This is a genomic window from Mesorhizobium ciceri biovar biserrulae WSM1271 (genome assembly GCF_000185905.1).
In the GTDB taxonomy this organism is placed as follows: Bacteria; Pseudomonadota; Alphaproteobacteria; order Rhizobiales; family Rhizobiaceae; genus Mesorhizobium; species Mesorhizobium ciceri.
The window spans coordinates 1,631,896-1,685,000 of sequence record NC_014923.1 but is presented as its reverse complement, the minus strand read 5'-3'; the positions used below and the strand labels follow the sequence as shown (position 1 = coordinate 1,685,000).

Genomic DNA, 53,105 nt, shown 5'->3' with positions numbered 1-53,105 from the left:
ACCGGAATGGCCGAAGCCATAGCCAAGTTGCTCAATGCGACGGCGCTCAAGGCTGGAACCGTGCTACGCGTCGGCCTCGAGGTTCACGGCGATGCCGCCAAGGTCGTGCGCACCAGCGTCTACGACCGGACCCAGCACATCGTCACCATCGCGCTCAACGATCGCGGCCAGTATGTGCCGGCGCAGGAACCGGATCCGAACCCCGAATTGCTGACGGCCTTCGATGATTCGTCGGCGCCGGTGGTGGTGCGCGGCAACCTGCCCAACGTCTATGACGGCATCTACCGCGCCGCCTACTCCTACGGCATGTCCAAGGCGATGACGCAGCGGTTGATCAAGCTGCTGGCGTCCGACGTCGACTTCCAGTCTCGCCTCAGCCCCGCCGACCGCATCGAAGTCCTGTTCTCGCAGCCCGACGGCGACGATCAGACCTCGGACAGCTCCGAGCTTCTCTACGTCTCGGCGACGTTCGGCGGCCAGACCCGCAACTTCTACCGCTTCCAGATGCAGGACGGCGGCACCGACTATTTCGATGAGGACGGTTCGAGTGCCGAGCAGTTCCTGTTGCGCAATCCCCTGCCCGCCGGGAAATTCCGCTCCGGGTTCGGCGCCCGCAGGCATCCGATCCTCGGCTATGTCCGCATGCACACCGGCGTCGACTGGGCAGCCCCCATCGGCACGCCGATCATCGCCGCCGGCAACGGCACGGTCGAGAAGGTCGGCTGGGCCGGCGGTTACGGCAAGCAGATCATCATCCGCCACGCCAATGGCTACGAAACCTCATACAATCACCAGAGCGCCTTTGCCAAAGGCATCGAACCGGGCGTGCACGTCCGCCAGGGCCAGACCATCGGCTTCCTCGGCCAGACCGGCCTCGCCACCGGCCCGCATCTTCACTACGAGCTGATCGTCAACGGCACCAAGGTCGATCCGATGCGTGTCCGCCTGCCGGTCGGCAAGGTGCTGAAGGGCGATGACCTCGTCGCCTTCAAGCGCGAACGCGAACGCATCGACGAACTGTTGAAGCAGGAAGACAGCGATTCGCTGAAGGTTGCGAGCGCCAAGATCGACGGTTGATCGGCTTCAGCCTGGCGTATCTTCGGCCCGTCGCGGCCATGGCAATCGATCACCGGGAATGGTCGTCCAGGCGATGACAGCCGCAAGCAGGCAAAGCAGCGCGGTCACCGAAGAAACCGCGGCAAACGCGGCGTCGCTGGCGGCGAGCCTTGTCGCATCGATGGCCGGGGCAAGCCCGGCTGGCGCCGGTTCACCAAATCCCGGGATGCCGGACGTTGCGCTCGCGTCCAGTGCATTCGCGTAGACCCACGCGGCAAGCGAGCCCATCGCCGCCACCGCGATCAGACCGCCGATGCGTGAGACGGCATTGTTGATGCCGGAGGCCGCCCCCGTGTCCTTGTCCTCCACCGCCGTCATGATCGCGGTCGACAAGGGCGACACGACCAGAGCCATGCCGAGCCCCATCAGCCCCATCAGCGGCAATGTTCCCGTCCAGAAATTGTGGATGCCGGCGTAGGTGAGCAAGGCCAGCCCGGCAAACGCAAAAGCCACGACCAGGCTGCCGCAGGCGATCGGAAAACGCGGTCCGATCCGGTCCGACAGCTTGCCGACAGGTCCCGACAAAAGCGCGATCGATGCCGACAAGGGCAGGAAGATGAAGCCGACCTCGGCCGTGCTCAGCCCCCAGCCGGCGATCAGCAGCATTGGCAGATAGAAAAGGTTGGCCGACAGCGCAAAATAGAGGAAGAACGTCGCCACATTGGCGCCGGCGAAAGCACCGACGCGAAACAGGCCGAGGTCGATCATCGGCTCGCGCTGACGAAGCTCGAAGACGATGAAGACAGCCAGCAATACGACGCCGGCGGCAATGCTCGGCCCTGCCATGAGGCCCTCGCCGCTGGCGCTCATCGAGGTCAGCCCATAGGCAAGCGCACCGAAAGCCAATGTCGCGAGCGCTGCACCGCCGAGATCCAGGCTGCGTTTCTCCGTCGGCGCATCGGCCGGAACCTTGGCCAGCAGAAGCCAGATCGAAATCAAGCCCAGCGGCAGGTTGATGGCGAAGATCGCCCGCCAGATGCCGTCACCGAAGGCCGACAGCACGAAGCCGCCGAACACCGGGCCAAGTGCCGTGGTCAGCGCCGAAGCCGCCGCCCAGATGCCGATCGCACGGCCGCGTTCTTTCTTCGGGTAGGCCTTGGCGATGATGGCGAGGCTGCCAGGCACCATGATTGCCGCACCGATGCCCTGCAACGCGCGAAATGCGATCAGCACAATTGCATTCGGCGCCAGCGCACAGGCAAGCGAAGCGAGGATGAACAGCGCGATGCCGGCCACGAAGGCGCGGCGCAGACCGAATCGGTCGCCGGCAGCGCCCCCGGCCAGGATCAGCGCCGAGAGCGTCAACGCATAGGCATTGGAAATCCACTGCGCCTCGGCAAGGCTTGCGCCGAGATTGACGCGGATCGCTGGTGTAGCGATGGCCAGGATGGAGCCGTCTATGAAGCCAAGCGCCGAGGCCAGAATTGCCGCAACCAGCACAAATCGTCGCCGCGACTGCGGACAAAACGTTCCATTCGTGACCGGATTGGTCAGCGGGACGGCGGCAGCTTCACTTGGTGAATGCATGAAACCTTGCTTAAACCCCCAGCGCACCGGCAACAACCAGCCAGTGGCTTGCTGTCGCTGAAACCAGCCGTTTGGCCAGGGTCGCACCCTGTCAGGTGCAAATGGCGGCAACCATGCTAGGTTTCCGGAAGGTGCCGATGGGGAAACATCGATGAAGCGGCCACTTGAAGCATCGGCTGAGGGACGCGGCCGTATCGTCGGGATCACCGACGGCGTATTCGCCATAGCGCTCACCCTGATCGTTCTCGAAATCAGGGTGCCGGCGCACGAGGCGATCCATTCCGAACGCGAGCTGCTCGCCGCGATCGCCGACCTGGCGCCGCGTTTCCTGACCTACGCCTTGAGCTTCCTGACGCTGACCATCTTCTGGTTTGGCCAGCAGGCGCAGCATGGTCTGATCGCCAAATCCGATCGACGGCTTGCCACGCTGAACCTTTGCTTTCTCGCCTTCATCGCCTTGCTGCCCTTCTCGACCGACCTTCTGGCCGACTTCCTCGAGTTCAGAACCGCGGTGCTGGTCTACTGGCTCAATCTGCTGGCGCTCGGCGTCACGCTGTTCGCGAGCTGGCGTTATGCGGAGAAAAGCGGCTTCGTAGCAGAGGATATCGATGCGGAAACCAAACGCACGGTCTATCTGCGCATCATCAAGGCACAGGTCCTGTGGGCGGTCGGCGCCGCACTCTCGCTTGTCAGTCCCTTGCTCGGCGTCGGCTTCATCCTGATCGTGCAGTTGGTCTATGCCGCCGCGCTTCGCGGTTCACTGCTGCGCAAGGTTATCGGCTGAGGGCCCGCCGACAAACTCCACCGTCACGCCCGGCGAAACCAATTTGGCCAGCTCCCGCGCATCCCAGTTGGTCAGGCGTACGCAGCCATGGCTCTCGGTCTTGCCGATCTTCGACGGATCGGGCGTGCCGTGGATGCCGTAGGTCGGCTTATCCAGGGCGATCCAGACCGAACCGACGGGACCGTTCGGGCCCGGCGGAATGGTCAGGACCTTGTCGTTTTGACCCTGCTTGAAATTGATGCTGGGATTGTAGGTGTAGTTCGGATCGAGCGCCACGCGCGACACCGTGTGTATGCCGGACGGTGACGGCGTATCCGACGAGCCGATGGTTGCGGGATAGGCGGCGACCAGTTTGCCGCCGGCGTCATAGGCGAAAACCTCTTTCTTGTCCTTGTCGGCGACGATACGCGCCACCGGCGTCGAAACCAGCCTGCCGAAATTGGCGACCTTGATGATCGTGCCGGGACGATTGAAATCGACCTCCGGGTTGAGCGCCTTGAGATAATTCTCGTCCATGTGAAAGCGCTCCGCGAGCGCCTCGGTCACCGACGTATAACCCATGCGGTCGAGTTGCGCCTTCTGGCTGTAGTCTTCCGGGATCGACGCGACATAGGGACCGGCCGCGTCCTCCGCTGTGATCGTGTAGTTGGCGAAGGCATCGCCGCCGGATTGCGCAAGTGCCGCCTGGATGGCGACCGCGTCGGTCGATCGCAGATTGGCGCCGGTGATCTGGTTGTAGGCGGCGAGCGCCTTGTCGACATTCGAACCGAAACGCCCGTCGATGACGCCAGGCGAAGCGCCACCCCGGTCTAGCAGCACCTGAAGGGCGGCGACATCCTGGCGCGCTCCCAGCGAAAGTGCCGGGGCAACGGTGGTCTTGTCGCCGGCCTTTGGCGGCAGAGCCGCCTGATCGGCGGGTGTCGTCGGCTGGGCAGGGTCTATCGCGGCCTCGTTCAGCGGCTGGCGCTTGATTGTACCCGGCTTAGCCGGCTGCGGCGCGTCGGGATAATTGTCGTCGTAATTGCCATCGTCCTGCGGCGCCGGCGGGTAGGCTTCGGCGGAATTGTCCCCATAGGGATCGTACTCATCCGCCGGCGGCGGGATAACGCGGCCTTCCTCTTCCAACTGCTTGCGCCGGAACCGCGCCATGTCTTCCGGATCGTCGAGATAGTAGCGGTCGTCGCCTTCGGGGGCGCGGCCCAGTTCGCGCAGTCGTGTCTCGCGGCGCAAGGCGCGGCGGTCGAGCCGGGTCTGCGGCGGCTGGATGGCGATGACCTTGCCAGTATCGGCATCGACGATCACGCGGTTGCCCCTGGCGTCGTAGTAGATGTCGAGATTGCCGTCCTGGGCGACAAGGATGCCCCCGGTATCGGCAGCGCGGACAACCCTTGGCGCATTGTCCGTCGTCGGCGCGGCGAACGCCCCGGAAGACACAAGCCCGGCGGCTAGCGCCGAGAGGGCAAAGATCGTGCGGAACATGGTGGCCAAATTCTCCGGTCCGTAAATTTGCCGCCGCCGGCATTGTCTTCTGGCGAACCCCTTCGCCAGCAAACCAGTTACACCATCCTATGGTTCCAACATGAACCGGGCATGAAGATGGCGGTTTTCCGGCGCCTCAAGGAATATAGGCTAGCTTTCGGCAAGTCCCAATTCCTTGCGCGCCTGCCTGGTAAGCTTCAGGGCGACAAGGCGATGGCTCTCGCGCAGATAGTCCTTCAGCGCGGCATCATCCATGCTCTGGCTTGTCCGACGCTGGATCCATGTCATGCCGCGCGAGGCAAGATAGGGGGCGGGCCGTAGCCCCGGCTGTTCCTTGAGCACATCATAGGCGATATCGGAACATTTGAAGGTGACGAAGAGCTGCTGGCCATCGTCCCAGCCGCCGATCGCGAAGACCTTGGCCCCCACCTTCCAAACATGGGCGCCACCCCACTGGACGACATGGGTCGTCGAAGGCAGCGAGTCGCAGAAGCTGTTGTAGTCGTCCAGTGTCATCCCCGCCCCACGTTTTATATGAAAACGCCGCGCGTCCAGGAAGGACGCGCGGCGCAGGATCAGGCTGCCGCTTCCGCCGCGACGATCGTCGGTTTGGAGCGGAAATTCAGCCGGTCGGAACCGGCTGTCACCTTGACGGTCGAGCCGTCGAGGATGTCGCCGAGCAGGATCTTCTCCGCCAGTGGGTCCTGCAATTCCTTCTGCATCACCCGCTTCAGCGGCCGCGCGCCATAGGCCGGGTCGTAGCCCTTGGCCGCCAGCCAATCCACCGCCTCCTGGTCCAGCGATAGCGTGATCTTGCGGTCGACAAGCAGGCTCTCGAGCCGCTTGAGCTGGATCTCGACGATGCGGCCCATATCCTGCCGGCGCAGCCGGTGGAACAGGATCACCTCGTCGACGCGGTTGAGGAACTCCGGCCGGAACGATGCCCTGACGACGTTCATCACCTCGTCGCGCACCAGATCGACATCCTGGTCCTCGGTGAGGTTGACGAGATATTCGGCGCCGAGGTTCGACGTCATGATGATCAGCGTGTTGCGGAAGTCGACCGTGCGGCCCTGGCCGTCGGTCAGGCGGCCGTCGTCGAGCACCTGCAACAGCACGTTGAACACATCCGGATGCGCCTTCTCGATCTCGTCGAACAGCACGACCTGATAGGGCCGGCGCCGCACCGCTTCGGTCAGCGCGCCGCCTTCCTCATAGCCGACATAGCCGGGAGGCGCGCCGATCAGCCGGGCGACCGAGTGCTTTTCCATGAACTCCGACATATCGATGCGCACCATGGCGCTCTCGTCGTCGAACAGAAAGCTCGCCAGCGCCTTGGTCAGCTCGGTCTTGCCGACCCCCGTCGGTCCGAGGAACATGAACGAGCCGATCGGCCGGTTCGGATCCTGCAGGCCCGCGCGGGCGCGCCGCACCGCTTTCGACACAGCTTGCACCGCCTCGCCCTGGCCAACGACGCGCTTGCCGATCTCGTCTTCCATGCGCAGCAGCTTGTCGCGCTCGCCCTGCAGCATCTTGTCGACCGGAATGCCGGTCCAGCGCGAGACGATATGGGCGACGTGGTCGGGGGTAACCACCTCTTCGACCATGCCGGCTTTGCCGTCCTGGGCCTCGGCCTCCTTCAGCTTCTTTTCCAGTTCCGGAATCTTGCCATAGGCAAGCTCGCCGGCGCGCTGGAATTCACCCTTGCGCTGAGCAATGGCAAGGTCGTTGCGCGCCTCGTCGAGCTGCTTCTTCAGGTCGGCGGCGAGCCCGAGCTTCTGCTTCTCGGCCTGCCACTTGGCGGTGATCTCGGTCGATTCCTCCTCAAGGCCGACGAGTTCCTTTTCCAGGCGGGCGAGCCGGTCCTTCGAAGCATCGTCCGTCTCGACCTTCAGCGCCTCGCGCTCGATCTTGAGCTGCATGATGCGGCGATCGATCTCGTCCAGCGCCTCAGGCTTGGAATCGACCTGCATGCGCAGCCGCGATGCGGCTTCGTCGACCAGGTCGATCGCCTTGTCCGGCAGGAAGCGATCGGCGATGTAGCGGTTGGACAGCGTCGCCGCCGCCACCAGCGCTGAATCCGAAATGCGCACCTTGTGGTGCTGCTCGTATTTCTCCTTCAGGCCGCGCAGGATCGAAACGGTGTCTTCCACCGTCGGCTCGTCGACGAAAACCGGCTGGAAGCGCCGGGCAAGGGCTGCATCCTTCTCGACATGCTTGCGATACTCGTCGAGCGTGGTGGCGCCGACGCAGTGCAGTTCGCCGCGCGCCAACGCCGGCTTCAACAGGTTCGACGCATCCATGGCGCCGTCCGCCTTGCCGGCGCCGACCAGCGTGTGCATCTCGTCGATGAACAGGATGATGTTGCCGCTGGCCGAGGTGACTTCGGAGAGCACGGCCTTCAGCCGCTCCTCGAACTCGCCGCGATATTTGGCGCCGGCAATCAGCGCGCCCATGTCGAGCGCCATCAGCTGCTTGTCCTTCAGCGATTCCGGTACGTCGCCATTGACGATGCGCAGTGCCAGGCCTTCGGCGATCGCCGTCTTGCCGACGCCCGGTTCGCCGATCAGCACCGGATTGTTCTTGGTGCGGCGCGACAGCACCTGGATGGTGCGGCGGATCTCGTCGTCACGGCCGATCACGGGGTCCAGCTTGCCGGCACGGGCATCCGCGGTCAGGTCGCGCGCGTATTTCTTCAGCGCGTCGTAGCCCTGTTCGGCACTCGCCGAATCGGCGGTGCGGCCCTTGCGGACATCGTTGATGACCTGGTTGAGCGCCTGCGCGGTGACGCCGGCCTTGGCCAATATGTCGGCGGTCTTGGCCGACTTTTCCATGGCGAGCGCCTGCAAGAGCCGCTCTACCGTGACAAAACTGTCGCCGGCTTTCTTGGCCAGTTCCTCGGCGGTCGAAAACACTTTCGCCAGCGGCTGGGCCAGATAGAGCTGGCCATTGCCGCCCTCGACCTTGGGCATCGCTTCGAGCGCCGTCTCGACGCCAAGCTTGACGTCGCGGACGTTGCCGCCGGCGCGTTCGATCAGCGACGCGGCCAAGCCCTCGTCGTCGTCGACGAGCACTTTCAGGATATGTTCAGGGGTGAATTGCTGGTGGTTGCGGGAAAGCGCCATGGTCTGCGCGGACTGGATAAAGCCGCGCACGCGCTCTGAGTATTTCTCAAGGTTCATATCTGTCTCCTTCCATCACCGGCCCGCTTTGCGGCACCGGATCCGATTGCGGTGACGGACCCGCTCATTCGAGCCGGGTCCAGTTGAGGCTGATATGGTGCACAGGCCCTGAACCCTCAAGACGTCCCGATATCGGCAACCACATAATATTGCACGGCCGCCCAAACGAAAACGGCGGAGATTTCTCTCCGCCGCTCAATGCCTTGAAATGCCGTTGGGTCAGTTGTCGATATCGACATTGACCGGTTGGGCGTTGCCGCTGTCGGCCGGGGCCGCAGCCACCTCGCCGGCGTCGGTCCCGGAATTGGCATTGTCACTACCGCCATCAACCTGATCGGCGTTGACGCGCGGGCGGCGCGGACGACGCGGACGACGGGCAGCACCGCTTTCGGCGGCCGCCTCGTTGAGTTCGGCCTGGGCGGCAAGACCTGCCGGGGAAAGGTTCTCGAACGACGGAGCCGGTTCGGCCGGCGCCACAGATTCGGCCGGCGAAACGGCTTCGCCCTGGACCGGGGTCTCGTTGCCCTGGGGCTGACCACCTTGCTCGGCGGACGATGAAAAGTCGCGCTGGCCGTTCTGGCCATAGCCGCCATTGGGGCGGCGATCACGATGGCGCCCGCCATTGTTGTCGCGGCCGCCATTGTTGCGCCCGCCATTGTTATCGCGGGCCTCGCGGCCACCTTCCCGGTTCAGCGCGACCTCGGCCGGCGTACCTTCGATAACCGGCTGCGGGCCGGCGCCATGGTTGACCACCGGGATCTGGACGTCGGAAGCAGCGTTGCTGTTGTTGCCGCTATTGTCGAAATCGTCGCGGTCCTCATCGCCGTCATCGTCGAAATCATCGCGATTCTGCTGCGTGTTCTGGATTGGCATCTGCGCCTGTGCGGCCGCAATGATGCGATTGTAATGCTCGGCGTGCTGGAGATAGTTCTCCGCCATGACCCGGTCGCCGGAGCTGTGTGAATCACGGGCAAGGGTGGCGTATTTTTCGGCGATCTGCTGAGCCGAACCGCGGATCTTCACGTCCGGGCCATTGCTCTCGTAGTTGCGCGTCAGGGGATTAGGCCCCTTGCGGTTGTTGTTGTTGTTATTGTTGTTATTGTTACCACCGCCGCCGCCATTGTTGTTGCGACCGCGCATGCGCCTGTTCTGCTGTTGTGGCCTCATCAAACTCTCTTCATTTTGAAATTTTCGAAAAACTCTTCACGAACGGAGGCGCTCATGCAGCCAGCCGTTTCGTCTCTTCACCGGCGTTCGCCCGCATCGATTGCGTTGGCGCCACGTGTCATCCTGTTCCGGTTACATCACTTGCCGGACGATTCCCGCACGAAGCTTGGGCATCGTTTGCGCAAGAAGGCAGCTATTTCCAAGGAAAACCGAATCGCTAAGAGCACTGCCTGCTTCGTCTCATCCGGTTAAGGCGACCCTAGCCGCATTCCCCGGCATTGCCAAGCGCTTTTTTGCACTGCGTCAAGGCTTTATCCTTTCAAAGACAATAACCCTGTCGTTTCCACCGAGGTCACGGAAAACACTGCCCGGCACGTAGCCGGCTGCAGTGAATATCTCGCAGACCTCGTTGCGTTGCGTATGGCCGATCTCGACCGCAATTCTGCCTTCAATTTCCAAAAACCTTGCCGCTTCCGCAGCGATGGTTCTGTAGGGGTTCAGACCGTCCGCGCCGCCATCCAGGGCTAGGCGCGGGTCGAAATTGAGGACTTCGTCCTGCAGATTTCCAATGTCTTCGGAGGATATATAGGGAGGGTTTGCGACAATTACATGGTACCGGCCGGAAACTTTTTCGAACCAGTCCGACTGCAGCGCCGTGAACCGGCCCGCAAGGCCCAGTTGCCCGGCATTGCGGGCCGCCGTCGCCAGCGCACCCGCGGACAGATCGACGCCGGTGGCATTAGCCGTCGGCACGACGCTGAGCAGCGCCAGCGCAATGGCGCCGGTGCCGGTGCCAAGATCGAGGATGCGACACTCGCCTTCCTGCGTCGCAACCGCCTTGACGAAGGGCAATATCGCCTCGACCAGCGTTTCGGTATCCGGCCGCGGTTCCAGCGTTTCCGGCGACAGCGACAGGCGCAAACCGTAGAATTCACGATAGCCGAGGATGCGATGCACAGGTTCGCCGCCGGCGCGGCGTCTCAAGGCGGCATCGATTTCGGCAACAGCGCCGGCGCCGACCCTGCGTTCGGGGTCCGCAATGGCTTGCGTGCGCGTCGTGCCCGAGAAATGCTCGACGATCAGCCTGGCATCGAGCGCCGGGTCGTCGACGGTGCTGCCGAGCCGAGCCCGCGCTTCCCGCAGCAGCGGCCCGAGCGCGTTGGGCAGGTCAGTCATCGATGCCGATGTCGGCGAGCAGCTTGGACTGATGATCGGCGATCAGCGCGTTGATGATCTCGTCGAGTTCGCCCATCATCACCCGGTCGAGCTTGTAGAGCGTCAAATTGATGCGATGGTCGGTGACGCGCCCTTGCGGGAAATTATAGGTGCGGATGCGTTCCGAGCGGTCACCGGAGCCGACCTGTGACTTGCGCGATTCGGAGCGCTCCTCGTCAGCCTTGCCGCGTTCGAGATCATAGAGGCGGGCGCGCAGGATCTGCATCGCCTTGGCGCGGTTCTGGTGCTGCGATTTCTCAGCCTGCACGACCATGATGCCGGTCGGCAGATGGGTGATGCGGACGGCCGAATCGGTGGTGTTGACGTGCTGGCCGCCCGAACCCGAGGCGCGCATCGTGTCGATGCGGATGTCTTCGGCCCTGATGTCGATGTCGACCTCTTCGGCCTCGGGCAGCACCGCGACGGTTGCCGCCGACGTGTGGATGCGCCCGCTGGCCTCGGTCGCCGGCACGCGCTGCACGCGATGCACGCCGGATTCGAATTTCAGATGCGCAAAGACGCCCTTGCCCGACACCGTGGCGATGATTTCCTTGTAGCCGCCGGCATCGCCATCGCTGGCCGAGGCGGTCTCGAAACGCCAGCCGCGTTCGGCGGCGTAGCGTTCGTACATGCGAAACAGGTCGCCGGCGAAAAGCGCGGCCTCATCGCCGCCGGTGCCGGCGCGGATTTCGAGAATGGCGTTCTTGTCGTCGGCGGCATCCCTGGGCAACAGCAGGATCTGAATGTCCTTCTGCAGCGCCTCGATGCGATCCTCGACCCCTGGCAGCTCGGCCTCGGCCAGCGCCCGCATCTCGGCGTCGGTGCCCCTGTCGGCAAGCATGGCTTCGAGGTCGGCCTGTTCATGCTCGGCCGCACGCAGCGCCCTGACCTTGGCCACCATGTCCTGGATTTCGGCATATTCGGACGCCATCCGCACATAGGCGTCCGGGGCCGGGCCGGCCGACATCTGCGCTTCGAGCATCTCGAAACGCTTGACGACTTGATCCATACGATCGCGGGGCAAATTGACCATGATGAGGCTGCTATAACGGGATCGAACGGTCGTCGGCAAAGGCCTGCAGCAGCGCCCGCATCGGCAGGCCCTGTGCCGGAGCCATCAGATTGTCGTCGAAAAACGCCTTCAATTCGTCCAGCGGCAGTTCCGTCAGCATCGCCTTGACCGGCCCGATCGAGGCCGGCGACATCGAGATCGAGCGGAAACCAAGGCCGATCAACGCCATCGCCGAGATCGGCTTGCCGGCGAGTTCGCCGCACAGCGTCACCGGCGTGTGATTGCGGACGCCGGCATCGGCGATCTGCTTGAGGACGCGCAAGAAGGGTGCCGACAGCGTGTCGAAGCGGTTGGCCAGTTGCGTGTTGCCGCGGTCGACGGCCATGACGAACTGGAACAAATCGTTCGAACCGACCGAGACGAAATCGACCGCTTTCATCAATTCATCGAGCTGGAACAGCAGCGACGGCACTTCAAGCATCGCCCCCAGCTTCAGGCTGGTCGGCAAATGATGGGCAAAGCGCGACAAATGCCGCACCTCGCGGTCGATGATCTCGCGTGCCTGGGCGATCTCGCCGAGTTCGGTCACCATCGGCAGCATCAGCTTCAATTCGCGGCCGCCGCTGGCCTTGAGCAAAGCGCGGATCTGGGTGCGCAGCAGGCCCGGCCGGTCGAGCGTCAGGCGGATCGCCCGCCAGCCAAGCGCCGGGTTCTCTTCCTGGATCGCGCCCTTGAAATAGGGCAGCACCTTGTCGCCGCCAATGTCGATGGTGCGGAAGGTGACGGGCTTGCCGCGCGCCGCTTCGAGCACGTCGCGGTAGAGCTTTTCCTGGGCCTCGGCCCGGGGAAAGGTGGAAGCGACCATGAATTGCAATTCGGTGCGGAACAGACCGATGCCGGCCGCACCCGCTTCGGCAAGCTGCGGCAGGTCGACGGCGAGACCGGCATTCATCAGCAAATCGACCTGGACACCATCCCTGGTCGTCGACGGCTTCTTGCGCAGTTCGCGGTAGACCTCTTGCCGGCGCGCCCTGAAACGCACTTTTTCGGCATAGGCGGCCTCGAGATCTGGCTGCGGCCGCAAATGGATCACGCCCTCCTCGCCGTCGACGATGATGGCATCGCCGTTTTCCGCCATGGAAACAGCGCCCTTCATCTGGCCGGCGACGGGGATGCCCATGGCACGCGCGACGATGACGACGTGGCTGGTCGCTGCACCGTCCTCGAGCACCAGCCCGCGCATCTTGTCGCGGGGATAATCGAGCAGTTCGGCAGCCCCCATCGAACGGGCGACGATGATGGCGTCCTTAGGCAGCGATGCCGCGACATCTTCCGGCCCGCGCCCCATCAGCTGGCGCAGCAGGCGGTTGGCGAGGTCGTCGAAATCGCTCATCCGCTCGCGCAGATAGGGATCGGTCATGTGCAGCATGCGGGCGCGCATGTCGCTCTGCACCTTTTCCACCGCCGCTTCGGCCGTCAGGCCGTTGCGGATCGCCTCTTCCAGCCGTCGCACCCAGCCGCGATCGTTGGCGAACATGCGATAGGCTTCCAGCACCTGGCGATGCTCGCCCTCGAAGGCGACGTCGCGGCGTTCCAGCATGTCGTCGATGGACAGCCTGAGCGAGCTGAGTGAGGTCTCCAACCGGCGAACCTCTTCCTCGCTGTCCTCGTTGAACAGATTGGTGACGACGATGCGCGGCTCGTGCAGCACGACATGGCCAAGCCCGACGCCTTCATTGAAGGACAGGCCGGTGAAGCTGACAGGACGGCGCAGATCGAGTTCGAGGCCGGGCCGGGTCAGCCGCGCCAGATCGCCGGTGGCGATCATCTCGGCGATCACCATCGCCGTGGTTTCCAGCGCCTCGACCTCGTCGTCGCGGTAGTGGCGCATGGTCTTGTTCTGCACCACCAGCACGCCCAGCGTGCGCCCTGCCCGCAGCACCGGCACGCCCAGGAACGAGTTGTAGATCTCTTCCCCGGTCTCCGGCAGGTAGGCGAAGGCAGGGTGTTCCTGCGCATTGGACAGGTTGAGCGGCCGCGCGCTGGCGGCGATCGTGCCGACCAGGCCTTGGCCCAGCCGCAACTGCGCCAAATGGACGGCGTTCGGGTTCAGACCTTCGGTGGCGTAGAGTTCGAGCACCGAATCGGCACGCAGCACATAGAGCGAGCAGACTTCCGCGACCATGTTTGAGGCGATGTCGCGCACAATCCGGTCAAGCCGCTCCTGCGGCTCCAGCGGCTCCTGCATGAGCTCGCGGAGCCGTTTGAGCAAAACGCGCGGGCCACTGGCCTGATCACGCATCGCGGCTTGTTCTCCAATGGGCATTCTGCCCGCCGCAGTTTCCACCGCGACCGGCGCACACGCAACAACTCAAATCGTTCTCGCTACTGCTTATCCAGACCGTAGACGGAATGCAAAGTACGAACCGCAAGTTCCGTATACGGGCCGTCGATCAGGATCGAAATCTTGATCTCCGAGGTCGTGATGGCGCGGATGTTGATCGATTTGTCGGCCAGCGCCTTGAAAGCGGTGGCGGCGACGCCGGCATGGCTCCTCATGCCGATGCCGATGACCGAAACTTTCGACATGCCGGCTTCCGACTGCACGACATCGTAGCCGATCGAGGCCTTGAGGCGTTCAAGCACGGCCAGCGCCTTGTCGACATCGCCCGACGGCACGGTAAAGGTCATGTCGGTGAACTTGCCGTCCTCGGAAATGTTCTGGACGATCATGTCGACATTGATGTTGGCCTCGGCCAGCGGCCCGAAGATGCCGGCGGCAACGCCCGGCCGGTCGCCGACCCGGCGCAGTGAAATCTGCGCTTCGTCCTTGGCGTAGGCAATTCCGGTGACGACCTGCTGTTCCACGATCTCTTCCTCGTCGCAAATGAGCGTTCCGGGCGGATTGAGCAAATCCCCCATTCCGGGCGCATCGGGATCGTCGAAGGACGACCGCACGAAGGTACGCACCCTGTGCACCATGGCAAGCTCGACCGAACGCACCTGCAGAACCTTGGCGCCGAGCGAGGCCATTTCAAGCATTTCCTCGAACGAGATCTTGGCCAGCCGCCGCGCCTTGGGCTCGATGCGTGGATCGGTGGTGTAGACCCCGTCGACATCGGTGTAGATGTCACAGCGATCGGCTTTGACCGCCGCAGCGATGGCGACAGCACTGGTGTCGGAGCCGCCGCGGCCGAGCGTGGCAATACGATTGTCCGGGCCGATGCCCTGGAACCCGGCAATCACCGCCACCTGGCCCTCGCCGAAGCGCTTGATCAGGAACGCACCGTCAATGTCGAGGATGCGCGCCGCCCCATGCGCATTATCGGTCTTGATCGGGATCTGCCAGCCCTGCCAGGAGCGGGCGTGCACGCCCATGTTCTGCAAAGTGATGGCCAGCAGGCCGGCCGTGACCTGCTCGCCGGAAGCGACGACCGCATCATATTCGCGTGCGTCATGCATCGGCGAGGCCTCACGCGTCCAGCCGACCAGTTCGTTGGTCTTCCCGGCCATCGCCGAAACGACCACCGCCACCTCATGGCCGGCGTCGACCTCGCGTTTGACGTGACGCGCCACGTTGCGGATGCGGGCGATGTCGGCGACCGAGGTTCCGCCGAATTTCATCACGATGCGCGCCATGGGAGCGAAATGCCTTTGCCTGAAGCCGGATCCCAGCCAAAAGCCGGAATCCCGAAAAGCGGAAGGCCGGCTGACGCCGGCCGCTGAATGCGCGGCCTCCTTAGCCAAATGACGAAGGTTTCGCAAGGCTGGCGGCCAATTGCCGGCTCCAGAAGCCGGCATATTGCCTTCCGCCCCGGCGCCGCCTACGAAATGCTGCCTGCGGGGAATTCTTTTGGTTCGGCATAGCAGATGATGATTGCTCGGTTTCGACGTGCCATGCGATGGCAATCGCTCCCGCTTGTCGCGGGCTTTGCGGTGCTGGCGCTTATTGTCGGCAGCCGTGCCATGCTGGTCGAGGAACAGCGGGCCAACCGCGCCGCCGCGCGCGAGGCAATCGAATATCAGCAATTGCTTTCGGGTCTGCTTTCTCTGGCACAGGAAGCCGAGAACGGCCAGCGTGGCTACCTGCTGACCGGCGAGAAATCCTATCTCGAACCCTACCGGAGCGCTGTCGGCGCCATTCCGGGGCAACTTGCCCGTATCGACAGCTTGACCGCCCCCGACGACCAGTTCGTCCAGCCGATCAACCACATCAAGGACGCGCTTTCGCAAAAGCAGGCTGAACTGGCCGAGACGATTGCCCTGTACGACCAGGGCAATGCGACGAAAGCGCTGGATCTGATTCGCAGCGGCCAGGGCAAGGCAGTCATGGACGAAATCCGAACCAGCATGGATACGGTCCGACGCATCAGCGCCGCAGCCGTCGCCGCGCGCGACGCGCATACCGACCAGGTCGAGACCTGGCTACGCATCGGTTCGGTGGCGGCACTGCTGGCGATCTTCCTGCTTGCCGGCTACGCGATCAGGGAATCGCGCCGCCGCTTCCTTGAGGTGGCGGTCGCCCAGGAGGAGTTGGTGCGCAAGAACGTCGCGCTCGGCAGAGAGATCGAGACACGTGAAAAGGCAGAATCCCAGATCCGCCAGATGCACAAGATGGAGGCGGTCGGCCAGCTTACAGGCGGCATCGCCCACGACTTCAACAACATGCTGGCGGTGATCATCAGCGCCATGAACCTCGCCCAGCGCAAGCTGGCGCGCGGCGAGCACGACATCGCACAATTCATCGACGCGGCGATCGATGCCGCGACCCGTGCCGCCAATCTGACGGCCCGGCTGCTCGCCTTCTCGCGTCAGCAGCCGCTGGCGCCGCAGATCGTCGACGCCAACCGCCTGCTGACCGGGATGTCCGACCTGATCCGTCGGGCACTCGGCGAAACCATCCTCATCGAAACGGTGCTGGCGGGGGGCTTGTGGAAAACCCATGCCGACCCGAGCCAGATCGAGAACGCCGTTCTCAACCTGGCCGTCAACGCCCGCGACGCCATGGGCGATGACGGCAAGCTGACCATCGAGACCGCCAACAGCCATCTCGACGACAGCTACGCCGCCGCCCATGCAGAAGTCGCGGCCGGCCAGTATGTGATGATCGCCGTCAGCGATACCGGTTCGGGCATGACCCCCGATGTCATGGCCAAGGCCTTCGAACCCTTCTTCACCACCAAGCCGGTCAACAAGGGCACCGGCCTTGGATTGAGCCAGGTGTTCGGCTTCGTCAAACAGTCGGGCGGCCACGTCAACATCTATTCCGAGCCCGGCGAAGGCACGACAATCAAGATCTACTTGCCGCGGTATTTCGGCGCCGAAGAGCCGGCCGTGCCCACCGGGCGCGGCGACAACTCCGCCGCACCGGTCGCCGAAACGATCCTTGTCGTCGAGGATGATGCCCGCGTGCGGGTCTCCACCACCGAGGCCATACGCGAACTCGGATACACCGTCATTGATGCCGCGAGTGGCGAGGAAGCGTTGCAGAAACTGGCGGAAAACCCGAAGGTCGCCCTGCTGTTCACCGACATCGTCATGCCCGTCATGAACGGCCGCAAGCTGGCGGAAGAGGCCGTTGCCCGCATGCCGCTGCTGAAGGTGATCTTCACCACCGGCTTCACCAGGAACGCCGTGGTCCACAACGGCGTGCTCGACCACGACGTGCATTTCCTCGCCAAGCCCTTCACCATCGAGCAACTGGCAGCGAAACTGCGTGACGTGCTTGGCACGACGCAGGTCGCAGCGGACTGATCACAATCGCTTCAGCCTGACGCAGCCGCGCGTCTCCAAAGGCCGGGATAGTCGACAACGAAGCCGTGCGGCGAGACGTTGAGGGTCTCGTCATAGCCGAACACCGGCGCGGCATAGGCATAGCGAACCGTGTCGAGACGCCGATAGGCCTGATCGAGGCGCACCAGCCTCAGTTCAGGGAAAGTCAGGTAGGCGGCCGGGGCAGGCGACGCTTCGCCGATCCCGAGGCCATACCGGCGGATCGCCAGCAGGTTCGATGCCGGTGTGAAGCCAAGATCGACGTCGACAAGACCGTCGACACCCTGCTGGACTTCGCCGTTCAGCGTCCACTGGCCGTTGAAATCGCGTTCGATCGCATAATGCAGCTGGCGCGTGCCGAGAAAGCCTTCGACAAGCGCCGCCCGTGTGTGCCAGCCGGCATCGCAATCCACCCCGTAGGCGAGGCAGCACGGCTTGCCGTCCTGGATGAAGATGGCTTGTCCCTTGAGGCTGTGCCCGCCATCGGTCTGCGCAAGCAGACAGGCATCATGCCCCTCCACGTCCAGCCGATGCCAGAGGATCGAAGCCGTCATTGCTGTCATCGTCACCTCCTTCGAGTTCAAAACGATGATGTGTTCCTTCGCCCGCCAGGCCAATTGTGTTTCACCGCGGCGCACTCCAGCTGACATGCCCTGACAGAATCCGGCTCCCTGCCGGCAGAGGAAAATTGTTGCCTTGACATTCGCGGCTTCACGCCCGACTTCCTAGCGCATGGCCCCGAAATCGAAGTCGATTTCGGAAAGGATCATGCGCAGAATCTAAAGTGCTACAGCGTCCTTTGCGCGTCCAAGAGGACGCGCGGCGCTGTAGCGTCGAGGAGACCAACCTATGCCAGAGCCCCGACGATCGACGATCGATGCCGGAGAAGTGGAACGCTTTTCCGCCCTTGCCGCCGAATGGTGGAACCCGAACGGCAAGTTCCGTCCCCTGCACAAATTCAATCCGGTCCGGCTGGCCTATATCCGCGACCAGATAGCGACGCGCTTCGGCCGTGACCCACGCGCTGCAAGGCCTTTCGAGGGACTGCGCATCCTCGACATCGGTTGCGGCGGCGGACTTTTGTGCGAGCCGATGGCGCGGCTTGGCGCCGAGGTCGTGGGCGCGGATGCCTCCGAAACCAACATCGAAGTGGCCAAGCTGCACGCCGCCGAAGGCAATGTCAGCGTCGACTATCGCGCCACGACGGCCGAGGACCTTGCCGACGCCGGCGAGAAATTCGACGTCATCCTCAACATGGAAGTGGTCGAGCATGTCGCCGACATCGACCTGTTCGTCGCCAAATGCGGCGAGATGGTGCGGCCCGGCGGCATCATGTTCGTGGCCACCATCAACCGCACGCTGAAGGCGCTGGGCTTAGCCATCATCGGCGCCGAATATGTGCTGCGCTGGCTGCCGCGCGGCACCCACCAGTTCGGCAAGCTGGTGCGCCCGGAAGAGCTCGAAAAGGCGCTTGCCGGCGCCGGCCTGACCATCATCGACCGCACCGGCGTCACCTACAATCCGCTGGCCGACCGCTGGGCGCGGTCGAAGGACATGGACGTCAACTACATGGTCCTGGCGGAAAAAGGCTCGGTCTGACCTTATTCAGAATTCAGCGGCCGGTAGCCGCCGCGCCAGTAGATCAGCGCCTGGCCGGCATCGGACGTGCGCACGGCCTCGACCGAACCGATGACGATGGAATGCGTGCCGCGATCGATCATCTCGTCGAGGCTGCAGTCGAATGCGGCCACCGCATCCGAAAGCAGCAAAGCTCCGGTCTTGAGCGTCACCCATTCGGCGCCCTCATAGCGGTCCTTGCCCTTGATGCCGCCGAAGCCGGAGAACCGCTCGGCCACGCGCTGATGCTGGGGGCCAAGCGAATTGACGCCGAAATGCCGGTAGCGTTCGATCACCGGCCAGGTCGACGATGACCGGTTGACGCAGGCGATCACCTTGGGCGGCTCGGCCGACAGCGAGACGACCGAAATGACCACCAGACCGGAGCGGTCCTCGCCGGTGCCGGCGGTGATGACGCTGACATTGCCGACGATCAGCCGCATCGCGGCGCGAAAATCAGCTACATCGACGGCAGTCCCCTCGGATGTCTTCGGTTCGGTCATGGCTTGCTCCAGAGCACGATTCCAAAAAGGGAAAGGTCCTCGGAAAAGACCACGCTCAAACAAGAAGATAAAGCAGATCTGGATACAAATTCAGGTGAGATCGGCTCCAGGCGCGAAGGCAGTTCGGCCCCCCTGCGACCGCTCACGCCTTCTGGCTTTGTGCCCTGGTGGTGATGAACACGCCGGCGGTGATGATGAGCGCGCCTGCCCAGGTCAGCAATTGATAGTGCTCGCCGAGGAAGAGGGTTCCGGCAAACAGGCCGACGGCCGCCGCCACATAACCGATCTGGCTGAGATAGACCGGACCGCCGACCGCCTGCAGCCGGAAGAAGAACGCGAACATCGCCGATGCCGACGCGACCTGCGCGACGACGACCAGCGGCACGCCGCCGAGTGGGACGAAAGCTTCGCCGCCGAACAGGAGGAGAATGCCGGCAAGCAGCATCGCCGCCGACGCCAGATGGCTGCCGACGGCAAGCTCGATCGGGCCGGTACCGTCCGGCCAGTCGACCGTGCGATAGATGTTGCCGGCGGCAAGGCTGACCGGGATGAGCAACCCCATCGCCACCCAGAACAAATCGGCCGGCTGGCCGGCCTCGCCGCGCGTCACCGCGACCATGACGGCGCCGACGAAGCCGACGGCGATGCCGGCAATGCCCAGCATGTTGGGGCGCCGGACACGCAGCAGGATCGAGAACACCAGCGTGATGACCGGCGACAGCGTGAACATGATGCCGGTGTAGCCGGCGCCCAGATGCGGGATGGCCGAGAACATCAGGAGATTGGGGACAGCATAGGACACCGCGGCGGTGACGAAGAAATAGCGCAATTTGTGCGCGGTGAGCCGGACCCGCTTGCCGCGAGCCAAGAGCATGCACAGCAAGACCCCGCCGGCGCCGAGCGAGATGACGAAGGCCCAGACCATGGCCGGCACGCCGGCAGCCGTGGCGAGCTTGCCGAACGGCAGCGTCAGGCCGAGCAGGCCGCCGGTGACGACCAGCAGGCCGAGCGCCGAATCCCAGAGAAGCTTCATTGACCGAATCCTGTAGCGCGGCTCTTGGCCGGCATTGCATCTTGCAGTAAGATAACCGAAAGATTCTTAACGTCAAGATAAATGATGGTGAGACAGTTGGACAGGGCAGCACGGGCGATCGAGCAATGGAAGCGGGAACGACCCGATCTGGACGTCTCGCCGATGGGTGTGCTCGGGCGGCTGAACGAGGCCGCCTCGCTGATCGCCCGCGAGCGCCTGGCGCCGTTGTTTGCCCGTTATGGATTGCAGTCCGGGGAATTCGACGTGCTGGCAACGCTGCGCCGCTCTGGATCACCCTACGCCCTGACGCCGACCGCCCTCTATGAAGCGACGATGGTGACGTCAGGCGCCATGACCAACCGGCTCGACCGGCTCGAAACGTCCGGATTGATCTTGCGCGGGCCGCACCCCAACGATCGGCGCGGCATTGTCGTGCGGCTGACCGAAAAGGGTCTCGCGTTGATCGATGAGGCTATTGCCGCCCATGTTGCCAACGAGCATGAGATTCTTTCCGGCCTGACACCGGCCGAACGGGAGACGCTCTCTCGGCTGCTTGAGAAATTGATCGGGAGCGTGAGCTAAGCCGGGTCAGTTCGTAGGCTGCCGCGAGAACCGGCGCCGGTGTTTCCAGCGGCGGTATGATACGGTGAGGTCGACAAGCCGGGTCGGCATGTTGAGGTAGAGCAGAGCATCCCGCAAACCGCTGAGATAGCGCTCACTCATCGCCTTGTCGGAAAAGTCCGGCATGGCCTCGAGTGTCGCTTCGGCTTGCTGGCTCCGGCCCTTTCCGGTCGGCAATCTGGCCGCAAAGGCTATTTCTCGACGCAGACAGACCTGCTCCACGCGATCCCGCAGCGCCTCTTCGTAGCCGATACCACATCGCATAAGCCGCGCGTGGGTGGCTTCATGGACGATAATCGAAGCGACCAATTCCGGCGTCGTCCCTTCGCTGATGATATGGCGCTCGTCCAATTCGCATGCCTTGGAAGAGTTTGCCCATTGCGCGACGGAAGCAGGAAGGGTTGTGAAAAATACCTGTCTTACGTCACCAAGCAGCCGTCTGTAGCGCACTGGATCAAAATCACGAATAAGCTGAAGCGCCTCGACGATCTTGTCGGTGCCCTTGTCGCTGATGATGAGCAACCCGTCGATCGTTCGGGTACCGCTAAGCTTGACGGCGCCCCAGCTGGCCAATCGGCCAACGACGGCTCTTATGCTGCGTCGCGGCTCAATCGCTTCTGGGTCGCGCAAAGCTCCCTCGGAACTCAGTTGCGGTCGTCCGGAAACACCGGGATCGGCATGAACTCGACGCCGTCCTCGACCAGGCTCTTGGCTTCGTCCAGCGTCGCCTCGCCATAGATGCCACGCGGGTCGCTCTCGCCGAAATGGATCTTTCGCGCTTCCTCGGCGAACTTGTCGCCGACATAATCGGCATTCTCGCGCACCTTCTCGGCCATCGCCTTCAGCTGCGCCAAAGCCTGCTTCTGCGCCTCGCCCATGGCCAGCGCTATGGTTTCCTGCTTGCGCGCCGTGGAGACGGCCGGCGCCATCAGTGCTTTCTGCACCTTGTGCGAACCGCAGCTCGGGCAATCGACGAAGCCGCGCTTCTTCTGGGTGTCGAAATCGTCGTTGCTGCGGAACCAGCCTTCGAATTCGTGCTCGTGCTCGCAGATCAGGGCAAAGCGGATCAAGAGGCTGCACCCCTGAGCCGCGGCGCCTCGCCCGAGCCGGCATTGACGGCGAAATCCCGCGCATTCCTGAGATTGGGGATCTTCTTGCGCGCGGCAAGCGACTGCGCCGGGTCGATCTCGGCGACGATCACCGCCGGTTCGTCATGCGCGGCTTCCGCAATGATCCGGCCCCACGGATCGACGATCAGCGAATGACCGTAAGTCTCGCGGCCGTCTTCATGCAAGCCACCCTGCGCGGCGGCGACGACATAGGCGCCGTTCTCGATGGCGCGGGCCCTGAGCAGCACGTGCCAGTGCGCCTCGCCCGTCTGGCGGGTGAAGGCAGCCGGTACGGAAAGCAGGTCTGCGCCGGCCAACGCCTCGGCGCGGAAGAGTTGCGGAAAGCGCAGATCGTAGCAAACGGCGAAGCCGAGCTTTGCACCCTCGATGTCGGTGACGACGGCCTCGGTTCCCGGTTCATAGGCGGCCGATTCGCGCCAACTCTCGCCATTGTCGAGATCGACGTCGAACATGTGGATCTTGTCGTAGGCGGCGAGCGCAGCACCATCCGGCCCGAACAGCAGCGCCCGGTTGGCGAGCTTGCCGTCGGCGCGCAGAATGGCGGTCGAGCCGATATGCAGGAAGATGCCGAGCTCCCTGGCCAGCCTGCGCGCGGTCGCAACGACGATGTCCTTGTCCTCCGACGTGAACGATGCGGCGCGAGCTTCCTTGTCGCGGATCAGCGCGCCGGTCATTTCCGGCGTCTGGATGTAGGTGGCACCCAGGCTGGCTGCTTCACGCACCAGCCGTTCGAGATCGGCGGCGTTGCGCTCGGGGCTCTCGCCCGAACGCATCTGGATCGCAGCGGCCTTGAAAACACCCATCGTCATTCCCTCAATTCGTCGCGCCGTTGGCGAGCAATTTGTCCAGCCGGCCTTCGGCCTCCAGCTCGTGGAGGTCGTCACAGCCGCCGACATGCGTATCGCCGATGAAAATCTGCGGAAAGGTCGTGCGGCCATGCGCCCGGGAGATCATCTCCTGGCGCAATTCCGGCGAGAAGGAGGCATCGTGCTCGGTAAAGGCTATGCCCTTGCGCTCGAGCAGCCGCTTGGCTGCCGTGCAATAGCCGCACATCATGCGGGTGTAGATCGTGACATCGGTCATGACGAATTTCCGCTGTTCGTTGCCGACTTATATAGTCGCGGACTCGTCCGCCCGAAAGTCCCCCGGCAACACACGCGCAAAGGTCAGCACGTCGACGGCGGCCGCACCTCCCCTTTTCAGCGCCTTGGTGGCGGAACGCACCGTGGCGCCGGTGGTGTAGACATCGTCGATCAAAAGTACCCTGCGGCCGGCGATCTCGATTTCCGCCTCGGCGGGCACCCGGAACGCGGCCCGCACATTCTCCTCGCGTTCGCCGCGCTCCAGCCCGACCTGCTGGCGGGTGAGTTTCACGCGCCGCACCGCCGACGGGGCGAAGGGCAATCCGCTAAGTGCCGAGACCGCCCTTGCCAGTTCCGCCGACTGGTTGAAGCGCCGCCTGAAAAACCGCCGCCAGTGCAGCGGCACCGGCACCACCACATCCGCTTCGGCGATGAGATCGGCACCCGCACGCATCATCCAGCGCGCCATCCAAGGTGCCAGATCCGTGCGATCCTGGTATTTCAACCCTTGCACCATCTGGCGCGCAACGCCGGAATAGGCGACCGCCGCCCGCGCCCGCTCGAAAGGCGGCGGATCGGCAATCGCCTCGGCCGACAGAAAGCCTTCGCCCATATGGTGGGTGAACGGCGTACCCATGACAGGGCACCATGGCCGCTCCAGCAGCCTGAGCTTCGGCCAGCAGGCGCCGCACAGCACGCCCGGTTGCGAGACATGCCGGCGGCAACCGGCGCAGACCGGCGGAAACAGCATCCGCGCCGGCCAGCCGACAACCGACCGGGCCAGGTTCGTGATCCCGATGGACTTGATCTTGGGCATTGGATCGGCCACGTGGTTGCTCCTGCGCGCCACTATATCAACGATCTCGGAGCGTGGACAAACAAAGGATCTGCCCGTTGCAGCCAATAATGGATACCTCTCTGTGGCTGACGCACAAGCGGCGCGCGCTTGCCCGTCCGGTCGACGGCGCGGACTTCCTCATGCGCCGCACGGCCGAGGACCTTGCCGACCGGCTGGGCGCCGTCGAGCGCCGGTTCGGCAAGGCGGCCGTGCTGTTTTGCCAGACGCCGGCGGCGGCCGAAACGCTCGCTGAAAGCGGCAAGGTCGCCGACATTGTCCGCGTCGAGACGGATACGGCTTTCCTGAGCGGTGGCGATGCCGGCCTGATCGCACCGCTCGAAACCGTGCCGTTCGAGCCGGAAAGCCTCGATCTGGCGGTGTCGCTCTTGTCGCTGCAGGCCATGAACGACATCCCAGGCATGCTGATCCAGATCCGCCGTGCGTTGCGGCCGGATGGGCTTTTCCTCGGCGCCTTTGCCGGCGCCGGTACGCTTTTCGAATTGCGCGAAAGCCTGCTTGCGGCCGAGACCGAGCTTTACGGCGGCGCCAGCCCGCGTGTCGCCCCGTTCACCGACGTGCGCGATGCCGGTGCGCTGCTGCAGCGCGCCGGTCTCGCTCTGCCGGTCGCCGACGTCGAGACGGTGACGGTGCGCTATGCCAGCCTGTTTAATCTTATGGCGGATTTGCGGGCCATGGGCGAAACCAATGCGCTCACCGATCGCAGCCGGCGGCCGGGCTCGCGCAAGCTGTTTGCCCGCGCGGCGGAAATCTACGCCGAGCGGTTTTCCGACCCCGACGGCCGCGTCAGGGCAAGTTTCTCGATTGTCTGGATGTCCGGCTGGGCGCCCGACGCTTCGCAGCAAAAACCGCTGAAGCCAGGGTCGGCCAAGGTCTCGCTGAAAACAATCCTGGAGGCGCCCGACGGGCAATGATCCTGCCCCAGGGTGCGGAAAAGCCGGATCAGGGAGTGGGTGCGAAAGCGTTCGCAAGCTTGCTGTTGTTGTCGCTGAACAGCCAGATGATCCCGTCGCGGACCTCACCGATGCCGCCGACGATGGCAAGCGACAGCACGGCGATGATCACGCCATATTCGACGGCCGTGGCGCCGGTCTCGTCGTTCAGAAAACCCAGCAGCACTGCTTTCATGGCCTCAACCCCTCTGTCCGGGACCTTACAGCCGACCTGTTAAGAAAGGTTAACGGCAAAGGCTTAACAGGCGGTGAAACCGCCGCCTTTGCGAAATTTCTTAACCATGTCAGCAGTCGCCGCTGCTCCGGCCATTGGACCTGATGATGCAGACCGAGCTCGGCTGCGGCTGCAGCACGCTGCGGCGCAGCGTGTAGGTTTCGCGATGGCCGATCGAGCCTGTGGCCGCCATGTCGAGCCCGCCGAAACCGTCACGGGCCGACAGCGAGCGTGTCTGGCTGTCGAGGAAAGGGGTTGCGATCAGCGCCAGCGCCACCGCGGCCGAACCGAACAGAAGCGTTATGCGCAATATGCCCATGCCCGCATCGGCGGCGCGAAAGCCGCGCTCGGGCCTGATCGAGTCCCAATCCCTGTCTAGGCTCATGCTATCGCTCCCCGGCAAATCGACGGCTCGGCCGCGAACGGCCATGCTTCAATTTTTCACGACGAGATAAATCTTCCATTAATGCTGGCTGATACAACGCCTCGGCCAGGAACCGGCCGGACGGGAGCCTCAGAGAAGATCGATGAGGAACGGGATCAGCGGCTCATCGGCCGGCGGCATCGGGTAATCGCGCATCTGCTTCGGCCGCACCCATTTCAGCGTCTGCCCTTCCCTGGGCTGCGCGATACCGCGAAAGCGGCGACAGATGAACAGCGGCATCAGCAGGTGGAAATCGTCGTAGGAATGGCTGGCGAAAGTGAGCGGCGCCAGGCACGGAATGTCGGTTTCGATGCCGATTTCCTCATGCAGTTCGCGAATGATGCATTGTTCGGGCGTCTCGCCCGGCTCGACCTTGCCGCCGGGAAACTCCCACAGCCCGGCAAGTTGCTTGCCCTGAGGCCGCTGCGCCAGAAGCACCCGGCCGTCGGCATCGACCAGCGCGCAGGCGGCGACCAGCAGCAGGCGCTTGCCGGCGGTCACGACATCATTCATGACCCGGCGGCCGCCGGTAGTGGTAGCGATAGACTTCCTCGAAGCCGAGCGAATGGTAGAGCGCCAGTGCCGGCACATTGTTGGCCTCGACCTGCAGCCAGGCTTCCCGTGCGCCCCGCAGCCGTGCCCATTTCAGTGCCGACAGGATCAGGTTGCGGCCGTGGCCCCTGTTGCGTGCCGACTTGTCGGTGGCGACCTCGAACAGGCCGGCGAGATCGCCGTCATGCACGCAGATCAGCGTCGCCAGCGCTTCTGATCCATCTTCGAGCGCGAACAGCCCGGCTTCGGGCTGGATGGCGCCGATGATCTCCGACAGGCCGGGGCGCAGCGAAACATCCGAACCGCTGACCTTGAGCGACGCGCCGATGAAGCGGCTGATGTCTTTGAGCGGGATCTGGTCCATGGCAGCGTCGAGTTGCGCATCGGCCAGCGGCAGCCGCATGACCAGCGACTCGTCGAACCGGCTCCATCCCTCACGGTCGAGATGACTGGCAAGATCGGGACCCGACAACGGCGACATGCGGAATGTCAGCGGCCTGCCATAGGCATCGAAACGGCGGCTGGCCCGGCCGATACGGTCGGCAATGTGCTGGATGTCGCCGGGATCGAGCGGATTGACCGAGTTCAGCCGCTTGGCCGGATGGCCGGCGGTCAGCCGCACCACCCAGGTGCCGTCATAGTGGACGGCGGCCGCCGGCCAGGCGCGAAAGCCGGCCGCCTCGTAGCGGCGCACGATCGCCAGCATGCTTGCCGGATGCCTGGAGCTCAAAACCGTCAGCTCCGGTAATCGCCATTGATGGCGACATATTCCTTGGTGAGGTCGCAGGTCCACACCGTCGCCTTGCCGCGGCCGATGCCGATATCGGCGCGGATGCGGATATCGTCGCGCTTCATGTAGGCCGACGTCGCGGCCTCGGAATAGCCGGGGTCGCGCTCGCCTTCATGCGCCAGCCTGTTGTCGCCGAACCAGATCGACAGCCGGTCGCGATCGGCGGGTTCGCCGGCCTTGCCGACGGCCATGACGACGCGTCCCCAATTGGCGTCCTCGCCGGCGACTGCCGTCTTGACCAGCGGCGAATTGGCGATCGACAGCGCGATGCGCTTGGCCGAGCGCGCCGATTTGGCGCCGGTGACGGTGACTTCGACCTGCTTGCGGGCGCCTTCGCCGTCGCGCACCACCTGCAGCGCCAGCGATTTCAGCACCTTGCCGAGCGCCCGGCGGAACGTGCCGAGACGGGCATCCTTGGGATCGGTTATCTCCGGCGCGCCGCGCCTGGCGGCCTTGCCGGTGGCGAAGATCAGCAGCGTGTCGCTGGTCGAGGTGTCGCTGTCGACGGTGACCGCGTTGAAAGTCTTGGCCGTGCCGCGCGACAACAGATCCTGCAGGACAGGGGCGGCGATCGGCGCGTCGGTGGCGATGAAGGAGAGCATCGTCGCCATGTCGGGCGCGATCATGCCGGCGCCCTTGGAAATGCCGTTGATGGTGACATCGGTGTCGCCGAGCTTGACGGTCGCGGTCGCCACTTTCGGATAGGTATCCGTGGTCATGATCGCCTTTGCCGCTTCGGTCCACAGCTCGGGCTTGCCGTTGCTGACCAGCCCCGCGAGCAGATGGCTGAATTTGCTGGTGTCGAGCGGCTCGCCGATGACGCCGGTCGAGGCCATGAAAACCTCCGCTGCCGTGCAGCCGGCCGCCTTCGCCGCCGCCTCGCCGGTCAGTGCGGTCGACTCGCGGCCCTTCTTGCCGGTGAAGGCGTTGGCGTTGCCCGAATTGACGACCAGCACCCGCGCCTTGCCCGCGCCGAGATTCTGCCGGCAGAAATCCACCGGCGCCGAGGGGCATTTCGATTTCGTGAACACGCCGGCGACCGCAGTGCCTTCATCGAAGACCATGGTCAAAAGATCGGTGCGGCCCTTGTACTTTATCCCGGCCTCGGCGGTGGCGATGCGCACCCCCTCGATTTCTGGCATTTTCGGGTATTTCTTCGGCGCAAGCGGCGAAATCGTCGTGGACATGGAGGCCTCGGGCGGGAAATCGCAAGGGAAGGCCGGTTTGCCCGATAGACCGCGCCGGCGCAAGGGCGTTTTCGTCGCTCTTGTCCGGGAGCTCGAACTCGCCCCTGGGAGCAGGGCTCCGAGACGTCGCAAGCCCATGCAGTAGACATCGTCCGACGGCCGGTCCGGCGGTGTCAGCCAGTTTGCGCCGGCCGCGTTCATGTTAGTAGGAATTTATTCTTGACAGGGTGAGAGCAGCTATGCTACATTTTCGTCCATGGTGCTGATTTGCGCCAGTGAACCGCCTCCGGCGGGTTTTGCTTTTGGGGCCTCGCCAACCAAGACGCCGGTAAGTTCCAGAAAAACGACCAACCCCTGCCCCGACTAGCCAGTCTCCAGAAGCTTGAAAACGCGCCGTTTCGTTTGAGCGTCGGGTCACCTATATTGCCGGCGAAGTGTTTGGCGAGGACGACAGAGATGGCCGAGGACGCCGATCCGGCGCGCAGATCGATCGGTGCACGGCGCAATCCCGACAGCGCCGAGGCCATTCTCCAAGCCGCCGAGACCGTACTGGTCGAAGCCGGTTATGCCGGTTTCTCGATCGAGGCGGTGGCGCGGCGGGCCCGCGCCGGCAAACCCACGATCTATCGCTGGTGGCCGAGCAAGGCGGCGTTGCTGCTTGAGGTCTACCAGCGCCAGAAGCGCGTCGATGTCCCCGATACAGGGGTGTTGGAGGAGGATCTCGTCGGCTTCCTGAAGAACCTGTTCGCCCACTGGCGCGAGACATCGTCGGGAAGCGTGTTCCGGTCGCTGATCGCCGAGGCACAGTCGGACGAGACCGCGGCCGCGGCCCTTGCCGACTACTCACTGGGCCGACGGTCCCATACCGCCCAGATCATCGAACGCGCCAAGGCAAGGGGCGAAATCCCGGCCGAAATCGATTCAGCTGTTGTCGCCGACCTGATCGCCTCCTTCGCCTGGAGACATCTGCTGACCAACCGGCTCGACGAGGACGAAGCGACCATCGGCAAGGCCGTCAACTACGTGATGCGAGGCATAGCGGCGCCTGCTTCGTAAAGACGGCAATGAATGAAAAAGGGCGCGGCAACCCCTGGCTGCCGCGCCCCTTTTCAAAAAGCTGCCAGTCTTACTTGGCGCTTTCCAGCGTATCGACCGCCTTCTTCAGGTTGGCGTCGGGGATCTCGACCTTGGCGCCGGCGCGCAGCGACTTGACCAGCGCGAAATACTTGTCGCGGATGACCGCCTGCTTGGCCTGGTCCTTGACGTCGTCGAAGGCCGGCGGCTGCTTGGTGCGCTTGTCTTCAAGCTTGATGACATGCCAGCCGAACTGCGTTTGCACCGGCTGCTCGGTGTATTTGCCGACCTCGAGCGCGGAGGCCGCCTTGTCGAACTCCGGCACCATCTGGCCAGGTCCGAACCAGCCGAGATCGCCGCCGCTGGTCTTGCCTGACGGATCGCTGGTGTGCTCGTTGGCGAGCTTCTGGAAGTCGGCGCCGCCGTCGAGCTGCTTGATGATCGCCTCGGCCTCTTCCTTCGTCTTCACGAGGATGTGACGGGCATGCAGCTCGTTGGTGGGCGGCGTGTTGGCGATTTCCTGGTCGTAGCGGGCGCGGACCTCGGCGTCGGTGACCTTGTCGACGACACCCTTCTCGACCATCTCGCCGTGCAGCGCGCGCTGCTGCAGGAAGGCCATGCGGCGCTGGAAGTCGGGATCCTTGTCGAGCCCTGTGGTGACCGCCTGGGCGGCCATGACGCGGATCTCGATGGCAGCCGAAAGGGCGGCGGCACGGCGCTGCTCGGGCGGCAATTGTGCGAACTGCTGCGACAATTCCCCTTCGGCAAGCACCAGATCTGCTTCGGTCAGGGGCTGACCGTTGACCGTGGCGATAACCTTATTGGGATCGACCGGTGCCGTGGCTGGCGCTGCTGCATCCGCCGGAGCGGGAGCGGTTTGCTGCGCCATCACAGGCGAGAGCGAAAGGGCCGACAGGCCGACGGCCAAGCCAAGGCTGGCGAGCGACGCGCGGCGAAACAACAGGGACATAGGGGGACTCCGGTGGGGATTGTTAAGAGGGGTGCTTCCAGATCGGCCAGATTGTGGCGGAATTTGGCGCAGCCAGCAGGGCCAGCGCGGCGTTGACATCAGTTGAGCCCCCTCTTATCTGTCCAACGACTTTGCGTCCAGAACCGTTTTCCGGGCGCTTTTTGTGTTTGTCCACGTTCACGTGGAATTGATGGGGCCGCCCGGCGCTCATCTCAAGATTGAGAATTCTATCGAAAGGACCATTGGATGGTCAGTCTCGGCGGTCTCGCCCGTAAGGTTTTCGGTTCCTCCAACGACCGTCGGGTCAAATCGACCCGGCCCCGTGTCGAGGCGATCAACGCCATGGAAAACGAGATGCGGGCGCTTTCCGATGAGGAATTGGTCGGCCGCACCGCGAAATTCCGCCAGGACATCGCCAACGGCGCCACGCTCGACGACCTGTTAGTGCCGGCCTTCGCCACCGCCCGCGAGGCCGCGCGCCGCGTGCTCGGCATGCGCCCCTTCGATGTCCAGCTGATCGGCGGCATGGTGCTGCACAATGGCGGCATTGCCGAGATGCGCACCGGCGAGGGCAAGACCCTGGTCGCGACGCTGCCGGTCTACCTCAACGCGCTTGCCGGCAAGGGCGTCCACGTCGTCACCGTCAACGACTATCTGGCCACCCGCGACTCCGAATGGATGGGCCGCGTCTACAAATTCCTCGGCCTCTCGGTGGGCGTGATCGTCCACGGCCTATCCGACGAGGAGCGCAGCGCCGCCTACGCCGCCGATGTCACCTACGCCACCAACAACGAGCTCGGCTTCGACTATCTGCGCGACAACATGAAATACGAGCGCGCCCAGATGGTGCAGCGCGGTCACAATTACGCGATCGTCGACGAAGTCGATTCCATCCTGGTCGACGAGGCACGCACGCCGTTGATCATTTCCGGTCCGCTCGAGGACCGTTCGGAAATGTACAACACCATCGACACCTTCATCATCCAGCTGCAGCCGCAGGATTATGAGATCGACGAGAAGCAGAAGACCTCGATCTTCACCGAGGAAGGCACCGAGAAGCTCGAGAACCTTTTGCGCGACGCCGGCCTGCTCAAGGGCGAGTCGCTCTACGACGTCGAGAACGTCGCCATCGTCCACCACGTCAACAACGCGCTGAAGGCGCACCGGCTGTTCCAGAAGGACAAGGACTATATCGTCCGCAACGGCGAGATCGTCATCATCGACGAGTTCACCGGCCGCATGATGCCGGGCCGCCGCTATTCGGAAGGCCTGCACCAGGCGCTCGAAGCCAAGGAGCATGTGGCGATCCAGCCGGAGAACCAGACGCTCGCCTCCGTCACCTTCCAGAACTATTTCCGCCTCTACAAGAAGCTGTCCGGCATGACCGGCACGGCACTGACCGAGGCAGAGGAATTCGGCAACATCTACGGCCTCGAAGTCACCGAGATCCCGACCAATCTGCCGGTGATCCGCATCGACGAGGACGACGAGGTCTACCGGACGGTCGAGGAGAAATACAAGGCGATCGTCAGGGAGATCCGCGAAGCCAGCGCCAAGGGCCAGCCGACGCTGGTCGGCACCACCTCCATCGAAAAGTCCGAGCAGCTGGCCGAGCGCCTGCGCAAGGAAGGTTTTACCGATTTCGAAGTGCTGAACGCCCGCCATCACGAGCGCGAGGCGGCGATCGTCGCCCAGGCCGGCAAGCCCGGCGCCATCACCATCGCCACCAACATGGCCGGCCGCGGGACCGACATCAAGCTCGGCGGCAATGCCGAGATGCGGATCGAGGAAGAGCTCGGCGACATGCCGGCCGGCCCCGAACGCGAGGCGCGGGAAAAGGAAATCATTGCCGACATTGAGCGGCTGAAGGAAAAGGCATTGGCCGCCGGCGGCCTCTATGTGCTGGCCACCGAACGCCACGAATCGCGCCGCATCGACAACCAGCTTAGAGGTCGTTCAGGAAGACAAGGCGACCCCGGCCGCTCGAAATTCTTCCTGTCCCTGCAGGACGATCTGATGCGCATCTTCGGCTCCGAGCGCATGGACGGCATGCTGCAGAAGCTCGGCCTCAAGGAAGACGAGGCGATCATCCATCCGTGGATCAACAAGGCGCTGGAAAAGGCGCAGAAGAAGGTCGAGGCGCGCAACTTCGACATCCGCAAGAACCTGTTGAAATATGACGACGTCTCCAACGACCAGCGCAAGGTGGTGTTCGAGCAGCGCATCGAACTGATGGACGGCGAAGGCCTCTCCGAAACGATCGCCGAGATGCGCGAAGGCGTCATCGACGAGATCGTCGCCAAGGCCATTCCCGAAAACGCCTATGCCGAGCAGTGGAACGTTGCCGGGCTGAAGGCCGAGATCGCCGAGTTCCTGAACCTCGACCTGCCGGTCGAGGACTGGGCCAAGGAAGAGGGCATCGCCGAGGACGACATCCGCGAGCGCATCGCGCAGGCCGCCGAAGCCGCCGCCAAGGAGCGCGCCGAGCGTTTTGGCCCCGAGGTGATGAATTACGTCGAGCGCTCGGTGGTGCTGCAGACGCTCGACCATCTGTGGCGCGAACACATCGTCAATCTCGACCATCTGCGCTCGGTCGTCGGCTTCCGCGGCTACGCCCAGCGCGATCCGCTGCAGGAGTACAAGGGCGAGGCGTTCGAGCTGTTCCAGGCGATGCTTGGCAATCTGCGCCAGGCCGTCACCGCGCAGCTGATGCGCGTCGAACTGGTCCGTCAGGCCGCCGAAGCGCCACCTCCGGAAGCCCCCGACATGTTCGGCACCCATATCGACGGCACCACCGGCGAAAACGACTTCGAAGGCGGCGAAACCGCCCTCCTGGTCCGCCCGGAGACAACCGCAATCGTCGCCCCCGAAGACCGCGACCCCAACAACCAGGCCACCTGGGGCAAGGTAGGCCGCAACGAAGCCTGCCCCTGCGGATCGGGGAAGAAGTACAAGCATTGCCACGGGGCGTTTGCGTAAGGGGCGCTTTTCCTTCTTCCCCGTTCACGGGGGTGAGGCGTGGTCCGCGTAACGGACGAAAAGCCAATTGCTTGGCTTTTCGAACGACGAACGCCCGGAGCGATAGCGAGGGGCTGGAGTGCCGACGTTCGCGATTTGCCAATCTCCCCACCTGAGGGGGAGATGGCCGGCAGGCCAGAGGGGGGCGCTGTCCCGCCGACTAAGCCGCCTCGAACTCGAACTTCAGCTGCGCGGCCTCATCCTCTGGCAGCCAAGGCACCATCTGAGGCACGATCTTGCGATAAAGCCGGGTGCTATCCTGATCGGCAACGTCTCCGTGCTGCGCGCCTCGGCGATGATGAAACAGCGGCGCAACCTCAAACGCCTGCGCCGCCCCTCACCCGCCTGCCGGCACGTTCTCCCCGTATAGGGACGGGGCGAAGGAACTTCTCACCCAACCGTTTCTTAATGTGTCTCCGCTACACCAACGCCTGAAAAAGAAGCGGAAAACGGAGAGAAATCGGGGTGCGCTTTTCCGCGGCCACGACTGCCGGGCGGTTCTTGCCGCAGCGTTGGGCGCTGCGCATGGGGCCGTTGCTTGGCCGCATCGATGCCGTGCTGTTCACCGCCGACGAGCGCGGCGAGGCCAGCCGCATGTCGGTCATCGCCTTCTCGGTCCGCATCGTCAGCGCCGTCATTGCCTTCGTCAGCCAGGTGCTGATGGCACGCTGGATGGGCTCGTTCGAGTACGGCATCTTCGTCTTAGTCTGGGTGACGATGGTCATCGTCGGCAATCTCGCCTGCCTGGGCTTCCACACCTCCGTCATCCGCTACATTCCCGAATACCGCGAGCGCGGCTTGATGGACGAGTTGCGCGGCATCGTGCTGGCCAGCCGTCTGTTCGTGCTGATCGCCTCGACGCTGATTGCCGGGCTCGGCGCGCTCGGCGTCTGGCTGGCGGCACCCTGGATCGAGAGCTACTATGTGATCCCGTTCATCCTCGGCGTCATCTGCCTGCCGATGATCGCCATGTCCGACCTCCTGTCGGGCCTGGCACGCGCCAACAGCTGGGCGCTGTTTGCCCTGTCGCCGACCTATCTGGTGCGACCGGTGCTGATCCTGCTGTTCATGGCGCTGATGCTGTTGGCGGGCTACGCACCCGATGCCAGGACCGCAATCTTTGCTTCGATCGCCGCCACCTACGCCACAACGCTCGGCCAGCTTATCGGTGTCACCCAGCGCATGGAACGGCAGATTCCGGCCGGGCCGATGAAGGTCCATTTCGCGCAATGGTTCATCGTCTCGCTGCCGATCTTCCTGGTCGAGAGCTTCTTCTTCCTGCTGACCAATGCCGACGTGCTGATGGTCGGCGCCTATATGGACCCCAATGACGTCGCCGTCTATTTCGCCACGGTGAAGACGCTGGCGCTGGTGCATTTCGTCTACTTCGCCGTCAAGGCCGGCGTTGCCCAGCGCTACGCCCAGTTCACCCATGGCGACCCGCAAAGGCTCGCCGCCTTTGCCCGCGAGACGGTGTCGTGGACGTTCTGGCCTTCGCTGTTGATGGCGCTGCTTGTGCTGGCGCTCGGCGAGCCGATGCTGGTGCTGTTCGGCCCGGAATTCAGCAGCGGCTATCCCTTGCTGTTCCTGCTCGTCTTCGGCGTCGCGGCGCGCGCCGCCGTCGGCCCCTGCGAAAGCCTGCTGACGATGAGCGGCAACCAGAACATCTGCGCCGCCGTCTATGCCATGACGCTGGCCTTCAACATCGCCCTCAACGTGATGCTGATCCCGATGTTCGGCCTGTGGGGCGCGGCCATGGCCACCGCCTTTGCCATGATCTTCGAAGCCGGCGCGCTGTCCTTCACGGTGTGGCGCAAGCTCGGCATCGTCATGCTTATCTTCGTGCCTGCGAAAGGAGCCGCGTGATGGCTGCCATCCCGTTGCTTGAGGAAACCAGCGGCGGCACCGCCGGCGCCATGGTGTCGGGCCTTGCCGGGCTGACCCGTGACGCCGACCCCGCCCATATCGAGATTCTCGCCAACAACCGGCCCGAGCGCAAGCTCGCCATCTACCCGGCATCCGCCGGCTTCGACCTGGTCGAGGAACTGGATTATCTCTGCGCCCGCACGGTCGAGCCCAACGTGTTCTTCAACCCGCGTTTCCTTGCGCCCGCCATGCCGCGGCTGGAGGATCGCGAGGTGCGGCTGGCGGTCATCCGCGACGGCGACGAATACCGCAACCGGCTGCGCCTTCTGGTGCCGTTCTCGGTGGAACGGCCGGTGGTGCCGCTCGGCGTGCCGGTGATGCGCACATGGTCGAGCCCGTTCGGTCCGCTCGGCACGCCGCTGGTCGACCGCGACGACCCGGTGGGCGTCGTCGAGGATTTCTTCTCGATGCTGTCGCGCCCGCATCTCAAGCTGCCGAAAGTGTTCGTCCTGCCCGATGTCCGGCTCGATGGCCCGGTGGCGAGCCTGTTTGCCACCGTGGCCGAGACGCGCGGCCTGATGCTGGTCACCACCGGCCAGACCCTGCGCCCGGCGCTGGAAAGCGAGCGCGACGGCGATGACTATCTGAAGGCCTCGCTGCGTTCGCACCATTATCGCGAGTTCCGGCGGCTGAAGCGGCGCCTCGGCGACCTCGGCAGGCTGGAGCATGTCGTGGCGCGCGGCCCCGAAGACATCCGCCACGCCATCGAGAACTTCCTGACGCTGGAGGCGGCCGGCTGGAAGGGCCGGGAACGCACCGCCATGGCGATCGACCGTTTCCGCGCCGCCTTCGCCCGCGAGGCCGTGCACCGGCTGGCCGAGCAGGACATGTGCCGCATCCATTCGCTGACGCTCGACGGCCGCACCATTGCCTGCCTGATCGTCTTCGTCGAAGCCGGCATCGCCTACACCTGGAAGACCGCCTATGACGAGACGCTGGCCAGCTATTCGCCGGGCACCTTGCTGATGATCGAGGTGACCAGGCAGCATCTCGACGATCCCAACATCATGATGACCGATTCCTGCGCCGTGCCCGACCATCCGGTGATGAGCCGGCTATGGGCCGAGCGCAAGCCGATGGGCACGCTGGTGATCGGCCTGACGCCGGACGCCGACCGCCTCACCCGCCAGGCCGCCTCGCAACTGCACCTCTACCGCGAAACCCGCAACATGGCCCGCCTGCTGCGCAACCGCATGAAGAGCTTGTTGGGGCGGCGCTGAGAAAAGGCAAGGGTGCGGTTCTGGAAGGATGGCACATTTTCGCTGCAATATTTGACACAGAGGTGGCCGGGACTTTACTTCGATTGCCCAAGAGGCAAGCGCTAAGATCGACTTCCGCTTCAAAAAAACGAGATTTCTTGCAGCAATTTTCCGGTGAAACCCGGCAAGATCTACTCGCATTCTTGTGCTTGATGCACGATAGTCTAGTGATTCGGTCCGCGATGAGAGAAAAATGTCGCTGAATCATGAGGCCAACGGCGCCCGGCACATCAGTGCGAACGACAGCGCCGTTGTCCGAAGGGCCGACGAAGACTTCGAAGAACTGATTCGAAGCATCCGAGCCGCCACGCATCAAGCTTTGCCTCTCTTCGAAGAGGAGCCCGTGACCGGATTGGCCCAGTCAGACACGCTGGCCGCCTCCCTCGGCTCGACTTCGGCCCGGACGGGCTCGAGTCAGGCCCACGCCATGCGCGGCTCCTCGCTCTTGTCCAACGATGACGACTTGGCGTGGTCGTTGGTTGAGGACTATGTGGCCAGGTTCGATGCGCAAACGCACGATGCCGACGCTCCCGATACGGACAAATGGGACTTGCAGGAAGAGGTGGCGAAGCTGCAACGCTTGCAGGATCGCACCTCGAAAGAGCTTGGGCGAAAATCGCGCGAGCTATCGATCGCAAGCAAGACCATCGCCGACCTGGAGGTCCAACTCAACAGGGCACGGCAGACCATTGCGCAGGCGGATAGGCATGCCGGCCAGCGCGCAACACGGTTCCTCGAAGCGAATGTCGAGGTCGAGCGCCTGGGACGGAACCTGGCGCGCGTGTCGGGGCAACTCCGCGACGAGACCATGGCCAGGCAAGCCGCCGAGCAGGCGCGTGAGGACGTTGCATCGCGGCTCGCCAGCTTGCAACAGGCCGCCATGCTGCTTCGTTCCAAGGTCGCGGACTATCAGCTCCACAACGAACGACTGACCGGCAAACTATCTGCGCAGATGCTTGTACAGCAGGACCTGCAGGCGCGGCTGTCCACGGTCGAGCATCAGCGCGGCGTTCTCGGCGATTGCGCCGCCGCCGCGCAGGAACGGGCCGTGGAACTTGAAAAGAGGTTGCGCTTGCTCCAGCGCAGCGCCCCCGATCAAAGCGTGGTCCGCGCAACGCCGAGCGCCGGGCAGCGCGCCGAGGACGTGGCCGAGCATCGGCGCCAAACCTCGGAAACCGAGATTGCGAAATTACGCCAGGAGCGCGACGCGGCGCGCCGGGACTGTGGCGCGGTGAAGGTTCAACTCGCCGATCTCCGCTTGCGCGGCATGACCGACGAACTCGCGCATGCCCGTTGCCGCAACGAGAACCGCCAGCTTCACCAAAGGCTGGAAACGCTGACACGCCAGGATCCGCCCAGCGGACCGGCAGCCGATGACAGCGCCGACCTAGAACGGACATTCGACGAATTGCTGGCAGCTGGCGAGATCGGCCCAGCCAATGACGGCGACCCCAGCGTGGCGCGCAAAGCGTGTTGATCGCCTGCTGAGACGTATCGGGAACCAAAGCGACCGTGACGCCCTTCGTCTATTGAACTTCGAGTGGCCCGCCACCCGAAGCTCGGAGAGCGAAGGGTGGTGCCCCTAGCCGGGATCGAACCAGCACTCCTTGCGGAACTCGATTTTGAGTCGAGCGCGTCTACCAATTCCGCCATAGGGGCTCAGGCCGGGCGGCCTGGATGGCGCGGGACTATACGGTTGGAGGCCTGTTCGTCAACTGGCCAATTCCTCGTCGCCTCGGATGCGACCAAACTGCGCCTTTCGATTTCGTGACGGGGCTGCCATTGTGCAGCGCGGAAAATCTTTCTAGACAGGCGGCGCATCAAAGCGCGGCACGTCTGCGGGGACGGATGGCGTGCGCTGGGTCTTTGTTCTGTGCATGCCGTTACACCCCAACCTGCCTGCAATTGAACGACACGCATTAGGAGTGCCGATGCTTCGCGGACTTTACGACTGGACCCTGTCGCTGGCGGCCCGCAAATCCGCCGAATGGTGGCTGGCCTTCATCGCCTTCGTCGAAAGCTCGGTGTTCCTGGTGCCGGCCGACGTGCTCTATCTGCCGATGGCGCTGTCGCGGCCGGACCGCGCCTACCGCTATGCGCTGATCGCCACCGTCGCCTCGGTGCTGGGCGGCATCGCCGGCTGGTTCATCGGCCACTATGCCTATGACGCGGTCGCCAGGCCGATCCTCGAATTCTACGGCAAGTACGACGAGTTCGAGCAACTGCGCGCGGGCGCCGGCGTCGGCTTCATCGTCCTGATGCTGATCACATCGGGTGCCGCCCACCTGCCGCCGATCAAGGTGGTGACGATCCTGTCCGGTGTCATCGGCGTCAATTTGCTGCTGTTCATCGTACTGGCGATCGTGGCCCGCGGCGCCCGCTTCCTGCTGCTCGCCTGGCTGCTGCGCCGCTATGGCGAACCGATCCGCGAATTCATCGAAAAGCGCCTCGGCCTGATCGCCGGCGCCGGCGCGGTTGCCCTGATTTTGCTCTATATCCTGGTCAAATACGCGTTCTGAACATTACCATTGCGAGCCGGACGGACCGATTGAAATGACAGCGACCATGAATGCCGACACCGGACGCCAGCGCACGCTGACCGCCTTGTTCCTCGCCGTCGCCATGGCCGCCACCGTCGGCTCGGCGCTCGGCTTCCAGTATCTCGGCGGCTACATCCCCTGCCACCTCTGCCTCGAACAGCGCACGCCCTACTATATCGGCGTGCCGCTGATGGTGCTGGCGGTGATTGCGTCGATGCTGCACGCACCCAGCTGGCTGACGCGCGGCCTGCTGGCCGTCGGCGGCATCCTGATGCTCTACGGCCTCTATCTCGGCGTCTACCACTCCGGTGTCGAATGGCAGTGGTGGGCCGGCCCGACCGACTGCACGGCGGGCGCCGGGCCGGTCGACACCGGCGGCAAGGGCGTGCTCGACGCGCTCGACAAATTCGTGCCGCCATCCTGCGACAAGGCCGCCTTGCGCATCCTCGGCCTGTCGCTGGCCGGCTGGAACGCCATCGCCAGCCTGATCCTCGCCGCCGTCGCCTTCCGCGGCGCCCTCACCCGCGACTAAGCCAATTCGATTGAACGGCGCGACGCAGAGTTCGCGCAAAAATTCGCCGGGCTGAGTCGGATAGGCGCAGCTTTCGACATCCGAGCCAAGTCGACCCCCACTCCGTCTCGGCTTCGCCGAGCCACCTTGTATCTACACGAGAGAGATTTCGTGGGATTAGAGCGATTGAGCCAAGGTCCGGGTGGCCGCCCGGACCTTGGCTTGGCGAAGTCGCCCGTACCACCTGAGGTTACAGCCGCGGGAGAGCTTGGGATCTTCGCCTTCATCACGCACGACCGAACAGTCGCTTGGTTCCAACCGTACGCACAAGGCAGGTTACCGTGAACAAGGATTATTTGTGGAGTTGATGTTTCGAAAGATTGGCTGGACGCGCATGTCTGGCCTGGCGGAGCGGCAGCGCGCTTCGCCAACGACGCGGCGGGGATCGCAGCTCTTTGGCTGTTCTGCCGCAGCCATGACGCAGCCCTTGCGGTGATGGAGGCATCGGGCGGCTATGAACGGCTGGGATTCATGCTCTTGTGGGCGCACGGCATGCCGTGCGGCGTGGTCAATGCCAAGAGCGTGCGCCGTTTCGCCGAGGCGATGGGCTATCTTGAGAAGACCGACAGGATCGACGCCGCTGTCATCGCCCACTACGGCGCAGTCAAGAACACTGTGCCGACGCCACCGCCAAGCGCCGCCCAGCAGCGGCTTGCCGCGTTGGTTGGCCGGCTTTGCCAGATTGTCGGCGATGCGACCATCAACAAGCAGCGTAGAAGTGCCGCACGCGACGCCGAGGTATGCGCCAGCATCGAGGCGATGCTGGCCTTCCTCAAGCGCGAGCAACGGCGCCTGGAAGGCGAGATTGCCTCGATGATCGATGACGATCCGCTGTGGGCCAGGCTGGAGCAGGCCTTTCGTTCGCTGAAGGGCGTGGCCGGACGCACCGTCGCCCGCCTGATGGCCGAACTGCCCGAGATCGGCCTCATGTCCAACAAGGCCATCGCCAAGCTGGCAGGCCTCGCTCCCTTCGCCAACGATAGCGGCAAGCGCACCGGCAACAGGCATGTGCGCGGCGGACGCGCCGGGCCGCGTGGCATCCTCTTCATCGTCGCAGCCATCGTGGCCAAATTCGATCCCAATCTCAAAGCTTTCGCTCAACGGTTGCAACAGGCGGGAAAGCCAAAAATGCTCATCCGCATCGCACTCGCCAGAAAACTCCTCGTCATCCTCAATGCAAAAGCACGCGATGCGCGCAACGAGTTCGCGAGTGCAACTTGACACCCCAGATAGTCGCTCTCCCCCGATCGACGGGGTGGAGGAAGGGCGCGAGCCTGTTGTAGCCAGGACTCCTCTAAGAGAGGCTCCCTTCCTCTCCTCCGGAGGGGGGAGAGGAAGGTGCGAAGCAGCGACGGAGTGGGGGAAGCCGGTCCTTAAGCGCGAAGCCGCTGATAAGTGAGCGCGACTGAGCCCGCGATATCGGGGAGCGTCAGATTATCATGGTCTGAGGAACCCGTGAGCACCGGCCTATGCCGACCGTAGCCTCAACCGCCACGAACACCACGAGTGCTTCGGCCGGCGAAGGCCGGAATCGCAGACAATTGCTCCAGACGGCCAGCCTCCCGAATTCTCGAACGATCTCAGGGTTCGAGTTCGACATCCCAGTACAGATAATCCATCCAGCTCTCATGCAGATGGTTGGGCGGGAACAGGCGGCCATTGTTGTGCAGATCGTGCACCGTCGGCTGGAAAGGCTTCTGCAGCGGCCACATCTTGGCATGCGCCGGCATCATGCCGCCCTTCCTCAAATTGCACGGCGAACAGGCGGCAACGACATTCTCCCACGTCGTCGCGCCGCCGCGATGGCGGGGAATGACGTGATCGAAGGTCAGGTCCTCCGGCGTGCCGCAATATTGGCACTGGAAGCGATCGCGCAGGAAGACGTTGAAGCGGGTGAAGGCCGGGTGCCTGGAGGGCTTCACATAGGCCTTAAGACTGACAACGCTCGGCAGCTTCATCGAGAAGGTCGGCGAGGAGACGGCGTGCTCGTATTCGGCGACGATGTTCACCCGGTCGAGGAACACCGCCTTGATGGCGTCCTGCCACGACCAGAGCGACAAGGGGTAATAGCTGAGCGGACGGTAATCCGCATTCAGCACCAGTGCTGGAAGCCCATCCGGAGATACGGCAACCGTCACGTGTTCACCTCCTTGGTTCTAGACCCGAACGGCACGGATACTGTAAGCCCGACATGACAGGGATGTGAAGCGGATTGTCGCGTCGCTGAAGCGCCAAAAATGCATGATTTTTATGATTTTTCGCGGATTCAGGCCGGCGGCGCGGCGTCCCGCCCTCTGGTTTCACGATAATAGGACCAGAAAAGCCGCGATGCGACACCTCGCCACGGGCTCCATGATTCGGCCAATGCGATCAGCGTTTTCTCAGGCGGACGCGGCTCGATGCCGAGCGCGTGGCCGACCGCGCTCTGCAGCGCGACATCACGCGCGGGGAAAATGTCGGGGTGCCCGGCAGCAAACAACAGGTACACTTCCGCAGTCCACGGGCCGATGCCGGACACCGCCGTCATCGTCGTGATCGCCTCCTCGGCATCGAGCGAACAGAGGTGATGCAGGTCGAGGCCGTCGACCACGGCCTGGGCAATTGCGATCAGGCCGCGCTGCTTCGGCCGCGACAGGCCGGCCTCGCGAAACATGTCCTCGCCGGCGGCCAGGATCGCCTGCGGCGTCAGCGGATCGACGAGCTTGGTCAGCCGGCCGAAGATCGCATCGGCGCTGGCGCGGGACACTTGCTGCGAGACGACGATCGACGCCAGGCTTCGAAACCCCGGTTCGGACAGCCGCAGCGGCACTTCGCCGGCCATGCCGCGCACCTTTTCCAGGCGCGGGTCGATCACGCAAAGCGCATCGAGCCCCCGGGCAATGTCGTCTGATGTCGCGATACGCTGCATGCTTTCTTGTTCCTGAACCGGCAGCACGGTAGCAATTGGCAAAACCGCCGCACAACCCGATTGCCGCCGCAGAGATGACACTCCTGACATTCCGCTTCGCGCCCAGCCCCAATGGCGACCTGCATCTCGGCCACGCCTATTCGGCGCTGCTCAACCAGAAGCTGGCGGCACGGGCGGACGGCCGCCTGCTGCTGCGCATCGAGGATATCGACACGACGCGCTGCACGCCGCAATTCGAGGCCGGCGTGCTTGCCGACCTGAAATGGCTGGGGCTTGGCTGGGAAGAGCCGGTGCGCCGCCAATCCGAGCATTTCGCCGAATACCAGGCGGTGCTCGAGCGGCTGGTCCGGGAGGAACTCGTCTATCCCGCCTTCATGAGCCGTGGCGAGATCCGCGCCTTCATCACCGACAGTGAAAAGCGTGGGCGCGACTGGCCGCGCGATCCCGATGGCGTGCCGCTCTACCCCGCCGCTGACAAGGCGCTGCCAGTCAAGGAACGCCAGCGGCGGATCGCCGGGAATGCGCCCTTCGCCTGGCGGCTGGATGTCGATGCCGCCTTGGCGCGTGTCGGCAAGGACCTGTCTTGGACCGAATTCGCCGACGAGACGCTTTCCGCGACACGCTCGATCGAAGCCCGTCCGCAGGACTGGGGCGACGTGATCGTGGCGCGCCGCGATATCCCGACCAGCTACCACCTCGCCGTCGTCATGGACGATGCCCTGCAAGGCGTCAGCCACGTCGTGCGCGGACGAGATCTGTTTTCCGCCACCGGCGTGCAGCGCCTGCTGCAGCAACTCCTGGGACTGCCGCAACCGGCCTATTTCCATCATCGCCTCATCCTCGGGCCCGACGGACGAAAGCTGTCGAAGAGCCTGGGCGATACCGGCCTTGCCGCCTTGCGCCATGCCGGCGCATCGCCTGACGACATCAGGCGAATGGTCGGGCTTTGAGCCCGGTGAGACCAAGAAGCCACCCCCAGATGGGCCGGCGTTGAATTCCGGTGATCTATGGATCAACCGTTTCGCTTTGCGCGCCGGGGTGAACGGGATTAGAGCATCGCCACGGCAATTCTCTCCAGTGCGGCGGACTCCGGAACATGCACAGCATCAAGCGGTTCATTCCCGCCACCTTCGTCGTTCTGTGGGCGACCGGCTTCATTGGCGCGCGCTACGCCATGCCATGGGCGGAGCCGTTCACCTTCCTCGCCGCGCGGTTCGTCATCGCCGCCATCCTGCTGGCCGTCCTGATGCTTGTATTGGGTTCGAAAAAAGCCACCCGCGAGGAGGCGCTGCATGCCACCGGCGCGGGCATCCTGATGCATGGCGTCTATCTCGGCGCTGTGTTCTGGGCCATCCACAGGGGCATGCCGGCCGGCTTTTCGGCCCTCATCGTCGGCCTGCAGCCGCTGATCACGGCGGTGCTGGCCGGCAAATTCCTCGGCGAGGCGATCCTGCCGCGTCACTGGCTTGGCCTTGGCATCGGCCTCATCGGTATCGTCATCGTGCTGTGGCCGAAGCTCGGCGCGCTCGGCGGCGGCGTGACCGCGGCGACATTGACCGCCTCGCTGGTTTCGGTGCTCGGCATGAGCGCCGGCACCATCTGGCAGAAGCGCTTTGCCTCCGGCGGCGACCTCGTCGCGGCGACCATGTGGCAATATGTCGGCGGTGGCTCGCTGATGCTCGTCGCCTCCCTCGCCTTCGAAACCCACACGGTCGTCATCAATGGCGAACTGATCTTCGCCATGGCCTGGCTGGTGCTGGTGCTGTCGCTCGGCGCCATCTTCCTGCTGATGGTGATGATCCGCGACGGCGAGATGTCGAAGGTGGCCTCGCTGTTCTACCTGGTGCCGGCGGTGACGGCGATCATCGCCTGGGCCCTGTTCGACGAGCAGCTCAACGCACTTCAGATTTCCGGCATGGCGATCACGACATTCGGCGTCGGCCTGGCAACGGCGCGGCAGGCCAAGGGAAGAACTGTGGAATTGAGGAATTGAGGAATTGAGGAATTGAGGAATTGAGGAAGAAGCACAGACAGCGCCGGATATGGCCCCCTTTTTCTCCAATTCTTCAATTCCTCAATTCGACCTGTCATCCCACCCGCGCACGCGCCTCCAGGTAGCGGCTGATCGCGGCATTGAGCTCGCCGCCGAGGATGAAGATCGCAGACACCATGTAGAGGAAGACCACGGCGATCATGATCGAGGCCAGGCCGGCATAGGTCGTCACATAGGACGAGAAGTGGTCGAGATAGGTGGCGAAGATGGTCGAACCGATAAGCCATGCCGCCAGCGTGAAGACGATGCCCGGCACCAGCGACACGAAGCGGCGCTTGCCCGCCGGCAGCCAGAAATGGACGGCAAACAATCCGCCGACAATGACCGCCGAAGCGATGACGTAACGCCATAGCGTAATGGTGCCCATATAGGGCTTGATCCAGTCGATATGGGCTTCCGCGAGCCGCGCCAGCAGCGGCGCGAACACCAGGAGCACGCTGATCGCCAGGAAACCGGCCGTGGCGATGAGAACGAAGATGATGCTCTGCACCCGGCGGTAGATGATGCCGCGCGTTTCCGAGACGCGGTAGGCGCGGTTGAGCGACGTGCGCAGCGCCTCGATGCCGTTCGAGGCAAAATAGGCCGCAAGCACCACACCATAGGTCAAAAGGTCGGTGCGCCTGACGGTCAGCACATTGAGCACTTCGCGCGCGATCGGCTTGGCGATCTGTTCGGGCCAGGTGTCGAAGACCAGATGCACGGCCGTGTCGGAGAACGCCTGCGCGCCGAGGAAGCTCGCCAGCGTCGTCGCGAAGATCAGGAACGGGAACAGCGCCATCAGCGAGGTGATCGCCAGATGGCTGGCCATCGCCCAGCCGTCATCGGTGTTGAAATGGCCAAGTGCGTCGTAGAGGACCCGCTTGAGGGCTACGATCTTCCGCAACAAGAACCGCGCCCTCCAATTGTCTCCACGCCGGGAATATGGGAAGGGATTGCGGCAAATGGCAACCCTTGGCGAAACCACGAACAGTCCGGCGCAGAAGTTGCGCTCGATTATCATCACCGGTGCGTCTTCGGGAATAGGCGCGTACTGCGCCCGCGCGTTGAAGGCGGAGGGCTGGCGGGTGTTCGCAACGGCGCGCAAGCCGCAGGACATCGCCGCGCTCGAAGCCGATGGCATCGAGGCCTTCTATCTCGATTATTGCGAGCCGGACTCCATCGCCGCGCTGGTGACGGCGGTGCTCGACCGCACCGGCGGCCGGCTCGACGCCCTGTTCAACAACGGCGCGTATGCGCAGCCGGGCGCCGTCGAGGATCTGCCCGTTGCCGCGCTCAAGCAGCAATTCGAGGCGAATTTCTTCGGCTGGCATGATTTGACCCGCCGGCTGGTGCCGGTGATGCGCCGCCAGGGTCAGGGCCGCATCGTCCACTGTTCGTCGATCCTTGGCCTCGTGCCGGTGCGCTTTCGCGGCGCCTATTCGGCGTCGAAGCACGCACTGGAGGCCTTGATGCTCTGCCAGCGCCAGGAACTGGCGGGCAGCGGCGTCCACGTCTCGCTGATCGAGCCGGGGCCGGTGAAGTCGAAGATCGCCAGCAATGGCCTCATTTGGTTTCTCAGCAACATCGACCACGAGAATTCCGTGCACCGCGTGGACTATGCGGCGCAACTCGAACGACTGCGGGCCGGCGGCAGCCAATCGGCCTTGAAGCCAGGGCCGGAAGTGGTTCATGCGGCGCTGCGCCATGCACTTCTGTCGCGGCGCCCACGCCCGCACTATGTGGTAACAGTGCCCGCCAGGATCGGCGCGGTGCTCAGACGCATCCTGCCGGCATCGATGCTTTACCGCCTGATGGCCAAACGCGCCTGAACGCCAACCAACTGGAACGAAGCAATGGCAACCGTCTTCAACATTCTCGCCATTCTGGTCATGGTCGCCGTTGCGGTCGTGCTTGTTCGCGGCCTCATCAACATGATGCGCGGCGGCTCCGGCGTCACCTCGAACAAGCTGATGCAGGCACGAGTCATGCTGCAGGCCGTGGCGCTGGTGCTGATCCTGCTGGCGGTGTATTTCACCCGCAAGTGAGGATGCCGGCGGCCGGGGAGGCGAAATGGTCAAGCTCAACAAGATCTACACCCGCACCGGCGATGATGGCACCACAGGTCTCGGCACCGGCGAGAGGCGGCTGAAATCCGATCTGCGGGTAGAGGCCTACGGCACGGTCGACGAGGCCAATGCCTGCATCGGCATCGCCAGGGTCCACACGGCCGCGGCCCATCCCGCGATCGACGCCATGCTGTCCCGCATCCAGAACGATCTGTTCGATCTCGGCGCCGATCTCGCCGTACCCGACGACGGCAAGCCGCTCGGCTATGAGCCGCTTCGCATCGTCGCCGTGCAGACCGACCGGGTCGAAAAGGACATCGACCTTCTCAACAAGGAGCTTCAGCCGCTCAAATCCTTCGTGCTCAATGGCGGCACAGCGGCGGCGGCGGCACTTCACCTTGCCCGCACCGTGGCAAGGCGAGCCGAAAGGCTGATGGTCGCCCTGGCCCAGGACCCGAACGAGCACGTCAACCGTGACGGTCTGAAATACATCAACCGCGTCTCGGATTTCCTGTTTGTCGCCGCCCGGGCGGTCAATGACAACGGAAACGCCGACGTGCTATGGGTTCCCGGCAAGAACCGCTGATTGTCGAAAGCGGAAGAGGGCCTGGGGCATGTTCATCCCGCTTTACGACACCAACAGGCTGCGCCACATCCGCCTGCAATATGTGACCATCGGGCTGATCGTGGCCAACGCCCTGGTCTACCTCGTCACCGCGCTCGGCGGCGAGAGTTTCTCCAATGCCGCCGTGCTTGGTCTCGGCTTCATCCCGTCGGTCGTCCATGACACCGCAGAGCTCGATCCCCGTTTTATCGTCATCCCCGAAAGCCTGAGCTACCTCACCTATTCCTTCCTGCATGCCGACATCTTCCACCTCGGCGGCAACATGCTGTTCCTGTGGGTGTTCGGCGACAATGTCGAGGACGCGCTCGGTCACATCCGCTACCTCATCTTCTACCTGTTGTGCGCGATCGCCGGCGCCGCCTTCCAGGGCCTCGTCGCCTGGGACTCGCAGGTGCCGCTGATCGGTGCCTCGGGCGCCATCGCCGGCGTGGTCGTCGCCTATCTGATCCTTTATCCCAGGGTGAAGGTCTGGGTGTTGGCCTTCGCCCGCATCCCGCTGCGCATTCCGGCCTTCATCCCGCTCATCCTGTGGGTCCTTTTCCAGGTGGTGATGTTTGCCGCCGGCGGCGAGGATCAGATCTCCTGGGCCTGCCATATCGGCGGCATCATCGCCGGCGCCGTTCTGGTGCTTGTCTTGCGTAGCCGCGGCGTGCCGCTGTTTGCCGGCGCCGACGACGACGTCGCGCCCGCCGCTCCCGACCAGCCGCCGGTTGCCACGGAACCGCTGATCCCCGATCAACCCGCCGCGACACCGCGCTGGGGACGCGGAAACGCTTCCAGTTCGGACTGAACCGATTTGAGCCACTTGCAGCGTATTGACGTGCAGGGTTGCCGCAACTACGGAAACGTCTCCGCCGCAACCTAAGGCGGGCAAAGACCAGAATTTCCATCCGGCCAGAATTTCCACCTGGAATGTCGGCTTTCGACAACTCAGAACGGGCGCAGGCTGTTATAGCGCGCCCAATTAGCGTGAAGAGGTGACAGGCAAATGAAGATCCTTGTGCCCGTGAAGCGGGTTGTGGATGCGAACGTCAAGGTTCGCGTGAAGGCTGATGGTTCGGCGGTGGAGCTCGCCAACGTCAAGATGGCGATGAACCCGTTCGACGAGATCGCGGTTGAAGAAGCGATCCGGCTGAAGGAAGCTGGCAAGGCGGAAGAAATCATCGTCGTCTCGATCGGCCCGCAGCAGGCGCAGGAAACCCTGCGCACGGCGCTCGCCATGGGCGCTGACCGCGCCATCCTGGTCAAGACCGACGAACAGACCGAGCCGCTCGGCGTCGCCAAGGTGCTGAAGGGCGTCGTCGACGCCGAGCAGCCCGGCCTCGTCATCCTCGGCAAGCAGGCGATCGACGACGATTCCAACCAGACCGGCCAGATGCTGGCGGCACTGTTGGGCTGGGCGCAGGGAACCTTCGCCTCCAAGATCGTGCTCGACGGCGACAAGGCCAAGGTGACGCGCGAAGTCGATGGCGGCCTGCAGACGGTGGAACTGAAGATGCCGGTGATCGTCACCGCCGACCTTCGCCTCAACCAGCCGCGCTATGCCTCGCTGCCCAACATCATGAAGGCCAAGAAGAAGCAGCTCGACGAGAAGAGCCCGGCCGACTACGGCGCCGACGTCAAGCCGCGGCTGAAGGTCATCAAGACCGAAGAGCCGAGCGGCCGCAAGGCAGGCGTCAAGGTCAAGAGCGTCGCTGAGCTGGTCGACAAGCTGAAGAACGAAGCCGGCGTGCTGTAAGGAAATCCGATGAGGCCGGCCTGCAAACGGCTGGCTTCTCCGCTTCCGGTGCTCACGTACAGAAGTACGCTCCGCTCCGGTTCTCGAAACCAACCGTTTTCGACTCGGCCTGACCGGATTTCAGGGAGCCGCGAAGACGAAAGTCAGGAATATCATCAATGGCTATTCTTCTGATTGCAGAACACGACAACGCAACCCTTTCCGACCAGACCGCCAAGGCGCTGTCGGCCGCGCTGCAGATCGGCTCGGACGTGCATGTGCTGGTTGCCGGCAAGGGCGCCAAGCCGGCAGCCGACGCTGCCGCCAAGCTGAAGGGCGTGAGCAAGGTGCTGTTGGCCGAGGCCGACGAGCTTGCCGAGCGTCTGGCCGAACCGACGGCAGCGCTCATTGTGTCGCTGGCGGGCGCCTACGACACCATCATCGCGCCGGCGACCTCGTCGGGCAAGAATGTCGCGCCGCGCGTGGCTGCGCTCCTCGATGTCGCGCAGGTGTCCGAGATCATCGAAGTCGTATCGCCCGACACCTTCAAGCGGCCGATCTATGCCGGCAACGCCATCCAGACGGTGCAGTCGAGCGACGCCAAGAAGGTGATCACCGTGCGCACCGCCTCCTTCCAGGCAGCCCCCGAGGGCGGCTCGGCAGCCGTCGAGACCGTCAAGGTCGCGGCCAATCCGGGCCTCTCCACCTTCATCGAGAACAAGCTTTCCGAGACCGACCGTCCGGAGTTGACCTCGGCCAAGATCATCATCTCGGGCGGCCGCGCGCTGGGCTCCTCGGAGAAATTCCAGGAGGTCATCCTGCCGGTTGCCGACAAGCTCGGCGCCGCGGTCGGCGCTTCCCGCGCCGCCGTCGATGCCGGCTATGCGCCGAACGATTGGCAGGTCGGCCAGACCGGCAAGGTGGTTGCCCCCGATCTCTACATCGCGGTCGGCATCTCCGGCGCCATCCAGCACCTTGCCGGCATGAAGGATTCCAAGGTCATCGTCGCCATCAACAAGGACGAGGAGGCGCCGATTTTCCAGGTTGCCGACTACGGCCTCGTCGGGGACCTGTTCGTCATCCTGCCGGAACTGCAAAAGGCGCTTTGACGCTTTCTGCCAAAGCGTATTAAATGGTGAGGGTGGGGTAGACGAAGTCGCCCCGCCCTTTTAGTTTGCACCGCACAAAAAGCAGGCCGCAAAGGCTGAAAGCAATCCAGCAAAGTGCGCAGCGGTTTTGCGTCCGGGATTGCGGTAAAATAAAAGGTGGAGCGCTTTCGCAGTTCAAGCGGAAGGGTTCAGGACGGGATCGGTGTAATGAGCAAGATCGAGACGATCGGCATCATCGGCGCGGGCCAGATGGGTGGCGGCATCGCCCATGTCTCCGCGCTTTCAGGCTACAAGGTATTGATCTACGATATCTCGCCCGACCGCATCGAGAAGGGCATCGCCACGATCAGCGGCAACATGGCCCGCCAGGTGGGGTCCGGCAAGCTCGACGAGAAGGTGCGCAACGATGCGATGGGCCGCATTTCGGCCGCGCCCGCGATGGCCGATCTTGCGGGTGCTGACCTGGTGATCGAGGCGGCGACCGAGGACGAGACGGTCAAGCGCAAGATCTACGCCCAGCTTTGTCCGCAGCTCAATCCCGAAGCCATCCTGGCGACCAACACCTCGTCGATCTCGATCACGCGGCTTGCCGCGCAGACCGACCGGCCCGAGCGGTTCATCGGCATACATTTCATGAACCCGGTACCGCTGATGAAGCTGGTCGAACTGGTGCGCGGCATCGCCACCGAGGACCAGACCTTCGAGGCAGCCAAGACCTATGTGAAGCAGCTCGACAAGACGATCACGGTCTCGGAGGATTTTCCTGCCTTCATCGTCAACCGCATCCTGCTGCCGATGATCAACGAGGCGATCTACACGCTCTATGAGGGTGTCGGCTCGGTCGACGCCATCGACACCGCCATGCGGCTCGGCGCCAACCATCCGATGGGGCCGCTGCAGCTGGCTGACTTCATCGGGCTCGATACCTGCCTGTCGATCATGCAGGTGCTGCATGACGGCCTGTCGGACTCCAAGTACCGCCCTTGCCCGCTACTGGTGAAATATGTCGAGGCCGGCTGGCTCGGCCGCAAGACCGGGCGCGGCTTCTACGACTATCGCGGCGAGCATCCCGTCCCGACGCGCTGAGCGGATCGTCGGCGCAAATCAGGGACAAGCCTTTCGGTTCAACGGCGACGGGTCTATCAGGAGGCCACCGCCAGTGGCTCTGTCCGGCCATCCACGATCTGTGCGTCGGGCGCCACGGAGACACAGCCACGGCCCGCCGCCTTGGCGGCATAGCAAGCCGCATCGGCCCTGGCGATGATCTCGTCGACCTCGCCACAATTGGCATTGATCGCAGCCAACCCGATGCTGGCGCCGATCACGTGAGGACGGCCGTCCCAGGTGAAGTCTAGCCCGCCGATCGCATCGATGATGGAGCGCGCCGCGATCTTGGCGCCGGCTGCCGAACCCGATTTCAAAACGACCGCGAATTCGTCGCCGCCGAGGCGAGCGACGATGTCGTCTGGACCAAGCACGCTGCGAATAGCCACGGCGACCCGCTTCAGCAGCGCGTCTCCCGCCGCGTGGCCACCCGTGTCGTTGACCAGTTTGAAGTGGTCGAGGTCGATGAACATGAACTGATGTCCGGCGCCTCCGACCGACCGTGTCGTGTCGCCGACCGACCTTGTCGTGTCGGCGGTGCCGTCCTTGCGCGCCTGGCCGACGAGGTCCTCCATGGCGCGGATGAAGCTGGAGCGGTTGGCAAGGCCGGTCAGCGCATCGTGTGCCGCGGCGTGGGCGAGCTGGCGCTGCAGCGCGCGCGCATCGGTAAAGTCCTGGAAGACGATGACCAGCCCGCAGAATTCGTTGCGGTCGTTGACGATCGGCGACACCACCTGGCGAATGCTGCAGCGCGTGTCATCGCGCCGGATGAGGACGGCGCGGCTGTTCTGGTCGGCGGGCGCATGAACGCCAACCGCGGGCCGGGTCACGCCGATCCTGTGCCCCGTCTCCTCGTCGACCGCCCAGTAGACATGGCCAAGCATCTTGCCGAGAGCCTCGCCGCCGGCAATCCCGGTCAGCTTTTCGGCGACCGGGTTCATGAAGGTGATCCGGTTTGCGGCATCGGTGCAGATGACGGCATCGCCGATCGATTGCAGCGTCACCCTCAGCCGCTCCTTTTCATCGGCAAGCATTGCCGCCGACACGGTGAGGCGCTCTTCGGCCTCCTTGCGGCGGGTGATGTCGGTCAAGCTGCCGATGGCCCTGATCAGCCGTCCATCCTCATCACGTTCGATGGCCTTGCCGCGGTCGAGGATCCACACCCAGTGGCCATCCTTGTGGCGCATCCTGAACTCGGCCTCAAAGAACGGTGTCTTGCCCTCGAGATGAGCGCGATCCGCTTCGGCGACAGTCTCGCGATCATCAGGATGGATCATCGTCAGCCAGCGGTCGGTGTCGCCATCGAGCTCGCCATCCGCATAGCCCAGCATCTTGACCCAGGTCGAGGAATAGGTCGTGCCGCCCTTGCGCATGTCGAGGTCCCAGACGCCCTGGCCGGCGCCGGCGAGCGCGAAATTCCAACGCGTTTCCGCTTCGGCAATGCGCGCCTCGGCCTGCTTGCGAGCGTCGATGTTTTCGATTTGCGAGACGAGATAGAGCGGGCGGCCGCTGGTCTCATCGCGAATGACCGAACCGGCAAGATGGGCCCAGACAGGCGTTCCGTCCTTGCGGAGATAGCGCTTCTCGAAATGGAAGGAATTGACCGTGCCCGCCTTCAGATCGTCCATCGTCTTCCGCCCGATCTGCTGGTCGTCGGGATGCGTGATCTGGAAGAAAGTCAGCGCCTCGATCTCTTCGCTTGTGTAGCCAAGCATGGCCGCGAAGGCCGGATTGGTCTGGCGGATGCGCCCATCGAGACCGACAACGACGATACCGATCGCTGAATCCTCCATGGCGCGGCGGAAGCGCAGCTCGCTCTCGGCGATCTGTTGGCGATCCATGCTGATCCTGCGGGTGGACAGGGCGGCGAGGAACAGCGCGCCCGCCGCCACTGCCATCGCGATCTGCAGGCAGAGTTTCAAGGCTTCGGTGCCCAGGTCCAGGTGCGACAGCAGGATCGAGGCCGCCAG

50 protein-coding genes and 1 tRNA gene (2 of these 51 only partly in view) are annotated in these 53,105 nt (G+C 63.9%); 23 read left to right on the top strand and 28 right to left on the bottom strand.

What is annotated here, in order from left to right; genetic code table 11:
* Nucleotides 1-1,077: the 3' portion of a M23 family metallopeptidase gene (locus MESCI_RS08085; protein ID WP_063173803.1), read on the top strand. Its footprint begins 885 nt before the window's first position; the window shows 1,077 of its 1,962 coding nt (coding positions 886-1,962); its start codon lies beyond the left edge, outside the window; its stop codon occupies nt 1,075-1,077.
* A gap of 6 nt (nt 1,078-1,083) precedes the next feature.
* Here the strand turns inward: MESCI_RS08085 and MESCI_RS08080 are convergent, their stop codons facing one another.
* Nucleotides 1,084-2,643, bottom strand: a complete 1,560-nt coding sequence (locus MESCI_RS08080) for an MFS transporter (protein ID WP_013529468.1) — start codon at nt 2,641-2,643, stop codon at nt 1,084-1,086.
* A gap of 151 nt (nt 2,644-2,794) precedes the next feature.
* On the opposite strand from MESCI_RS08080, the gene MESCI_RS08075 reads away from it, so the two are divergent.
* Entirely contained in the window at nt 2,795-3,427 is a 633-nt protein-coding gene (locus MESCI_RS08075) for a TMEM175 family protein (RefSeq protein WP_013529467.1), read from the top strand.
* On the opposite strand, the gene MESCI_RS08070 is transcribed toward MESCI_RS08075, so the two are convergent.
* From MESCI_RS08070 to MESCI_RS08035, 8 genes are all read right to left on the bottom strand, one after another.
* Nucleotides 3,401-4,906 carry a L,D-transpeptidase family protein gene (locus tag MESCI_RS08070; protein WP_013529466.1) on the bottom strand — a complete coding sequence of 502 codons (1,506 nt, stop codon included), beginning with the start codon at nt 4,904-4,906 and terminating at the stop codon, nt 3,401-3,403. The two genes, MESCI_RS08075 and MESCI_RS08070, sit on opposite strands and share 27 nt — an antisense overlap.
* A 150-nt stretch (nt 4,907-5,056) precedes the next feature.
* Nucleotides 5,057-5,422 carry an MmcQ/YjbR family DNA-binding protein gene (locus MESCI_RS08065; protein WP_013529465.1) on the bottom strand — a complete coding sequence of 122 codons (366 nt, stop codon included), beginning with the start codon at nt 5,420-5,422 and terminating at the stop codon, nt 5,057-5,059.
* 59 nt (nt 5,423-5,481) lie between these two features.
* Nucleotides 5,482-8,088, bottom strand: coding sequence for an ATP-dependent chaperone ClpB (gene clpB / locus MESCI_RS08060; protein ID WP_013529464.1), 2,607 nt, complete (start codon nt 8,086-8,088; stop codon nt 5,482-5,484).
* Between the two features lie 219 nt (nt 8,089-8,307).
* Nucleotides 8,308-9,255: a DUF4167 domain-containing protein gene (locus tag MESCI_RS08055; protein ID WP_013529463.1), complete on the bottom strand. Its 948-nt coding sequence runs from the start codon at nt 9,253-9,255 to the stop codon at nt 8,308-8,310.
* A gap of 303 nt (nt 9,256-9,558) precedes the next feature.
* Complete coding sequence (gene prmC, locus MESCI_RS08050) at nt 9,559-10,431, bottom strand: peptide chain release factor N(5)-glutamine methyltransferase (RefSeq protein WP_013529462.1); 873 nt, start codon at nt 10,429-10,431, stop codon at nt 9,559-9,561.
* Nucleotides 10,424-11,503, bottom strand: coding sequence for a peptide chain release factor 1 (gene prfA, locus MESCI_RS08045; protein WP_013529461.1), 1,080 nt, complete (start codon nt 11,501-11,503; stop codon nt 10,424-10,426). Before prfA ends, prmC begins: the two co-directional genes overlap by 8 nt.
* Nucleotides 11,504-11,513: 10 nt before the next feature.
* Nucleotides 11,514-13,784, bottom strand: coding sequence for a phosphoenolpyruvate--protein phosphotransferase (ptsP, locus tag MESCI_RS08040; RefSeq protein WP_013529460.1), 2,271 nt, complete (start codon nt 13,782-13,784; stop codon nt 11,514-11,516).
* Nucleotides 13,785-13,867: 83 nt separating this feature from the next.
* The gene (locus tag MESCI_RS08035; protein WP_013529459.1) at nt 13,868-15,121 is read right to left on the bottom strand and encodes an aspartate kinase; all 1,254 of its coding nucleotides are present in this window, start codon (nt 15,119-15,121) and stop codon (nt 13,868-13,870) included.
* 258 nt (nt 15,122-15,379) lie between these two features.
* On the opposite strand from MESCI_RS08035, the gene MESCI_RS08030 reads away from it, so the two are divergent.
* Entirely contained in the window at nt 15,380-17,236 is a 1,857-nt protein-coding gene (locus MESCI_RS08030) for a CHASE3 domain-containing protein (RefSeq protein ID WP_013529458.1), read from the top strand.
* 11 nt (nt 17,237-17,247) lie between these two features.
* On the opposite strand, the gene MESCI_RS08025 is transcribed toward MESCI_RS08030, so the two are convergent.
* Complete coding sequence (locus MESCI_RS08025) at nt 17,248-17,817, bottom strand: putative glycolipid-binding domain-containing protein (RefSeq protein WP_013529457.1); 570 nt, start codon at nt 17,815-17,817, stop codon at nt 17,248-17,250.
* 286 nt (nt 17,818-18,103) lie between these two features.
* Here MESCI_RS08025 and ubiG point away from each other — a divergent pair, with 286 nt between their 5' ends.
* Nucleotides 18,104-18,853: a bifunctional 2-polyprenyl-6-hydroxyphenol methylase/3-demethylubiquinol 3-O-methyltransferase UbiG gene (ubiG, locus tag MESCI_RS08020; RefSeq protein WP_013529456.1), complete on the top strand. Its 750-nt coding sequence runs from the start codon at nt 18,104-18,106 to the stop codon at nt 18,851-18,853.
* Between the two features lie 2 nt (nt 18,854-18,855).
* Here ubiG and MESCI_RS08015 read toward each other — a convergent pair whose 3' ends face one another.
* Nucleotides 18,856-19,374: a flavin reductase family protein gene (locus MESCI_RS08015; RefSeq protein WP_013529455.1), complete on the bottom strand. Its 519-nt coding sequence runs from the start codon at nt 19,372-19,374 to the stop codon at nt 18,856-18,858.
* Between the two features lie 142 nt (nt 19,375-19,516).
* Nucleotides 19,517-20,407: a DMT family transporter gene (locus MESCI_RS08010; RefSeq protein WP_013529454.1), complete on the bottom strand. Its 891-nt coding sequence runs from the start codon at nt 20,405-20,407 to the stop codon at nt 19,517-19,519.
* A 96-nt stretch (nt 20,408-20,503) separates the two neighbouring features.
* Between MESCI_RS08010 and MESCI_RS08005 the strand changes: the two genes are divergently transcribed.
* Entirely contained in the window at nt 20,504-20,989 is a 486-nt protein-coding gene (locus MESCI_RS08005) for a MarR family winged helix-turn-helix transcriptional regulator (protein WP_013529453.1), read from the top strand.
* A 6-nt stretch (nt 20,990-20,995) separates the two neighbouring features.
* On the opposite strand, the gene MESCI_RS08000 is transcribed toward MESCI_RS08005, so the two are convergent.
* The 5 genes from MESCI_RS08000 to MESCI_RS07980 all read right to left on the bottom strand — a co-directional run bounded on the left by MESCI_RS08000 (nt 20,996) and on the right by MESCI_RS07980 (nt 24,069).
* The gene (locus MESCI_RS08000; RefSeq protein ID WP_164919863.1) at nt 20,996-21,550 is read right to left on the bottom strand and encodes a hypothetical protein; all 555 of its coding nucleotides are present in this window, start codon (nt 21,548-21,550) and stop codon (nt 20,996-20,998) included.
* A 122-nt stretch (nt 21,551-21,672) separates the two neighbouring features.
* Complete coding sequence (locus tag MESCI_RS07995; RefSeq protein ID WP_013529451.1) at nt 21,673-22,098, bottom strand: DUF1178 family protein; 426 nt, start codon at nt 22,096-22,098, stop codon at nt 21,673-21,675.
* A complete protein-coding gene (locus MESCI_RS07990) occupies nt 22,095-22,961 on the bottom strand; it encodes a carbon-nitrogen hydrolase family protein (RefSeq protein ID WP_013529450.1) in 867 nt (288 codons plus the stop codon). The genes MESCI_RS07995 and MESCI_RS07990 overlap by 4 nt, the downstream gene beginning before the upstream one ends.
* A gap of 10 nt (nt 22,962-22,971) precedes the next feature.
* A complete protein-coding gene (gene grxC, locus MESCI_RS07985; protein WP_013529449.1) occupies nt 22,972-23,241 on the bottom strand; it encodes a glutaredoxin 3 in 270 nt (89 codons plus the stop codon).
* A gap of 27 nt (nt 23,242-23,268) precedes the next feature.
* Complete coding sequence (locus MESCI_RS07980; RefSeq protein WP_013529448.1) at nt 23,269-24,069, bottom strand: ComF family protein; 801 nt, start codon at nt 24,067-24,069, stop codon at nt 23,269-23,271.
* 65 nt (nt 24,070-24,134) lie between these two features.
* On the opposite strand from MESCI_RS07980, the gene MESCI_RS07975 reads away from it, so the two are divergent.
* Nucleotides 24,135-25,010, top strand: coding sequence for a methyltransferase domain-containing protein (locus tag MESCI_RS07975; RefSeq protein WP_013529447.1), 876 nt, complete (start codon nt 24,135-24,137; stop codon nt 25,008-25,010).
* 28 nt (nt 25,011-25,038) lie between these two features.
* On the opposite strand, the gene MESCI_RS07970 is transcribed toward MESCI_RS07975, so the two are convergent.
* The 5 genes from MESCI_RS07970 to argJ all read right to left on the bottom strand — a co-directional run bounded on the left by MESCI_RS07970 (nt 25,039) and on the right by argJ (nt 28,216).
* Nucleotides 25,039-25,224 carry a Flp family type IVb pilin gene (locus tag MESCI_RS07970; protein ID WP_013529446.1) on the bottom strand — a complete coding sequence of 62 codons (186 nt, stop codon included), beginning with the start codon at nt 25,222-25,224 and terminating at the stop codon, nt 25,039-25,041.
* 109 nt (nt 25,225-25,333) lie between these two features.
* On the bottom strand, nt 25,334-25,648 hold the full coding sequence (locus MESCI_RS07965) for a hypothetical protein (RefSeq protein ID WP_013529445.1): 315 nt from the start codon (nt 25,646-25,648) through the stop codon (nt 25,334-25,336).
* A 129-nt stretch (nt 25,649-25,777) separates the two neighbouring features.
* Entirely contained in the window at nt 25,778-26,200 is a 423-nt protein-coding gene (mutT, locus tag MESCI_RS07960) for an 8-oxo-dGTP diphosphatase MutT (RefSeq protein WP_013529444.1), read from the bottom strand.
* A complete protein-coding gene (locus MESCI_RS07955) occupies nt 26,193-26,945 on the bottom strand; it encodes a GNAT family N-acetyltransferase (RefSeq protein ID WP_013529443.1) in 753 nt (250 codons plus the stop codon). The genes mutT and MESCI_RS07955 overlap by 8 nt, the downstream gene beginning before the upstream one ends.
* Nucleotides 26,946-26,974: 29 nt before the next feature.
* Entirely contained in the window at nt 26,975-28,216 is a 1,242-nt protein-coding gene (argJ, locus tag MESCI_RS07950) for a bifunctional glutamate N-acetyltransferase/amino-acid acetyltransferase ArgJ (RefSeq protein WP_013529442.1), read from the bottom strand.
* A 456-nt stretch (nt 28,217-28,672) separates the two neighbouring features.
* Between argJ and MESCI_RS07945 the strand changes: the two genes are divergently transcribed.
* Nucleotides 28,673-29,272 (top strand): TetR/AcrR family transcriptional regulator, encoded by a 600-nt coding sequence (locus MESCI_RS07945; RefSeq protein ID WP_013529441.1) that lies wholly within the window; start codon nt 28,673-28,675, stop codon nt 29,270-29,272.
* A 70-nt stretch (nt 29,273-29,342) separates the two neighbouring features.
* On the opposite strand, the gene MESCI_RS07940 is transcribed toward MESCI_RS07945, so the two are convergent.
* Nucleotides 29,343-30,260, bottom strand: a complete 918-nt coding sequence (locus tag MESCI_RS07940; protein WP_013529440.1) for a peptidylprolyl isomerase — start codon at nt 30,258-30,260, stop codon at nt 29,343-29,345.
* A 246-nt stretch (nt 30,261-30,506) separates the two neighbouring features.
* Between MESCI_RS07940 and secA the strand changes: the two genes are divergently transcribed.
* The 4 genes from secA to MESCI_RS07920 all read left to right on the top strand — a co-directional run bounded on the left by secA (nt 30,507) and on the right by MESCI_RS07920 (nt 37,940).
* A complete protein-coding gene (secA, locus tag MESCI_RS07935) occupies nt 30,507-33,239 on the top strand; it encodes a preprotein translocase subunit SecA (RefSeq protein WP_013529439.1) in 2,733 nt (910 codons plus the stop codon).
* A 504-nt stretch (nt 33,240-33,743) separates the two neighbouring features.
* Nucleotides 33,744-35,144, top strand: coding sequence for a lipopolysaccharide biosynthesis protein (locus MESCI_RS07930; RefSeq protein ID WP_013529438.1), 1,401 nt, complete (start codon nt 33,744-33,746; stop codon nt 35,142-35,144).
* Entirely contained in the window at nt 35,144-36,424 is a 1,281-nt protein-coding gene (locus MESCI_RS07925) for a GNAT family N-acetyltransferase (RefSeq protein WP_013529437.1), read from the top strand. Before MESCI_RS07930 ends, MESCI_RS07925 begins: the two co-directional genes overlap by 1 nt.
* A gap of 232 nt (nt 36,425-36,656) precedes the next feature.
* The gene (locus tag MESCI_RS07920; RefSeq protein WP_013529436.1) at nt 36,657-37,940 is read left to right on the top strand and encodes a coiled-coil domain-containing protein; all 1,284 of its coding nucleotides are present in this window, start codon (nt 36,657-36,659) and stop codon (nt 37,938-37,940) included.
* A gap of 97 nt (nt 37,941-38,037) precedes the next feature.
* Here the strand turns inward: MESCI_RS07920 and MESCI_RS07915 are convergent.
* Nucleotides 38,038-38,122: transfer RNA gene (locus tag MESCI_RS07915), tRNA-Leu, on the bottom strand.
* 272 nt (nt 38,123-38,394) lie between these two features.
* On the opposite strand from MESCI_RS07915, the gene MESCI_RS07910 reads away from it, so the two are divergent.
* From MESCI_RS07910 to MESCI_RS07900, 3 genes are all read left to right on the top strand, one after another.
* Nucleotides 38,395-38,982, top strand: a complete 588-nt coding sequence (locus tag MESCI_RS07910; protein WP_013529435.1) for a YqaA family protein — start codon at nt 38,395-38,397, stop codon at nt 38,980-38,982.
* A gap of 34 nt (nt 38,983-39,016) precedes the next feature.
* Nucleotides 39,017-39,535 (top strand): disulfide bond formation protein B, encoded by a 519-nt coding sequence (locus tag MESCI_RS07905; protein WP_013529434.1) that lies wholly within the window; start codon nt 39,017-39,019, stop codon nt 39,533-39,535.
* 330 nt (nt 39,536-39,865) lie between these two features.
* Nucleotides 39,866-40,795 carry an IS110 family RNA-guided transposase gene (locus tag MESCI_RS07900; protein ID WP_164920015.1) on the top strand — a complete coding sequence of 310 codons (930 nt, stop codon included), beginning with the start codon at nt 39,866-39,868 and terminating at the stop codon, nt 40,793-40,795.
* Nucleotides 40,796-41,154: 359 nt separating this feature from the next.
* Here the strand turns inward: MESCI_RS07900 and MESCI_RS07895 are convergent, their stop codons facing one another.
* Both MESCI_RS07895 and MESCI_RS07890 read right to left on the bottom strand, forming a co-directional pair.
* Nucleotides 41,155-41,712, bottom strand: a complete 558-nt coding sequence (locus MESCI_RS07895) for an HNH endonuclease (RefSeq protein ID WP_006328497.1) — start codon at nt 41,710-41,712, stop codon at nt 41,155-41,157.
* A 128-nt stretch (nt 41,713-41,840) separates the two neighbouring features.
* Nucleotides 41,841-42,482: a DNA-3-methyladenine glycosylase family protein gene (locus tag MESCI_RS07890; RefSeq protein WP_013529433.1), complete on the bottom strand. Its 642-nt coding sequence runs from the start codon at nt 42,480-42,482 to the stop codon at nt 41,841-41,843.
* A 74-nt stretch (nt 42,483-42,556) separates the two neighbouring features.
* Between MESCI_RS07890 and gluQRS the strand changes: the two genes are divergently transcribed.
* Nucleotides 42,557-43,432, top strand: coding sequence for a tRNA glutamyl-Q(34) synthetase GluQRS (gene gluQRS / locus MESCI_RS07885; protein ID WP_013529432.1), 876 nt, complete (start codon nt 42,557-42,559; stop codon nt 43,430-43,432).
* A 146-nt stretch (nt 43,433-43,578) separates the two neighbouring features.
* A complete protein-coding gene (locus MESCI_RS07880) occupies nt 43,579-44,475 on the top strand; it encodes a DMT family transporter (protein ID WP_013529431.1) in 897 nt (298 codons plus the stop codon).
* A 94-nt stretch (nt 44,476-44,569) separates the two neighbouring features.
* Here the strand turns inward: MESCI_RS07880 and MESCI_RS07875 are convergent, their stop codons facing one another.
* Nucleotides 44,570-45,421 (bottom strand): YihY/virulence factor BrkB family protein, encoded by an 852-nt coding sequence (locus MESCI_RS07875; protein WP_013529430.1) that lies wholly within the window; start codon nt 45,419-45,421, stop codon nt 44,570-44,572.
* Nucleotides 45,422-45,476: 55 nt separating this feature from the next.
* On the opposite strand from MESCI_RS07875, the gene MESCI_RS07870 reads away from it, so the two are divergent.
* The 7 genes from MESCI_RS07870 (at nt 45,477) to MESCI_RS07840 (ending at nt 51,117) form a co-directional block, all read left to right on the top strand.
* On the top strand, nt 45,477-46,343 hold the full coding sequence (locus MESCI_RS07870; RefSeq protein ID WP_013529429.1) for an SDR family oxidoreductase: 867 nt from the start codon (nt 45,477-45,479) through the stop codon (nt 46,341-46,343).
* 24 nt (nt 46,344-46,367) lie between these two features.
* Entirely contained in the window at nt 46,368-46,559 is a 192-nt protein-coding gene (locus tag MESCI_RS07865) for a twin transmembrane helix small protein (protein WP_013529428.1), read from the top strand.
* Nucleotides 46,560-46,584: 25 nt separating this feature from the next.
* The gene (locus MESCI_RS07860) at nt 46,585-47,166 is read left to right on the top strand and encodes a cob(I)yrinic acid a,c-diamide adenosyltransferase (protein ID WP_013529427.1); all 582 of its coding nucleotides are present in this window, start codon (nt 46,585-46,587) and stop codon (nt 47,164-47,166) included.
* Between the two features lie 28 nt (nt 47,167-47,194).
* Nucleotides 47,195-47,995 carry a rhomboid family intramembrane serine protease gene (locus MESCI_RS07855; protein ID WP_013529426.1) on the top strand — a complete coding sequence of 267 codons (801 nt, stop codon included), beginning with the start codon at nt 47,195-47,197 and terminating at the stop codon, nt 47,993-47,995.
* 198 nt (nt 47,996-48,193) lie between these two features.
* On the top strand, nt 48,194-48,943 hold the full coding sequence (locus tag MESCI_RS07850) for an electron transfer flavoprotein subunit beta/FixA family protein (protein WP_013529425.1): 750 nt from the start codon (nt 48,194-48,196) through the stop codon (nt 48,941-48,943).
* Between the two features lie 158 nt (nt 48,944-49,101).
* Entirely contained in the window at nt 49,102-50,031 is a 930-nt protein-coding gene (locus MESCI_RS07845; RefSeq protein ID WP_013529424.1) for an electron transfer flavoprotein subunit alpha/FixB family protein, read from the top strand.
* A 207-nt stretch (nt 50,032-50,238) separates the two neighbouring features.
* A complete protein-coding gene (locus tag MESCI_RS07840) occupies nt 50,239-51,117 on the top strand; it encodes a 3-hydroxybutyryl-CoA dehydrogenase (protein ID WP_013529423.1) in 879 nt (292 codons plus the stop codon).
* Nucleotides 51,118-51,173: 56 nt separating this feature from the next.
* Here the strand turns inward: MESCI_RS07840 and MESCI_RS07835 are convergent, their stop codons facing one another.
* Nucleotides 51,174-53,105: the 3' portion of a PAS domain S-box protein gene (locus MESCI_RS07835; protein ID WP_013529422.1), read on the bottom strand. It continues 108 nt past the right edge of the window; the window shows 1,932 of its 2,040 coding nt (coding positions 109-2,040); the start codon falls outside the window, past its right edge — the gene reads right to left on this strand; it ends in the stop codon at nt 51,174-51,176.

Coding starts and splice junctions, on each gene's coding strand:
- MESCI_RS08080 (WP_013529468.1), bottom strand. CDS start 2,643: ATGCATTCACCAAGTGAAGCTGCCGCCGTCCCGCTGACCAATCCGGTC.
- MESCI_RS08075 (WP_013529467.1), top strand. CDS start 2,795: ATGAAGCGGCCACTTGAAGCATCGGCTGAGGGACGCGGCCGTATCGTC.
- MESCI_RS08070 (WP_013529466.1), bottom strand. CDS start 4,906: ATGTTCCGCACGATCTTTGCCCTCTCGGCGCTAGCCGCCGGGCTTGTG.
- MESCI_RS08065 (WP_013529465.1), bottom strand. CDS start 5,422: ATGACACTGGACGACTACAACAGCTTCTGCGACTCGCTGCCTTCGACG.
- clpB (WP_013529464.1), bottom strand. CDS start 8,088: ATGAACCTTGAGAAATACTCAGAGCGCGTGCGCGGCTTTATCCAGTCC.
- MESCI_RS08055 (WP_013529463.1), bottom strand. CDS start 9,255: ATGAGGCCACAACAGCAGAACAGGCGCATGCGCGGTCGCAACAACAAT.
- prmC (WP_013529462.1), bottom strand. CDS start 10,431: ATGACTGACCTGCCCAACGCGCTCGGGCCGCTGCTGCGGGAAGCGCGG.
- prfA (WP_013529461.1), bottom strand. CDS start 11,503: ATGGTCAATTTGCCCCGCGATCGTATGGATCAAGTCGTCAAGCGTTTC.
- ptsP (WP_013529460.1), bottom strand. CDS start 13,784: ATGCGTGATCAGGCCAGTGGCCCGCGCGTTTTGCTCAAACGGCTCCGC.
- MESCI_RS08035 (WP_013529459.1), bottom strand. CDS start 15,121: ATGGCGCGCATCGTGATGAAATTCGGCGGAACCTCGGTCGCCGACATC.
- MESCI_RS08030 (WP_013529458.1), top strand. CDS start 15,380: ATGCGATGGCAATCGCTCCCGCTTGTCGCGGGCTTTGCGGTGCTGGCG.
- MESCI_RS08025 (WP_013529457.1), bottom strand. CDS start 17,817: ATGACAGCAATGACGGCTTCGATCCTCTGGCATCGGCTGGACGTGGAG.
- ubiG (WP_013529456.1), top strand. CDS start 18,104: ATGCCAGAGCCCCGACGATCGACGATCGATGCCGGAGAAGTGGAACGC.
- MESCI_RS08015 (WP_013529455.1), bottom strand. CDS start 19,374: ATGACCGAACCGAAGACATCCGAGGGGACTGCCGTCGATGTAGCTGAT.
- MESCI_RS08010 (WP_013529454.1), bottom strand. CDS start 20,407: ATGAAGCTTCTCTGGGATTCGGCGCTCGGCCTGCTGGTCGTCACCGGC.
- MESCI_RS07990 (WP_013529450.1), bottom strand. CDS start 22,961: ATGGGTGTTTTCAAGGCCGCTGCGATCCAGATGCGTTCGGGCGAGAGC.
- grxC (WP_013529449.1), bottom strand. CDS start 23,241: ATGACCGATGTCACGATCTACACCCGCATGATGTGCGGCTATTGCACG.
- MESCI_RS07970 (WP_013529446.1), bottom strand. CDS start 25,224: ATGAAAGCAGTGCTGCTGGGTTTTCTGAACGACGAGACCGGCGCCACG.
- MESCI_RS07965 (WP_013529445.1), bottom strand. CDS start 25,648: ATGAGCCTAGACAGGGATTGGGACTCGATCAGGCCCGAGCGCGGCTTT.
- mutT (WP_013529444.1), bottom strand. CDS start 26,200: ATGAATGATGTCGTGACCGCCGGCAAGCGCCTGCTGCTGGTCGCCGCC.
- MESCI_RS07955 (WP_013529443.1), bottom strand. CDS start 26,945: ATGCTGGCGATCGTGCGCCGCTACGAGGCGGCCGGCTTTCGCGCCTGG.
- argJ (WP_013529442.1), bottom strand. CDS start 28,216: ATGTCCACGACGATTTCGCCGCTTGCGCCGAAGAAATACCCGAAAATG.
- MESCI_RS07945 (WP_013529441.1), top strand. CDS start 28,673: ATGGCCGAGGACGCCGATCCGGCGCGCAGATCGATCGGTGCACGGCGC.
- MESCI_RS07940 (WP_013529440.1), bottom strand. CDS start 30,260: ATGTCCCTGTTGTTTCGCCGCGCGTCGCTCGCCAGCCTTGGCTTGGCC.
- secA (WP_013529439.1), top strand. CDS start 30,507: ATGGTCAGTCTCGGCGGTCTCGCCCGTAAGGTTTTCGGTTCCTCCAAC.
- MESCI_RS07925 (WP_013529437.1), top strand. CDS start 35,144: ATGGCTGCCATCCCGTTGCTTGAGGAAACCAGCGGCGGCACCGCCGGC.
- MESCI_RS07920 (WP_013529436.1), top strand. CDS start 36,657: ATGTCGCTGAATCATGAGGCCAACGGCGCCCGGCACATCAGTGCGAAC.
- MESCI_RS07910 (WP_013529435.1), top strand. CDS start 38,395: ATGCTTCGCGGACTTTACGACTGGACCCTGTCGCTGGCGGCCCGCAAA.
- MESCI_RS07905 (WP_013529434.1), top strand. CDS start 39,017: ATGACAGCGACCATGAATGCCGACACCGGACGCCAGCGCACGCTGACC.
- MESCI_RS07890 (WP_013529433.1), bottom strand. CDS start 42,482: ATGCAGCGTATCGCGACATCAGACGACATTGCCCGGGGGCTCGATGCG.
- gluQRS (WP_013529432.1), top strand. CDS start 42,557: ATGACACTCCTGACATTCCGCTTCGCGCCCAGCCCCAATGGCGACCTG.
- MESCI_RS07880 (WP_013529431.1), top strand. CDS start 43,579: ATGCACAGCATCAAGCGGTTCATTCCCGCCACCTTCGTCGTTCTGTGG.
- MESCI_RS07870 (WP_013529429.1), top strand. CDS start 45,477: ATGGCAACCCTTGGCGAAACCACGAACAGTCCGGCGCAGAAGTTGCGC.
- MESCI_RS07865 (WP_013529428.1), top strand. CDS start 46,368: ATGGCAACCGTCTTCAACATTCTCGCCATTCTGGTCATGGTCGCCGTT.
- MESCI_RS07860 (WP_013529427.1), top strand. CDS start 46,585: ATGGTCAAGCTCAACAAGATCTACACCCGCACCGGCGATGATGGCACC.
- MESCI_RS07855 (WP_013529426.1), top strand. CDS start 47,195: ATGTTCATCCCGCTTTACGACACCAACAGGCTGCGCCACATCCGCCTG.
- MESCI_RS07850 (WP_013529425.1), top strand. CDS start 48,194: ATGAAGATCCTTGTGCCCGTGAAGCGGGTTGTGGATGCGAACGTCAAG.
- MESCI_RS07845 (WP_013529424.1), top strand. CDS start 49,102: ATGGCTATTCTTCTGATTGCAGAACACGACAACGCAACCCTTTCCGAC.
- MESCI_RS07840 (WP_013529423.1), top strand. CDS start 50,239: ATGAGCAAGATCGAGACGATCGGCATCATCGGCGCGGGCCAGATGGGT.